The sequence below is a fragment of the Arthrobacter rhamnosi genome, from assembly GCF_054510855.1.
In genome coordinates this window covers 1-55,936 of sequence record NZ_JBTNDT010000002.1, presented here as the reverse complement: position 1 = coordinate 55,936, position 55,936 = coordinate 1, and the positions used below count along the sequence as shown (strand labels likewise).

At 68.9% G+C, this 55,936-nt stretch carries 53 protein-coding genes (1 of these 53 cut by a window edge); 35 read left to right on the top strand and 18 right to left on the bottom strand.

What is annotated here, in order from left to right; all coding sequences use genetic code 11:
• Positions 1-1,366, bottom strand: the 5' portion of a protein-coding gene (locus ACX80I_RS04590) for an FAD/NAD(P)-binding protein (RefSeq protein ID WP_459343966.1). It extends 629 nt beyond the left edge of the window; 1,366 of the gene's 1,995 nt are visible here — the first part of the coding sequence; its start codon is at positions 1,364-1,366; its stop codon lies beyond the left edge, outside the window.
• Positions 1,367-1,662: 296 nt separating this feature from the next.
• On the opposite strand from ACX80I_RS04590, the gene ACX80I_RS04585 reads away from it, so the two are divergent.
• The 8 genes from ACX80I_RS04585 (at position 1,663) to ACX80I_RS04550 (ending at position 10,233) form a co-directional block, all read left to right on the top strand.
• Positions 1,663-2,730 carry an amino acid ABC transporter permease gene (locus ACX80I_RS04585; protein ID WP_459343965.1) on the top strand — a complete coding sequence of 356 codons (1,068 nt, stop codon included), beginning with the start codon at positions 1,663-1,665 and terminating at the stop codon, positions 2,728-2,730.
• Positions 2,727-3,545, top strand: a complete 819-nt coding sequence (locus ACX80I_RS04580; protein ID WP_459343964.1) for an amino acid ABC transporter ATP-binding protein — start codon at positions 2,727-2,729, stop codon at positions 3,543-3,545. Before ACX80I_RS04585 ends, ACX80I_RS04580 begins: the two co-directional genes overlap by 4 nt.
• 53 nt (positions 3,546-3,598) lie before the next feature.
• Positions 3,599-4,576, top strand: coding sequence for a transporter substrate-binding domain-containing protein (locus tag ACX80I_RS04575; RefSeq protein ID WP_459343963.1), 978 nt, complete (start codon positions 3,599-3,601; stop codon positions 4,574-4,576).
• Positions 4,577-4,669: 93 nt separating this feature from the next.
• Positions 4,670-5,497: a DUF1684 domain-containing protein gene (locus ACX80I_RS04570; RefSeq protein WP_459343962.1), complete on the top strand. Its 828-nt coding sequence runs from the start codon at positions 4,670-4,672 to the stop codon at positions 5,495-5,497.
• Positions 5,494-6,594: an LLM class flavin-dependent oxidoreductase gene (locus ACX80I_RS04565; protein WP_459343961.1), complete on the top strand. Its 1,101-nt coding sequence runs from the start codon at positions 5,494-5,496 to the stop codon at positions 6,592-6,594. The genes ACX80I_RS04570 and ACX80I_RS04565 overlap by 4 nt, the downstream gene beginning before the upstream one ends.
• Positions 6,595-6,602: 8 nt before the next feature.
• Entirely contained in the window at positions 6,603-8,003 is a 1,401-nt protein-coding gene (locus ACX80I_RS04560; protein ID WP_459343960.1) for an NtaA/DmoA family FMN-dependent monooxygenase, read from the top strand.
• A gap of 49 nt (positions 8,004-8,052) precedes the next feature.
• Positions 8,053-9,057 carry an ABC transporter substrate-binding protein gene (locus ACX80I_RS04555; protein WP_459343959.1) on the top strand — a complete coding sequence of 335 codons (1,005 nt, stop codon included), beginning with the start codon at positions 8,053-8,055 and terminating at the stop codon, positions 9,055-9,057.
• Positions 9,058-9,228: 171 nt separating this feature from the next.
• Positions 9,229-10,233 (top strand): nitrilase family protein, encoded by a 1,005-nt coding sequence (locus ACX80I_RS04550; RefSeq protein WP_459343958.1) that lies wholly within the window; start codon positions 9,229-9,231, stop codon positions 10,231-10,233.
• 65 nt (positions 10,234-10,298) lie between these two features.
• Here the strand turns inward: ACX80I_RS04550 and nagA are convergent, their stop codons facing one another.
• From nagA to ACX80I_RS04515, 7 genes are read right to left on the bottom strand one after another with little or no spacing between them, the layout of a single operon-like run.
• Entirely contained in the window at positions 10,299-11,447 is a 1,149-nt protein-coding gene (nagA, locus tag ACX80I_RS04545; protein WP_459343957.1) for an N-acetylglucosamine-6-phosphate deacetylase, read from the bottom strand.
• Entirely contained in the window at positions 11,444-12,217 is a 774-nt protein-coding gene (gene nagB, locus ACX80I_RS04540; RefSeq protein WP_459343956.1) for a glucosamine-6-phosphate deaminase, read from the bottom strand. The genes nagA and nagB overlap by 4 nt, the downstream gene beginning before the upstream one ends.
• A 34-nt stretch (positions 12,218-12,251) precedes the next feature.
• Entirely contained in the window at positions 12,252-13,046 is a 795-nt protein-coding gene (locus tag ACX80I_RS04535; protein ID WP_459343955.1) for a DeoR/GlpR family DNA-binding transcription regulator, read from the bottom strand.
• A gap of 10 nt (positions 13,047-13,056) precedes the next feature.
• The gene (locus tag ACX80I_RS04530; protein ID WP_459343954.1) at positions 13,057-13,911 is read right to left on the bottom strand and encodes a class II fructose-bisphosphate aldolase; all 855 of its coding nucleotides are present in this window, start codon (positions 13,909-13,911) and stop codon (positions 13,057-13,059) included.
• Entirely contained in the window at positions 13,902-14,906 is a 1,005-nt protein-coding gene (locus ACX80I_RS04525; RefSeq protein ID WP_459343953.1) for a 1-phosphofructokinase family hexose kinase, read from the bottom strand. Before ACX80I_RS04525 ends, ACX80I_RS04530 begins: the two co-directional genes overlap by 10 nt.
• Positions 14,906-15,862 carry an ROK family protein gene (locus ACX80I_RS04520; RefSeq protein ID WP_459343952.1) on the bottom strand — a complete coding sequence of 319 codons (957 nt, stop codon included), beginning with the start codon at positions 15,860-15,862 and terminating at the stop codon, positions 14,906-14,908. The genes ACX80I_RS04525 and ACX80I_RS04520 overlap by 1 nt, the downstream gene beginning before the upstream one ends.
• Before the next feature lie 4 nt (positions 15,863-15,866).
• On the bottom strand, positions 15,867-16,742 hold the full coding sequence (locus ACX80I_RS04515) for an SIS domain-containing protein (RefSeq protein ID WP_459344324.1): 876 nt from the start codon (positions 16,740-16,742) through the stop codon (positions 15,867-15,869).
• A 361-nt stretch (positions 16,743-17,103) separates the two neighbouring features.
• Here ACX80I_RS04515 and ACX80I_RS04510 point away from each other — a divergent pair, with 361 nt between their 5' ends.
• The 4 genes from ACX80I_RS04510 to ACX80I_RS04495 all read left to right on the top strand — a co-directional run bounded on the left by ACX80I_RS04510 (position 17,104) and on the right by ACX80I_RS04495 (position 21,015).
• Positions 17,104-18,345 (top strand): extracellular solute-binding protein, encoded by a 1,242-nt coding sequence (locus ACX80I_RS04510; RefSeq protein WP_459343951.1) that lies wholly within the window; start codon positions 17,104-17,106, stop codon positions 18,343-18,345.
• A 71-nt stretch (positions 18,346-18,416) separates the two neighbouring features.
• Positions 18,417-19,343: a carbohydrate ABC transporter permease gene (locus ACX80I_RS04505; RefSeq protein ID WP_459343950.1), complete on the top strand. Its 927-nt coding sequence runs from the start codon at positions 18,417-18,419 to the stop codon at positions 19,341-19,343.
• 1 nt (position 19,344) lies between these two features.
• Positions 19,345-20,253, top strand: a complete 909-nt coding sequence (locus tag ACX80I_RS04500) for a carbohydrate ABC transporter permease (RefSeq protein ID WP_459343949.1) — start codon at positions 19,345-19,347, stop codon at positions 20,251-20,253.
• Positions 20,254-21,015, top strand: a complete 762-nt coding sequence (locus ACX80I_RS04495) for a copper homeostasis protein CutC (RefSeq protein WP_459343948.1) — start codon at positions 20,254-20,256, stop codon at positions 21,013-21,015.
• A gap of 43 nt (positions 21,016-21,058) precedes the next feature.
• Here the strand turns inward: ACX80I_RS04495 and ACX80I_RS04490 are convergent, their stop codons facing one another.
• Positions 21,059-22,162: an alcohol dehydrogenase catalytic domain-containing protein gene (locus tag ACX80I_RS04490; protein ID WP_459343947.1), complete on the bottom strand. Its 1,104-nt coding sequence runs from the start codon at positions 22,160-22,162 to the stop codon at positions 21,059-21,061.
• 3 nt (positions 22,163-22,165) lie between these two features.
• Positions 22,166-23,638, bottom strand: coding sequence for a purine-cytosine permease family protein (locus ACX80I_RS04485; protein ID WP_459343946.1), 1,473 nt, complete (start codon positions 23,636-23,638; stop codon positions 22,166-22,168).
• A gap of 212 nt (positions 23,639-23,850) precedes the next feature.
• Between ACX80I_RS04485 and ACX80I_RS04480 the strand changes: the two genes are divergently transcribed.
• Positions 23,851-24,477 (top strand): TetR/AcrR family transcriptional regulator, encoded by a 627-nt coding sequence (locus ACX80I_RS04480; protein ID WP_459343945.1) that lies wholly within the window; start codon positions 23,851-23,853, stop codon positions 24,475-24,477.
• 54 nt (positions 24,478-24,531) lie between these two features.
• Positions 24,532-25,779 (top strand): MFS transporter, encoded by a 1,248-nt coding sequence (locus ACX80I_RS04475; RefSeq protein WP_459343944.1) that lies wholly within the window; start codon positions 24,532-24,534, stop codon positions 25,777-25,779.
• An 84-nt stretch (positions 25,780-25,863) separates the two neighbouring features.
• Here ACX80I_RS04475 and ACX80I_RS04470 read toward each other — a convergent pair whose 3' ends face one another.
• Positions 25,864-27,456, bottom strand: coding sequence for an MFS transporter (locus ACX80I_RS04470; protein ID WP_459343943.1), 1,593 nt, complete (start codon positions 27,454-27,456; stop codon positions 25,864-25,866).
• Positions 27,457-27,517: 61 nt separating this feature from the next.
• Between ACX80I_RS04470 and ACX80I_RS04465 the strand changes: the two genes are divergently transcribed.
• From ACX80I_RS04465 to ACX80I_RS04455, 3 genes are all read left to right on the top strand, one after another.
• Positions 27,518-28,069: a TetR/AcrR family transcriptional regulator gene (locus tag ACX80I_RS04465; protein WP_459343942.1), complete on the top strand. Its 552-nt coding sequence runs from the start codon at positions 27,518-27,520 to the stop codon at positions 28,067-28,069.
• A gap of 95 nt (positions 28,070-28,164) precedes the next feature.
• Positions 28,165-28,584 carry a large conductance mechanosensitive channel protein MscL gene (mscL, locus tag ACX80I_RS04460; protein ID WP_459343941.1) on the top strand — a complete coding sequence of 140 codons (420 nt, stop codon included), beginning with the start codon at positions 28,165-28,167 and terminating at the stop codon, positions 28,582-28,584.
• Between the two features lie 91 nt (positions 28,585-28,675).
• Positions 28,676-29,071: a TfoX/Sxy family protein gene (locus ACX80I_RS04455; protein WP_459343940.1), complete on the top strand. Its 396-nt coding sequence runs from the start codon at positions 28,676-28,678 to the stop codon at positions 29,069-29,071.
• 88 nt (positions 29,072-29,159) lie between these two features.
• Here ACX80I_RS04455 and ACX80I_RS04450 read toward each other — a convergent pair whose 3' ends face one another.
• On the bottom strand, positions 29,160-30,647 hold the full coding sequence (locus tag ACX80I_RS04450; RefSeq protein WP_459343939.1) for an FAD-dependent oxidoreductase: 1,488 nt from the start codon (positions 30,645-30,647) through the stop codon (positions 29,160-29,162).
• Between the two features lie 135 nt (positions 30,648-30,782).
• Here ACX80I_RS04450 and ACX80I_RS04445 point away from each other — a divergent pair, with 135 nt between their 5' ends.
• The 5 genes from ACX80I_RS04445 (at position 30,783) to ACX80I_RS04425 (ending at position 35,335) form a co-directional block, all read left to right on the top strand.
• On the top strand, positions 30,783-32,396 hold the full coding sequence (locus ACX80I_RS04445) for a cryptochrome/photolyase family protein (RefSeq protein WP_459343938.1): 1,614 nt from the start codon (positions 30,783-30,785) through the stop codon (positions 32,394-32,396).
• An 8-nt stretch (positions 32,397-32,404) separates the two neighbouring features.
• Complete coding sequence (locus ACX80I_RS04440; RefSeq protein ID WP_459343937.1) at positions 32,405-33,388, top strand: aldo/keto reductase; 984 nt, start codon at positions 32,405-32,407, stop codon at positions 33,386-33,388.
• A 144-nt stretch (positions 33,389-33,532) separates the two neighbouring features.
• Positions 33,533-33,772, top strand: a complete 240-nt coding sequence (locus ACX80I_RS04435; RefSeq protein ID WP_459343936.1) for a hypothetical protein — start codon at positions 33,533-33,535, stop codon at positions 33,770-33,772.
• 15 nt (positions 33,773-33,787) lie between these two features.
• Positions 33,788-34,720, top strand: coding sequence for an FHA domain-containing protein (locus ACX80I_RS04430; RefSeq protein WP_459343935.1), 933 nt, complete (start codon positions 33,788-33,790; stop codon positions 34,718-34,720).
• A 54-nt stretch (positions 34,721-34,774) separates the two neighbouring features.
• Entirely contained in the window at positions 34,775-35,335 is a 561-nt protein-coding gene (locus ACX80I_RS04425) for a 2'-5' RNA ligase family protein (RefSeq protein ID WP_459343934.1), read from the top strand.
• Here ACX80I_RS04425 and ACX80I_RS04420 read toward each other — a convergent pair.
• A complete protein-coding gene (locus ACX80I_RS04420) occupies positions 35,312-36,754 on the bottom strand; it encodes a lipase maturation factor family protein (protein WP_459343933.1) in 1,443 nt (480 codons plus the stop codon). The genes ACX80I_RS04425 and ACX80I_RS04420 overlap by 24 nt on opposite strands.
• A 136-nt stretch (positions 36,755-36,890) precedes the next feature.
• Entirely contained in the window at positions 36,891-38,321 is a 1,431-nt protein-coding gene (gene purB / locus ACX80I_RS04415; protein WP_459343932.1) for an adenylosuccinate lyase, read from the bottom strand.
• Positions 38,322-38,444: 123 nt separating this feature from the next.
• On the opposite strand from purB, the gene ACX80I_RS04410 reads away from it, so the two are divergent.
• The 6 genes from ACX80I_RS04410 (at position 38,445) to ACX80I_RS04385 (ending at position 45,085) form a co-directional block, all read left to right on the top strand.
• Positions 38,445-38,750 (top strand): hypothetical protein, encoded by a 306-nt coding sequence (locus tag ACX80I_RS04410; protein ID WP_459343931.1) that lies wholly within the window; start codon positions 38,445-38,447, stop codon positions 38,748-38,750.
• On the top strand, positions 38,747-40,039 hold the full coding sequence (locus ACX80I_RS04405; RefSeq protein ID WP_459343930.1) for an alpha/beta hydrolase family protein: 1,293 nt from the start codon (positions 38,747-38,749) through the stop codon (positions 40,037-40,039). Before ACX80I_RS04410 ends, ACX80I_RS04405 begins: the two co-directional genes overlap by 4 nt.
• The gene (locus ACX80I_RS04400; protein WP_459343929.1) at positions 40,023-41,180 is read left to right on the top strand and encodes a histidinol-phosphate transaminase; all 1,158 of its coding nucleotides are present in this window, start codon (positions 40,023-40,025) and stop codon (positions 41,178-41,180) included. The genes ACX80I_RS04405 and ACX80I_RS04400 overlap by 17 nt, the downstream gene beginning before the upstream one ends.
• Positions 41,181-41,315: 135 nt before the next feature.
• Positions 41,316-42,530 (top strand): pyruvate dehydrogenase (acetyl-transferring) E1 component subunit alpha, encoded by a 1,215-nt coding sequence (pdhA, locus tag ACX80I_RS04395; protein ID WP_459343928.1) that lies wholly within the window; start codon positions 41,316-41,318, stop codon positions 42,528-42,530.
• Positions 42,530-43,504, top strand: a complete 975-nt coding sequence (locus tag ACX80I_RS04390) for an alpha-ketoacid dehydrogenase subunit beta (protein WP_459343927.1) — start codon at positions 42,530-42,532, stop codon at positions 43,502-43,504. Before pdhA ends, ACX80I_RS04390 begins: the two co-directional genes overlap by 1 nt.
• 9 nt (positions 43,505-43,513) lie before the next feature.
• The gene (locus ACX80I_RS04385; protein WP_459343926.1) at positions 43,514-45,085 is read left to right on the top strand and encodes a dihydrolipoamide acetyltransferase family protein; all 1,572 of its coding nucleotides are present in this window, start codon (positions 43,514-43,516) and stop codon (positions 45,083-45,085) included.
• 106 nt (positions 45,086-45,191) lie between these two features.
• On the opposite strand, the gene ACX80I_RS04380 is transcribed toward ACX80I_RS04385, so the two are convergent.
• Positions 45,192-46,484: an aminotransferase-like domain-containing protein gene (locus ACX80I_RS04380; protein WP_459343925.1), complete on the bottom strand. Its 1,293-nt coding sequence runs from the start codon at positions 46,482-46,484 to the stop codon at positions 45,192-45,194.
• A gap of 83 nt (positions 46,485-46,567) precedes the next feature.
• A complete protein-coding gene (locus tag ACX80I_RS04375; protein ID WP_459343924.1) occupies positions 46,568-47,536 on the bottom strand; it encodes a helix-turn-helix transcriptional regulator in 969 nt (322 codons plus the stop codon).
• A gap of 367 nt (positions 47,537-47,903) precedes the next feature.
• Between ACX80I_RS04375 and ACX80I_RS04370 the strand changes: the two genes are divergently transcribed.
• The 3 genes from ACX80I_RS04370 (at position 47,904) to ACX80I_RS04360 (ending at position 49,317) form a co-directional block, all read left to right on the top strand.
• Positions 47,904-48,044, top strand: a complete 141-nt coding sequence (locus tag ACX80I_RS04370; protein ID WP_459343923.1) for a hypothetical protein — start codon at positions 47,904-47,906, stop codon at positions 48,042-48,044.
• Between the two features lie 83 nt (positions 48,045-48,127).
• Positions 48,128-49,129 carry a lantibiotic dehydratase C-terminal domain-containing protein gene (locus ACX80I_RS04365; RefSeq protein ID WP_459343922.1) on the top strand — a complete coding sequence of 334 codons (1,002 nt, stop codon included), beginning with the start codon at positions 48,128-48,130 and terminating at the stop codon, positions 49,127-49,129.
• Positions 49,126-49,317 (top strand): hypothetical protein, encoded by a 192-nt coding sequence (locus ACX80I_RS04360; protein ID WP_301225027.1) that lies wholly within the window; start codon positions 49,126-49,128, stop codon positions 49,315-49,317. The genes ACX80I_RS04365 and ACX80I_RS04360 overlap by 4 nt, the downstream gene beginning before the upstream one ends.
• A gap of 152 nt (positions 49,318-49,469) precedes the next feature.
• On the opposite strand, the gene ACX80I_RS04355 is transcribed toward ACX80I_RS04360, so the two are convergent.
• Entirely contained in the window at positions 49,470-50,030 is a 561-nt protein-coding gene (locus ACX80I_RS04355) for an NAD(P)H-dependent oxidoreductase (RefSeq protein WP_459343921.1), read from the bottom strand.
• A 114-nt stretch (positions 50,031-50,144) separates the two neighbouring features.
• On the opposite strand from ACX80I_RS04355, the gene ACX80I_RS04350 reads away from it, so the two are divergent.
• From ACX80I_RS04350 to ACX80I_RS04340, 3 genes are all read left to right on the top strand, one after another.
• Positions 50,145-50,753 carry a TetR/AcrR family transcriptional regulator gene (locus tag ACX80I_RS04350; protein WP_459343920.1) on the top strand — a complete coding sequence of 203 codons (609 nt, stop codon included), beginning with the start codon at positions 50,145-50,147 and terminating at the stop codon, positions 50,751-50,753.
• Between the two features lie 344 nt (positions 50,754-51,097).
• Entirely contained in the window at positions 51,098-51,508 is a 411-nt protein-coding gene (locus tag ACX80I_RS04345) for a MarR family winged helix-turn-helix transcriptional regulator (RefSeq protein ID WP_459343919.1), read from the top strand.
• A gap of 845 nt (positions 51,509-52,353) precedes the next feature.
• Positions 52,354-53,337 (top strand): universal stress protein, encoded by a 984-nt coding sequence (locus ACX80I_RS04340; protein WP_459343918.1) that lies wholly within the window; start codon positions 52,354-52,356, stop codon positions 53,335-53,337.
• Positions 53,338-53,500: 163 nt separating this feature from the next.
• Here ACX80I_RS04340 and ACX80I_RS04335 read toward each other — a convergent pair whose 3' ends face one another.
• Positions 53,501-54,385 (bottom strand): LysR family transcriptional regulator, encoded by an 885-nt coding sequence (locus ACX80I_RS04335; protein WP_459343917.1) that lies wholly within the window; start codon positions 54,383-54,385, stop codon positions 53,501-53,503.
• Positions 54,386-54,471: 86 nt separating this feature from the next.
• Between ACX80I_RS04335 and ACX80I_RS04330 the strand changes: the two genes are divergently transcribed.
• Complete coding sequence (locus ACX80I_RS04330) at positions 54,472-55,404, top strand: EamA family transporter (protein WP_459343916.1); 933 nt, start codon at positions 54,472-54,474, stop codon at positions 55,402-55,404.
• The last annotated feature ends 532 nt before the right edge of the window (positions 55,405-55,936 follow it).

Here is a 55,936-nt window from a genome sequence, read left to right as displayed (position 1 = left end):
GCACCAGCCGGCCCAGTTCGAAGTACACGTACAACAGCCCCAGGAACAGCCCGAGGGTCTCCGAATTGGCACCGCCATCGCGCAGCCGCAGGTCCTCGCGGATGTGGTCCGCCACGGTGTCCTGCACCTCCCCGGGGCCGTGGAAGTGCATTCCCGCCAGCGGATGGTCGAGTTCCTCGAGCTCCAGCCGGTCCGCCGCGGCGGGGACGGCCTGGTCCACGAGTGTGCGCCGATCGTCCGAGTACCAGTCAGCGGCGTCGAAACGGGGCAGGAAGTCGGACCAGGGCAGCGCCACCCGCTCCGGGTGCCCGGTGAACAGCTCGCGGTAGTAGCCGAAGGCGGCGTCCTTGGCCAGCAGCGGCCACAGATGCTGCCAGAAATCCAGCCGGCCGTGCACCTCGAGCAGTACGGCGACGGCGCCGGCGGTCAGGTAGCGCGGGGGACCGGCCGGTTCACCGCGCAGCAGCGAACTGATCTTGGAGCGATACGGGACGCCCCGGCGGGACCCGGCCCACAGCACCGGTTCGTTCCCGGAGGCGATGTACCGGAGGGTGCCGCCGGGCGCGTCGACGAACTGGCCGCCGCGGCCTTCCATCAGCAGTACCACCAGGTCGATGAACGCCAGCCCCATGCCGGAGACGATGGCCTCCCGCCCGGGGCGCAGGGCGGAGAAGTCGACGTCGTTCGTGCAGGCCGGCGGCGCATGGAACAGGCCGTGCCGGGCGGCGAAGCCGGCATAGGCGACGGACCGGGGCTCCGGTTCCGAATCGGTATGGCCGACGGTCACCACCACGACGTCCGCGCGCAGGACGGCGCCCGACGCCAGCACCACGCGGTAACCGGCGCCGTCGGCCGCCACCTCCACGGCCTGGTCCCGGTGGACGGTCACCGGCACCTGCGGACCGAGCGTCTGGACGGCCCGGGCGAAGAACCACTCGAGGTACAGGCTCTGCAGGCGGCGCGTGGGGAACGTCGTGGGGAGGAGGGCACGCAGCTGCCGGCGCAGGTCCTCATCCGGCACCTCCACGTCCGAAATGGTGCCGTCCACGACGCCCCGCGCCCAGTCGACGAGCCCGGGCCCCGCGACAGCAGGACCGGCGCACTGCACCGACTCGTCGGTGAACATGGTGACGTCGGCGGCCAGGGAATTGAGCATCAGCAGCGGGCTCTGGTCACGCCGCCAGATCCGGCCGGAGCCCGGCCGGTGCGGCTCCACGACGTGCACCGCCAGAGGGCCGGCAAAGAGCCCGGGCCGGTTGGCGGCGAGCCGTTCCAGGATCAGGGCCGCCCGCGGACCGCCGCCGATGAGGACGACGGCGGCCTTCCGGCCATCGTGCGGTCCGCCCGGCACGCTGTCGATCGTCATGGTGCTCCTTCCCGGGCAGCATTCGGGCCCGCGGTCCTGCCCATCCTAGGAGCCGGCGGGGAGCTGCCGCAGGGGGTCGGTAACCCGCCTTCACCGGCCGAAACATTACGCAATGAGAGGTCATGAACCGTCCTGGAAGGTCGCCCGGCGGACCCAATACGTCGCCGGTTTACTCCACGTGAACCCCGTTTTGGGGGCGCCGCCCTCCCTGTTCTAGGTTCGGGCCACCGGCCCGATTCCTTCGGATCCGGACGCCGGCTGCACCGTAAGGCCGCAGGACGAGAGGGAGGTGGCGCATGAGTGCCGCAGCACCGAGAAGTGAGACCCGCCCGGAGACGACGGCCCCGGACGCTGCCCTGCCCCCGGCTTCGGCCCCGGACGCCGCCCTGCCCCCGGACCCCACCGGGTCCGCCGGCCCTCCGCCGTCGGGCGGAACCGGTTCCCGCCCCGCCCGCGACTACTCCGGGTATCCCGTGGTGGCCGCCCGCCACCCCTGGCGCTGGGCCGGCACGGCACTCGTGGCACTCTTCGTCGGTGCGGTCCTGTGGTCGCTGCTGACCAACCCACGGTGGGAATGGGACGTCGTCGCGCAGTGGTTCACCGCCGAGTCCGTGCTCCGCGGCCTGGGCGAGACCCTGAAACTGACGGCCATCGCCGGAACCCTCGGCTTCGTCCTGGGCTTCATCCTGGCGCTGATGCGGCTGTCCTCCTCGCCGCTGCTGGTCTCGGTGTCCTGGACGTTCTCGTGGATCTTCCGCTCCGCACCGCTCCTGGTGCAGCTGCTGCTCTGGTACAACCTCGGCTACCTCTACGAGAAGATCTCGCTGGGGATCCCGTTCACCGACGTGCGGTTCTTCGAGGTGCAGACCACCACGCTGATCAGCCAGTTCGCCGCCGCCATCCTGGGGCTGACGCTGAACCAGGCCGCCTATTCGTCGGAGATCATCCGCGGCGGCATCCTCGCCGTCGACCAGGGCCAGCTCGAGGCCGCTGCGGCACTGGGCATCCCCGCCTGGCGGCGGTCCACCCGGATCGTGCTGCCGCAGGCCATGCGGTCCATCCTGCCCACGGCCTTCAACGAGATCATCGGCCTGGTCAAGGGCACGTCGATCGTCTACGTGCTGGCCTACTCGGAGCTGTTCTACACCGTGCAGGTCATCTACAACCGCACCCAGCAGGTCCTGCCCCTGCTGCTGGTGGCCACCGTCTGGTACGTGGTGATCACCTCCGTGCTCAGCGTCTTCCAGTACTACATCGAGCGCCACTACTCCAAGGGTGCCGTGCGCACACTGCCGCCGACCCCGTTGCAGCGGGTCCGGCGCTTCTTCTCCACCCACGCCAAGACATCCGAGGTCGCACGATGAATTCGCCAGCCCGTCCGGCCGCCGCTGCAGCCGCCACCCGCGGACTCGTCGAGATCAGCGACGTGCACAAGTCCTTCGGCCAGGTCGAGGTGCTGCGCGGTGTCTCGCTCACCGTCGAGCCGGGCGAGGTGGTGGTGATCCTCGGTCCCTCGGGGTCGGGCAAGTCCACCCTCCTGCGCACCATCAACCACCTGGAGAAGGTCGACGCCGGCCACATCTCCGTGGACGGTGAGCTGGTGGGGTACAAGGCACGCGGGGGCAAACTCCACGAGCTGCGGGAGAAGGAGATCCTGGCCCAGCGCACCCACATCGGTATGGTGTTCCAGAACTTCAACCTCTTCCCGCACCTGACCGCCGTCGAGAACATCATCGAAGCCCCGGTCTACGCCCAGCACCGCCCGCACGCCCAGGCACGGGCACGCGCCCTGGAGCTGCTCGAACGCGTCGGTCTGTCGGACAAGGTCGACGTCTACCCGCGCCAGCTCTCGGGTGGCCAGCAGCAGCGCGTGGCGATCGCCCGGGCACTGGCGCTGGATCCGAAGATCGTCCTGTTCGACGAGCCCACGTCCGCGCTCGACCCGGAACTGGTCGGTGAGGTGCTGGACGTGATCCGCAGCCTGGCGGATTCGGGCACGACGCTGATCGTCGTCACCCACGAGATGGGCTTCGCCCGCGACGTGGCCGACCGCGTGGTGTTCATGGACCAGGGGCAGATCGTCGAGGAGGGCACCCCGCTGCAGATCTTCGGCGCCCCGCAGCACGAGCGCACCAAGGCCTTCCTCTCGAAGGTCATCGAACCGGCCTTCAACCTCTGAACTCCAAGAACCTCCCGAATCCCGCATTCCGTCCGCAAGCAAGGGGAACACCCATGAAATCTCTCGAGCCTCGCCGGCTTCCGGCACTGTCCGCCGCAGCCCTCGTCCTCCTGGCCCTGGCCGGCTGCGCCGACCCGGAAGCGGCAGCGTCCGGAACCGGTGAGTCGGCCGCGCCGGCCGAGAACGGCATCGTCTACAACCTGGAGCCGGAGCAGGACCGCGTCCGCGCGGAGAAGGACGACGACCTCGCCGCGCAGGTCCCGGCCGACATCGCCGAGGACGGCAAGCTGACCGTCGGGGTGAGCCCGTTCGCGGTCCCGCTGTCGGTCTACGCCACGGACGACAAGACCGTGATCGGCAACGAGACCGACATCGCCCAGCTGGTCGCCGACAAGCTCGGCCTCGAACTGGACCTGCAGGCCACCTCCTGGGAGAACTGGCCGCTGAAGACGCAGTCGGGGGACTTCGAAGCCGTGTTCTCCAATGTCGGCATCAACGGGGACCGCGTGCAGCTCTTCGACTTCGCCCCGTACCGTGCCGCGTTCATGGCCTTCGAAGCCCGCCAGGACTCGGACCTCACCGTCACCGGGTCCGCGGACATCTCCGGCAAGAAGGTCGCCGTCGGCTCCGGGACCAACCAGGAGAAGATCCTGCTGGCCTGGAACAAGGAGCTCGAGGACGCCGGCAAGGCCCCCGCCGAACTGCAGTACTACGGCAGCGACGCGGATACCATCCTGGCGCTCTCCTCCGGCCGGCTGGACCTCAACCTCTCCCCGTACCCGAGCGCCACCTACCGGGAGAACACCCGGGACGACCTGAAGATTGTCGGCAAGGTCAACGCCGGCTGGCCGTCGGAGACCCTGGTCGCGGCCACCACGCTGCGCGACAACGGCCTGGCCGAGCCGCTCTCCGCTGCCATCAATTCCGCCATCGAGGACGGCAGCTACGCCGAGGTGCTGGAGCGCTGGGGCCTGGCCGACGAGGCCATCCCCGAATCGACCGTGGTGAACGCCGCGAACTTCGGCAAGTAGGACCGGCCATGAAATTCCAGGTCCTGGACATCATTCCTCACCTGAGGAACCCGGGAACCGGGAGCGCCGCCGCCCATCCCAGCAGGAGCAACCATGCCTACGCACACTGAGATACCGCCCTTCACCGCCGCCTGGGAGCAGTGGCACGCTGCGCACGAACGCCACCGCGCCCACCCGCACGGTTTCCTTGCCGTCACCCACCTGCACTGGCTGGGCAACACCTCCGTCCGGCTGGATGGTGCCCCCGGCGCGTGGAGCGTCGAGGACGACGCCGTGCGGATCGTCCTGGAGCCGGGTGAGAGCCTGCAGCGCGACGGGCAGGAGCTGAACACGGAGGCCGGCACTGCGATCCTCCTCGGCCCCATCGAGGAGCGGGGCGGGATCGACCTCGTCGCAGGCGACTCGGTGATCGAGGTTGCCAAGCGTGGCGGGGAGTACATCGTCAGGCCCCGCAGTCCGCACGCGGCCCTGCTGCGCGATTACCGCGGGACACCCGCCTACGCACCGAACCCCGAGTTCTCCGTCACCGGCACCTTCGTGCCGTTCCCCGAACCCCGCCCCACCACGGTGGGAGCCGCCGTCGAAGGCATCCAGCACGTCTACGAAGCGCCGGGCGAAATCCGCTTCGAGCTGGCCGGCCAGGAACTGACCCTGACGGCGTTCAACGGCTTCGCCCCCGGATCGCTCCTTGTGCTGTTCACCGACCGCACGTCCGGCCGCACGACCTATGCCGCCAACCGCTCGCTGTCCGTGGTCCCGGCCGCGGACGGGTCCGTGCAGCTGGATTTCAACCGGGCCGTGAACCTGCCCTGCGCCTACACGGACCTCGCAACCTGCCCGCTGCCACCGGCGGAGAACCGGCTGCCGGTGGCCGTCGAGGCCGGCGAGAAAACCCCCTACGAGCGTCAGGACCAGCAGTGAGCGCAATCGACGACCGCACCGCGACAGCAGCCAGGGCCGGGTTCCTGGCCATCGAGCTCGACGGAGCCGGATGGGACGGAACGGAGTTCGGACGTACTGAAGGCTTTGCAAGCCTGGCTGAAGCCGTCCTCGCCGCAGAATCCGCAGGGTTCCACGTGGCGACCTTCGCCGACCCACCGCGTGCCGGCCGTGCGAACGCCCTGCAGCGCGCTGCCTACGCCGGACCGGTCACGCGGACCATCGCGCTGGTTCCCGAGGTGGACACCGTCTACACCGAGCCGTTCCACGTCTCCACGCAGCTGGCCAGCCTCGACTACGTCTCCGGTGGCCGTGCCGGGTGGATCGCAACGGCAGCGGAATTCCCCGAGACGGCAGCTGCCGTGGGCCGCGATAACGTGAGCGGCACCGACCTGGCGCAGGAGGCTGCCGCGTCGATCGAAGTCTCCCGCCGCCTGTGGGACTCGTGGGAGGACGACGCCGTGATCCGCGACGTCGCCACGGGCCGGTACATCGATGCGGACAAGCTGCACTACGTCGACTACGAGACCCCGGCGGGCTTCGGCGCCCCCTACTCCATCAAGGGCCCGTCCCTCATCCCCCGACCGCTCCAAGGACAGCTGCCCATCCTTGCTCCCGCCTCCATCGTGGGGACGGGGCAGGTCCCGGCGGACGCCGTCGATGCCGTGCTCGTCTCCGCTCCGACGCCCGAACTGCTGATCGCGGAGATCCGGGACGTCCGGCACCGACTGGGAGCAGCAGTGGCGATCGTCGGCGAGCTCGACGTCGTCCTGGACGCCCGAGGTCAGACCGCCGGAGAACGGGCCACTGGTCCGGCGAGCGGCCGCGCACGGTACGTCGGTTCTGCAGCCGACCTCGTGGACTTCCTCGAACCGCTCCTCGCGGAAGCCGACGGCGTCCGTCTGCACCCGGCGTCGCTCGCCGTGGAACTGGACGAACTCGCCCGGTGGGTCCTGCCCGAACTGAGGCGCCGCGGCGCACTCCGCGCACCGCTCCAGGACAGCACCTTCCGTGACCTGCTGGGACTTCCACGCCCGGCCAGCCGCTACGCCCACCCGTCCACCACCGCCGGAAACTAGGGGATCCCATGCCACAGCACAGCAGCGCCTTCACTCCATCGGGCACGCTACAGCTCGGTGTCTTCTTCCAGGGAGTCAACTCCGGCACGATCTGGAAGGCGGCCGAATCCGGCTCCCAGACCGACTTCGAGTCCTTCCGCCGCATCGCGCAGACGGCCGAGCGTGGACTGTTCGCCGCGTTCTTCCTCGGTGAAGGACTCCGCCTGAGGGAACACCTCGGCAGGCCCCACGCCCTGGACGTCGTGGGGAGGCCGGACGCGCAGACCATGCTCGCCGCGCTGGCCTCGATCACCACCCACATCGGGCTCGCGGCCACCCAGAACACCACCTACAACGACCCGGCGGACCTGGCCCACCGCCTGTCCTCGCTGGACCTGATCTCCGGCGGCCGTGCCGCATGGAACATGGTGACGACCGACAACGCCTGGACCGGGGAGAACTTTCGCCGCGGCGGCTACCTGGACCACGCCGACCGCTACGTCCATGCCGAGGCGTTCGTGCGGACGGCCAAGGCCATCTGGGACTCCTGGGCCCCGGACACCGTCGCCGGGACGGCCGGGAACCGGCCGGCGGACGGAGCAGCGGACGGAGCGGTACGCCGCGTGCACCACGAAGGACAGCACTACACCGTGGACTACACCCCTCGGCTGCCGCGCAGCCCGCAGCACCACCCGGTGCTGTTCCAGGCAGGGGATTCCCCTGCCGGGCGGGACTTCGCGGCGCGGCAGGCCGATGTCATCTTCTCCGCCCACCCCCAGTTCGACGCCGCCGTGGCCTTCCGCGCCGACATCGTCGAGCGCACGCTCCACGCAGGGCGTCCCGCCGACGCCGTGAAGATCATGCCCGCCAGCGAATTCATCCTGGCCCCGACCAGCGCGGAGGCAGCGGAGAAGAAGGCCTGGGTCCGCGAACTCCAGATCGGGCCGCAGCAGGCCATCGCCTACCTCGAGCAGTTCTGGGGCCGGCAGCTGGACGGCTGGGATCCGGACGGTCCGCTGCCGGACATCGACCCGGCGGTCGAGGAGACCTCGGAGACCCGGGGCAGCGGCTTCCACGGGGCCAAGGCCGTGGAACTGACCGCGCAGTGGCGCCAGGAGGCGGCGGAGAAGGGGCAGACCATCCTGCAGTTCGTCCGCGCGAAAGCCGCGCGGTCGGACGCCTCCTTCGTGGGCTCGTACTCGGAGGTGGCCGACACGCTGGCCGACTACGCGCGCGTCGGTGCCGTGGACGGCTTCAACATCTCCCCCTGGCTGATCCCCACCGGACTCGACGACATCGTCAACCACCTGGTCCCCGAACTGCAGGAACGCGGGGTCTACCCCACGGAGTACCGGGGGACCACCCTGCGCGAGAACCTGGGCCTCGCGGTCCCGGAGCGTGCCGCAGCCGGCGAACCCGCCGTCCGCTGACCCACGCACCCACCTACTCATCGAACTGACAGACCGGAAGGCCTGCACCATGAACAGCACCGCTCCCTCACCCCGCCGCTCCCGGCCTCGTGCACTGCTCGGCGTCACCCTGCTCGGCCCGGCCCTGCTGGGCCTGGCCGGTTGCGCCGATCCGGGCTCGGCGGCGGAACCGGCGGACGCCGCGTCCTCGGCGTCCTCCGCTTCCTCCGCAGAGGAATTCAACCTCTCGCCGGAGCAGGACCGGTTTCCATCCGATGCCTCCGCCGACGCGCAGGCCCTGGTGCCGGAGGAGGTCAGCGCGGACGGCAAGCTCAGTGTGGCCGTGAGCCCCTTCGCCGCCCCGCTGGCGCTCTACGCGACCGACAACACGACCGCGATCGGCAACGAGGTGGACATCGCCTACGCGCTCGCCGAGTCACTGGGCCTGGAGGCCGAGGTGATCCCGGTGGCCTGGGCCGACTGGCCGCTCGGCGTGGAGTCCGGCAAGTACGAGGCCGTGATCAGCAACGTAACGGTCACCGAGGAGCGCAAGCAGAAGTTCGACTTCGCCAGCTACCGCAATGACCTGCTCGGCTTCTACGCTCCGTCCGATTCCCCGGTCAGCGAGATCAAGGAGGCGAAGGACGTTGCGGGCCTTCGCGTGATCGTGGGCTCCGGGACGAACCAGGAGAAGATCCTGCTGGAGTGGGACGCCGAGAACACGAAGAACGGGCTGGAGCCGGTCGACTTCCAGTACTACGACGACGACTCGGCGTCCACGCTGGCCCTGCAGTCCGGCCGGGCTGACGTGTCCTTCGGTCCGAACGCCACGGGCGCCTACAAGGCCCGGGCCGACGGCGAAACCAAGCTGGTGGGCCTGGTCGACGGCGGTTGGCCGAAGAAGGCCAACATCGCCGTGGCCACGAAGAAGGGCAACGGTTTCGCCGCGGCCGCGCAGTCGGGGCTGAACCACCTGATCGACAACGGCACCTATGGCAAGATCCTGCACCGCTGGGGCCTGACCACCGAGGCGATCGACAAGTCCGAGCTGAACCCGCCCGGACTGGGTTCCTGAGTCCCTGCCGGCCAGGAGGAAGGGTGGTCCTGCATCAACTGCAGAGCCACCCTTTCCTCACCCCGCTGATGGACGGGACACCTCCGGGTTGGTTGACTGGATCCCCAGCGGGATCCCCCGGACCGACGAGGCGTCGAGGGACCCGGACCCACGAGTATCAGCGAGGTACCGATGAACGATGCTCCCTCGACGCTCCGGGCCGCCGTCGTCCAGTTCGAAGCCGTCCCTGATGACGTGGCCGCCAATTTGGAGACCGTCCGGAACCTGTCCCGCCGGGCGGCCGCCGACGGTGTGCAGATCATCGTGTTCCCGGAGCTGTGCCTGCTGGGGTACTGGCACCTGACCCGACAGCCCGCGCACCGCCTGCGGGAACTCGCCCAGCGCCGCGACGGTGCCGCCGTCACCGAGGTGCAGCGGCTGGCCGGCGAGCTGGGGCTGGGGATCGGTGTGGGATTCCTCGAGGCGGAGGGGGATCATCTCTACAATTCCTACGCCGTGTGCCTGCCGGACGGCAGCGTGCACGTGCACCGCAAGCTCCATGCGTTCGAGCACGAAGCGATCTCCAGCGGGGACTCGTACACCGTCTTCGACACGCCCTGGGGTGTGCGGATGGGGATACTCATCTGCTGGGACAACAACCTCGTCGAGAACGTACGGGCCGTCGCGCTCCTGGGGGCCACCGTTCTTCTCGCGCCCCATCAGACCGGCGGCACACGATCGATGAGTCCCCACGGCATGCGCCCGCTCCCACGGTCCCTCTGGGACAACCGCTATCAGGATCCGGAAGCGCTCGAGGCAGCGGTCAACGGGCCCTCCGGGCGCGGGTGGCTGATGCGCTGGCTGCCGTCCCGCGCCCACGACAACGGCCTGTTCGTCCTGTTCAGCAACGGTATCGGGCCCGACGACGACGAGATCCGGACCGGGAACGCCATGATCCTCGACCCCTACGGCCGCATCATCGCCGAGACGCCGGTCGCGGACACCGCCGTCGTCACGGCCGACCTGGATCTGGAGCTGCTGCCTCTGGCCACCGGCCGGCGCTGGCTCCTGGGGCGCCGCCCGGAGCTGTACTCGATCTTGACGCAGCCCTCGGGCCTGGAGAGGGATGCCAGGACCGCCCGCCACTCCGCTTCGCCGGTGCCGATGTCCTTCCAGGTGAAAGACCCGCGGGACTGAGGGCACGGGACTGAGCCGCGGGACTGAACTGCCCTGACGGCGGGGACGCAGCCGGGGCGTAGCTACTACGCCGCCCGGTAGAGCCACCGGCCGTCGGCGAGGACCGACGCGGTGTTCCAGGCGGCATCGAAGAGCACGAGGTCGGCCGCGAAGCCGGGCCGGACCCGGCCGAGGATCCCCGAGAGCCCGAGGACGCGCGCCGGCGTGAGGGTGAGGGCTTCGATGACCGCCACCGCGGGGACCCCGGCGGCGAGCGCATTCCTCAGTGCCGCGTCGAGCGTCAGCGTGGATCCGGCGAGTGAGCCGTTGCCCTGCAGCCTCGCGACCCGGTCCCGGACGTCGACGGTCAGCCCGCCCAGCACGTAGTGCCCGTCGGGTGCGGCAGCGGCGGCCATGGCGTCGGTGACCAGGACGATGCGGTGCGGGGCGAGGGTGAAGAGCATCGCGGCGACGGCGGGGTGGACGTGGTGCCCGTCGAGGATCACCTCGAGGCAGGCTCCTCCCACGAGGGCGGCACCGACTGGCCCGGGATCGCGGTGGTGCAGGCCGGGCATGCCGTTGAACGCGTGGGTGAGGAGGGTGGCGCCGGCGCGGAATGCGGAGAGGGACTGCTCGTACCCCGCCTCGGTGTGGCCGAGGGCAACGGTGACGCCCGCAGCGGTCATGCGGCCGATCGACTGCAGGGCGCCGGCGCGCTCCGGGTCGAGGGTGATCTGCCGCAGGGTGCCGCGGGCAGCCTCGAGCAGGCGGTCGACGCTGTCCGGGGAGGGATCGGTGAGGTAGTCCGCATTATGGGCGCCGCGCTTGCCGACGGACAGGAACGGCCCCTCGAGGTGGCTGCCGAGCAGCAGGGGGTGGGTCTCGGTCAGGTCGGCGATGCCGGACAGCGAGCGCTCCAGCTGCCCCAGGGGGTTGGAGACCAGGCTCGCCACGGCGCGTGTGGTCCCGTGCGGATGGTGGGCGGCGAGCGACTGCAGCACCGCGTCGGGGCCGTCCTCGTGGCTGGAACCGCCGCCGCCGTGTACGTGCAGGTCGATGAATCCGGGGGTGAGGACGTGCCCGGTGCCGTCGATCACGGTGTCCGCGGCGTGCCCATGCCACCCCGTGCCCGTGCCGGTGGCGGTGATCGTCCTCCCCTCGGTCACCGCCCAGAAGTCGGGGGTCTCGCCGTCGGCGTCGATCTTCGTGGTGCTGTGGAACGCGACGGTACTCACGCGCGGATGCCCTCGATCCGGTTCCTCTCCGTGTCGAGGTAGTACTCCCGCAGCGCGAGATGCTGCGCGGCCTCCTCGTCCAGGACCACGGTCGCCCGGCGGTGCAGCTGCAGTACGGACGCCGGGCACATGCTGGTCAGTGGCCCCTCGAGTGCTGCGCGTACCGCCTCCGCCTTGGCCGAGCCCTGGGCGACGAGCAGCACCTCGGCGGCATCGAGGATGGTGCCGAGCCCCTGGGTGAGGCAGTGGCGGGGGACGTCGTCGGGGTCGGAGAAGAAGCGGGCGTTGTCCCTGCGGGTGGCTGCCATCAGTGTCTTCGGCCGGGTGCGCGAGGACAGGGAGGAGCTCGGCTCGTTGAACCCGATGTGCCCGTTCCGCCCTATGCCCAGCAGTTGCAGGTCCACACCCCCCGCTGCGGCCATCGCCGCCTCGTACCGCTCGCACTCGGCGTTCAGATCGGCTGCGCAGCCGTCGGGGACATGGACGTTGGCCGGGTCGAGGCGGAGCCGGTCGGTCACTTCCTGCCGGATCACCGACCGGTAGCTCTGGGGATCATCCGCCGGGAGGCCGACGTACTCGTCCAGCGCGAAGGTCTTCAGCCGGGTCAGGGCGGGGATCCACTGGTCCGCCAGCGCGCGGTAGATGGCCAGCGGAGAGGACCCGGTGGCGACGCCGAGCGTGTGGATCCTGCCGCTGCGCACGCCGTCGAGGATGACGCCGGCACCGAAGGCGCCGATGTCCTCGGCGCTGTCGAGGATGACGACACGCATCGTGGACTCCGATCTGTGCAGGGGAATGAGGACGTCAGGTGTGCTCCGGTGCCACGATGACCTTCGTTCCGCCGGCTTCGAATGCGGCTTTCTGCTCATCGGTGATACCGCTGTCGGTGATCAGGTTGGTGAAGCTGTAGCCGGTCATCGTGGCGAACGCGCGGGTGCCGATCTTCGAGGAGTCGGCGACGATGAAGGTCTCGGAGGCCCGCCGTGCCATGAGGGTGTTGACCTCCGCCTCCCCCTCGTCACTGACGGTCGGTCCGATGTCCGGGTCGAGCCCGTTGACGCCGATGAACGCGAAGTCGAGGGCGACGCGCTGGAGGATCACGTCCGTGTAGGGCCCCACGAGCTCGTAGGACCGCGGGTTGACCACACCGCCGGTCACCATGATCCGGATGTTCGGCCGGACCACGAGCTGGGCCGCGATGTTGATCGCGTTGGTGACCACGGTGAGGGCGGGCTTGCTGGACGGTTCCATCAGGTCCGGTCGCATGCCCAGGAACTGGGCGATCGCCGTACTGGTGGTCCCGCCGCACAGGCCGACCACGGCACCCTTCGGTACGAGCGTGCTGGCGACCCGCGCGATCGCCTGCTTCTGGAGCGTGTGGTCGTCGCGGCTGTACCGGGTGGGCAGGTCGTAGGCGACGGCCTCCATGGTCGCTCCGCCCCGCGTCCTCGTCAGCAGCCGCTGGGCGGCGAGGCTGTCGAGATCACGCCGGGCCGTGGCAGGGGAGACCGCGAGGCGGGTGACGATGTCGTCGACCAGGACCGTCCCCTCGGCCGCGAGGAGGTCGAGGATGGCGTTCAGTCTTTCGGTCTTTTCCACCTGCTCAACCTTAGGCGTTCGCTCGGGACGGGCGCAGGGCGAGAAGCGCGAGCAGGCGCGCCGCCTCTGCTGCAAGAGCGTCGCGCCCCGCCGCGACATAGGTGCGGGAGTCGACGAGGTCGGGCCGGGCCGTGAGCACCTCGCGTACCGCCCGCGTGAAGAACCCGTTGAGGTGGGTGGAGACGTTGATCTTCGTCATTCCCGCGCGGATGGCCTGGACGAGGACGTCGTCGGGCACCCCGGAGGAGCCGTGGAGCACCAGCGGTACGGAGACCGAGGACTTCAGGCGTGCGATCAGGTCCAGGTCCAGGGCCGCGCCCCGGTCTAGCATCGCGTGCGAGGATCCGACGGCGACCGCCAGGGCATCGACTCCGGTGGCTCCCAAAAAAGCAGCCGCCTCCTCGGGATCCGTCCGTACTCCCGGGGCGTGGGCGCCGTCCTTGCCCCCGACCTTCCCGAGCTCGGCTTCCACGAAGACGCCCGCGGCACGGGCATGTTCGACGACCCGCGCGGTGGTGGCGACATTGTCCTCGAAGGGCAGGTGGGCGCCGTCGTACATCACCGATCCGAACCCGAGGTCGAACGCCTCGTACACCAGCCGCTCGTCCTCCGCGTGGTCCAGGTGGAGGGCCACCGGAACCCGGGCAGCCCGGGCTACCGCAGCGGTACCTGCGGCGATCGGCTCGAGCGCGCCGTGGTAGGCGGCGCAGTTCTGCGAGATCTGGAGGATGACCGGGAGCCCGACGGCTTCCGCTCCTGCGACGATGGCCTCGGCCGTCTCGAGGTGCAGGACGTTGAAACTGCCGAGTCCGCCGCCGGAGGCGACGGCCGCGTCGATCAGCGTGCGGGTGGGGGTCAGTCCCATGGGGCATCCTCGTCTGTCGGGCGTTCGACCGTCGATGGGGTCCGTGCCGGACCCGGGGGAGTGCCGAGGCGGCGCAGGACCACGGCGTCCGCCATGACGCGATACTCCTCGTGGAGCACTCCGGCGGTCGGCATCAGGACGGCCGCGGCGGACCAGGACGTCGCGGCGCGCAGGAGGTCCGGGACGCTGGTGGAACCCTGGGCGAGCAGGACCGCCACGGCGGCCACGGCGGCGTCGCCGGCGCCCGTCGGATTGCCGGCGAGCACCGTGGGGAAGCGGGCGTGCCAGCCCTCCCGGTCGTCGGCCGCGAAGGCGAGCATGCCCTCCTCGCCCTGGCTCACGAGGACGAGCCCGGCGCCGAGGGCCAGCAGCGCCCTGGCTCCCCGTTCCGGGCCGGTTTCGCCCGTGGTCTCGAGCAGTTCATGGTGGTTCGGTTTCAGCACCGTGGCCCCGGCGCGGGCAGCGGCCAGCAGGGCGGGTCCGGACGTGTCGATGATCGTCGGCAAGCCCGCGCGCCGTGCCTCCTCGACCAGGCGCGCGTAGAAGTCCTGCGGGGCGTGAGGGGGAAGGCTGCCCGAGGCGGTCAGGCAGCCGGACTGTGGCAGCCGGTGCAGGACGGCGTCCGAGATCCGGCGCCACTCGTCGGCCGCGAGTTCCCCGCCCTCCTCGTTCAGGAGGGTCGCGGCGCCGGTGGCCCGGTCATGGATCGCGATGCTCCGCCGCGTGGGCGGGGTGACGTCCACCAGGGAGTGCGGGATGCCGCTTCCCGCGAGGTCGGCCCGGAGGATGGCCCCTGGAGCCCCGCCGACGGGGAGGACCGCGTGGACCCCGTACCCGCTCTGGTGGATCACGCGCGCGACGTTCAGCCCCTTGCCGCCTGCCTTCACGACAGGGGGTGCAACACGGTGGGAGTGGCCGGGGTGCAGGGCCGGCACGCTGTAGGTGGTGTCCAGCGCCGGATTCGGGGTGACGGTCAGGACCGGTGCCGGAGCCATCAGCGGACCGCCACGAGGTCCCGGGCGCGCAGGGCGGCGCCGATGAGGCCCGCGTCCTGGCCGAGCAGGGACGTCGTCAGGCGCGGCATCCGAAGGAACGAGATGTCCTCCTCGAGCCGCCGGCGCAGCGGCTCCAGGAGGGCCGGTCCGGCCTGCGCCAGTCCACCGCCCAGGATCACCGTCTCGGTGCCGATCATGGCGACGAGCTGCCGGATGCTGAAGGCCAGGGCCTCCACGGCGTCGGACCAGATCTCGCGGGCGTCCTCGTCCCCGGCCTGGCCGGCCGCCAGGACCTCACGCGCGCCGGAGACGGCGCGACCGGTGCGCGAGGTGTAGCGGCGCGCGATGGCACCGGCCGATCCGATGGTCTCCAGGCAGCCCGACGCACCGCAGGGGCAGGGCAGCCCGCCCGGGACCTGGGCATGGCCGATCTCCCCTGCGTAGCCGCCCGCGCGGACGGGGCGCCCCCCGCTGAACACCGCGCCGGCGATTCCCGTCCCGATGATGAGGACGACGGCGTCGTCGGCTCCCAACCCCGCACCCGCGCGCATCTCGGCGTCTCCCGCGGCGCTCACGTCGTGACCGAAGGCGACAGGGAGCCCGGTGGCCTCGCTGACGCGATCCCGGAACGGGTAGCGGTCCCACCCGAAGTTGCTGGCGAAGAGCCCCACGCCGGCGGCGTCGTCCACGAGTCCCGGGACCACCAGGCCCAGGGCGCGGATTCCTGTGTCGGGGTATCGGGCGGTGTAGGTCCTGGCCAGCTCGACGACCTGCTCCACCACCACGTCACCCGGGTGTCGCTCGTCGTGGGCCGAGGGGACACGGGCGATTCCGTGGAGGCTGCCGTCCCGATCCATCACCGCGGATTTCGTGTCGGTGCCGCCGACGTCGACAGCCAGGACCGCGGGTCCGGGATCGGCCGGCCCCGCAGGCGCGGGGTGCGCGTTCGGGGGCATGGGCTCAGCTCTCGAGGACCACGGAGCGCGAGAGGTGGCGCGGGGCGTCGGGATCCAGGCTGCGGGAGCGGGCACGGTCCAGGGTGATCCTGTGGACGCGCGCGAGGTCCGCCAGCGGATGGGCGCCGGTGCTGACGTACAGGGCGCCGGTGGCCGCGACCTCCTCCCGCAGGCCGTCCGGCTCCTGGCCGAACACCCAGGTGACCCTGCCGGGCTGTGCGATGGCGATGGGGCCGTGCCGGTATTCCATGGCGGGGTAGGACTCCGTCCAGCCCTGCACTCCCTCGCGCATCTTGAGGGCGGCCTCGTGGGCGAGCCCGACGGTCCAGCCCGTGCCGAGGAAACTGAACTGGTCCGCGGCCAGCAACTCGTCCGGTGTGTCCGTCGTGACCGCAGTGCGTGCATCGGCGACGGCGGACCCGAGGTCCACGCCCACGGAGGTCAGCAGGTACACCAAAGCGGAGGTGGCGAAGCGGGTCTGGACGACGGACGACTCGTCCGCGTAGGGCAACCCGACGACGGCGTCGGCGAGGGCGACGGCAGGCGAGTCGACGTCCCCGAGGACCACGACGGTGGGCACCTTTCCCTTCAGCTCCGACAGCAGGGAGAGGATCTCACTGGTGGTGCCCGAACGCGTGATGGCGACGACGGCGTCGTACGCACGGGACGTGACGGCGGATGCCTCCGATGCCGCATACGCATCGGTCTCGCCGCTGCCGGAGGCTTCGCGGGCGGCGGCATAGGACTGCGCCATGAACCACGACGTCCCACACCCCACGACGGCGACCCTCTGGCCCGGGGCCGGAAGGAGCTGTTCCTGGTTCGCCTGGGCGATGGCGCGTTCCCAGCACTCCGGCTGCGAGGACAGCTCGCTGTCCATGTGCAGGCCGGGGACGGGGGCTGCGGTCGATGATTCGGGAAGCTGGGACACGGGGTTCTCCTGGATGCCGGTTCGAATTGCTCCATGATTACCCATGAGCGAAGCAGCTGTCCAGAGATCATCTTCGATCACGGACGGGAGGTAGGGGGCGGACGCGGCACCCTGTGTTTCGGTCGTATTGCTTCTTCCCGGAATGCTTGACCTGAGACGTACGTCACGGCATGCTATGGAGGACAAACTGCTCGCTGCTGATTGCTTGGTCCTCCTACTGATCACATTCACTCACCAGCGGCCGGAGTCGGGACCTGCCGAGTCCGCGGTACCTCCCTGTTCTGGGACCCTCTCGAGAAGGAATCATGCAATGAAGAGCAAGCTGAGGATGGGCATGGTGGCGATGGCCGCCGTCGGGACACTCGCTGTGTCCTCCTGCGGTTTCGGCGGCGGCGCGTCGACCGAGTCGGAGGGTGGTGACACGACGATCAACATGCTGGTCCCCAGCTACTCCGACGACACCAAGGCCCTCTGGGAAGGCGTCATCGAGGACTTCGAGGCAGCCAACGACGGCGTGACGGTCAACCTGCAGATCGAATCCTGGGAGAACCTCGAATCGGTGCTCCAGACCAAGATCCAGGCGGGGGAGGCGCCCGACATCTACAACGGCGGCGCGTTCTCGGCCTTCGCCTCCGAGGGACTGCTCTATCCCGCCGAGGACATCGCGTCCGAGGACACCCTGGGCGATTTCCAGGAGTCGTTCGCGGAGAACGAGAGCTTCGACGGCACCCAGTACGGACTGCCTCTCCTGGCCTCCGCCCGTGCCCTGTTCTACAACCAGGACCTGTTCGATGCCGCAGGCGTCGAGGCTCCGCCCACGACCTGGGAGGAACTGCACGATGCCGCCCAGAAGATCACGGCGACGGGGACCCCCGGATACGGTATGCCGCTCGGTTCCGAGGAGGCGCAGGGCGAATCCCTCATCTGGTTCGCCGGCAACGGCGGCGGGTTCGGTGATTCGTCGAAGATCACGGTCGACACTCCCGAGAACCTCGAGGCCGCCGAATTCATGAAGAAGATGATCACGGACGGCGTCACGCAGCCCGACCCCGGTGCCACGCAGCGCACGCCGATGATCAACGTGTTCCTGCAGGGCAAGATCGGCATGGTCTACGGCCTTCCGCAGACCGTCGGGCAGATCGAGGATGCCAACCCCGACCTGAACTACGGTGTCGCGAATGTCCCCACGAACACCGGGGAGCCCGCCACCCTCGGTGTGGCCGACCGTCTCATGGCCTTCAAGAACGACGAGACGAAGCAGGAAGCCATCACCTCCTTCATGGACTTCTTCTTCGCCGAGGACCAGTACGTGGACTGGGTGCAGAGCGAGGGCTTCCTCCCGACGACGAAGTCGGGATCCGAGGCCATGGCCTCCGACGAGACGCTGAAGCCGTTCCTCGAGATGCTGCCCAACGCGAAGTTCTACCCCACGTCCAACCCCGCGTGGAATGCCACCGATGGCGCCTTCAAGTCCCTCATGGGCCTGCTGGAGACACAGGAGCCCGCATCCGTGCTCGAGCAGATCCAGGCAAAGGCCGACGCCGCGGCCTGAGGCACCAGCGGGAGGGGAGCCGGCGTGTCCTCGTCGGCTCCCCTCCTGTCCGAAGAGAACGGTCAGCACCCATGAGTACCTTCCAGCAGCCGCCCATCACGCGGATCCGAACGGCCCGCGGCCAGAACCGGGAAAGCCTCGTCGCTGCGCTTCCCTGGATCGGGCCGGTCCTGATCCTGATCTTCGGCGTCGTCCTGTTCCCCGCCGCCTACATGATCTACAACTCCACCCGGCGGATCAGCCAGGCGGGAACCAACATCGAGGGCGTCGGCTTCGCGAATTTCAGCAGGGTCCTGGCCGATCCCAACCTGCCCCGGATCCTCCTGAACACGCTGGTGTGGGTCGTGGTGGTCGTGACCGTCACCGTTCTCCTCTCGCTCGCGCTCGCGAGTTTCCTCAACAAGCCCTTCCCGGGGCGGACCCTGGTGCGCATGGCGGTCGTGGTCCCCTGGGCCGCGAGCGTGGTCATGACGACGACCGTCTTCTACTACGGCCTGGACCGTGACTACGGCATCATGAACACCTTCCTCGTCGACATCGGGGTGCTCGACAGCCCCTACGGCTTCACGAAGAACGTCGCGACCGCACTCGGCGCTGCCATCGTCGTCGGCATCTTCGTCTCCATCCCCTTCACCACCTACACCCTGCTCGCGGGGCTGCAGGCAGTGCCGGGGGACATCCTCGAAGCCGCGAAGATGGACGGCGCCGGGAGGGTGCGCACCTACTTCCTGGTGGTCCTGCCGCAGCTGCGCAGCGCGCTCGCCGTCGCCGTGCTCATCAACGTCATCAACGTCTTCAACAACCTGCCCATCCTGCGCATCATGACCGGCTCGATCCCCGGCTACAGCGCCGACACCCTCATGACCTACATCTTCAAGGTCCTCCAGTTCGACCGGCGCCTGGACCTCGCCAGTGCACTGAGCGTGATCAACTTCGCCATCGTGATCGTGATCGTGGCCGCGTACGTGAAGATCGTCAAGCCGATGAAGGAGGACTGACATGGCCATCGCGACACCCCAGACGGTTCCTGCGCAGGCGCCGGCGGACGGCCGCGCCAGGAAGTACGGTGCCGACGGAGCCACCGGCGGACGGATGGCGGCCCGCGTCGTCGTCGGGATACTGATCGCCATCGTCTTCCTCGTCCCGTACCTCATCATGCTCGTGGGGTCGCTGAAGACCCGGTCGGAGATCCTCGCGGTCCCGCCGCGCTACTTCCCGCAGGACGGACTACAGGCCGGCAACTACGCGACCATGTGGTCCACCCCTGAGACGCCGCTGACGTACAACCTCATCTCGACGGTGATCATCGCGGTGTTCGCCACCCTGCTCGTCCTGCTCGTCGCGACGCCCGCCGCCTACTACACGGCCCGCTTCAACTTCCCCGGCAAGTGGGCGTTCCTGTTCCTCGTCATCGTGACGCAGATGCTCCAGCCGGCCGTGCTGACGGCGGGGCTCTTCCGGCAGATGCTCGTGCTCGACCTCAACGACACCTGGCTCGCCATGATCCTGATCAATGCGGCCTTCAACCTGTCCTTCGCGCTCTGGATCATGCACAGCTTCTTCGCCGGGATCCCGAAGGAAGTGGACGAGGCAGCCCAGCTGGACGGGGCGAGCCGCCTGGCCGTGCTCTTCCGGATCAACCTGCCGCTCGTCTGGCCGGGTATCGTCACGGCCATCATCTTCACGTTCGTCGCCTCGTGGAACGAGTTCGCCGCCAGCCTGGTCATCATGTCCACCGCGGAGAACCAGCCGCTCTCTGTCGCCCTCACCAAGTTCATCGGCCAGTACGCGACGAGCTGGCAGTACGTCTTCGGGGTGTCGATCGTCGCGATCGTCCCGGTGATCCTCCTCTTCGCCCTCATCGAGAAGCGGCTCATCGGAGGGCTGACGGCAGGATCGGTGAAGTAGGTGGCGGCTGACGCGGTGCGGCGGCCTGCCGTCGAGATCGCTGTCACGTCACCCGCCGGGGCGCGTGCGGCGATCGCTGGGGGAGCGGACCGCGTCGAACTCTGCATCGCGCTCGAACTCGGCGGACTGACCCCCAGCGGGACGATGATCCGGGAGACGGTCGCAACCGGCATCCCGGTGTACGTGCTGATCCGCTGCAGGCCGGGCGGATTCGTCTACTCGTCCGAGGAGATCGGGTGGATGACCGATGAGGCGGCCGGCGCCGTGCACGGAGGCGCAGCGGGCGTGGTGGTCGGCGCCCTGACTGCGCACGGGCGGATCGACACTCCCTCGCTCGCGCGGATCACCGAGGGGGCCCGGGCCGTCGATGCCGGCACGGAGGTGACGTTCCACCGCGCCATCGATCAGCTCCGGGCTCCGGCCGAGCACCTCGACGACCTCGCCGCAGCGGGCGTCGACCGGGTCCTCACCTCCGGTGGCGCCCCCACCGTCGGTCAGGGACTGGCGACGATCGGGACCATGCTGGCGCGGGGAACAGGCCTCGAGATCCAGGCCGGGGGCGGCGTCACGCCCGACCAGCTGCGCCGCATCATCGCGGTCGGCGTGCACGGGGTGCACCTGTCGGCGAAGAAACCGGTACGGCAGGCCCTGGATAACCGCGTGTCGGTCGGTTCCGCCGACCCGGGCGGCGCCTCCTACGGGACGGACGAGTCCCTGGTCCGGGAAGTCGTCCAGGAAGTGAACCGGGTAGTGCACGGCTGAAACCCGCCGCCCCTGGTCCGGGTGCGGAACCGCCGGTAGTGCGTCATCGACCGCCGGGGATCAGGATCGACCGCAGCCCGGAGCCTGCCGCCAGTTCGTCCAGTGCCTGTTGTGCATCGCCCAGCGGGCGGACGGTGTCGATGAGTTCCTCCAGCGGCAGCTGCCCCGCGAGGTAGAGCCGTGACAGGCGGGGGATGTCGACGTGCGCAACGCTGGACCCGTAATTGCAGCCGAGGATCCGCTTGCCCTGGTCGGCGAGATCGAAGGGGTCGATGGAGGACCGCGCACCGATGCGCGTCATCCCGACCAGCACCGCAGCACCACCGGGGGCCAGCAGTCCCGGCAAGGTCTCGATGACCTTCTCGTTGCCGATGGCCTCGAACGCGAAGTCCACCCCTCCGAGGTTCTCGCTGACGTAGGACGTGAGGTCCGTCGTCCGCGGGTCGACGGTGAGGGTCGCACCCAGTTCTTCCGCTTTGGTGCGTTTGGCCTCGGACAGGTCGACGGCGATGATCGGATACGCGCCCGCGAGCCGAAGCCCCATGATGACCGACAGACCCACCCCGCCGCAGCCGATGACGACCGCCGACGCTCCAGCCGGGACATCGGCGGTGTTGAGCACGGCGCCCACGCCGGTCGTCACCGAGCAGCCCAGCAGCGCCCCGACGGTGAACGGGACGTCCTTGCCCACCTTCACGGCGGCCGTCTCCGGGACGACGACCTCGCTGGTGAAGGTCCCGAGCCCGAGGTAGGGCCACAGGTCCTGCCCGTTCCCGTCGGAGAACGGCGTGCTCCCGTCCGGCAGTGTGTGGTCCAGGGCCGTGGTCCCCGTGCAGAGCCAGCCCCGGCCCGCCGCGCAGTTGACGCATTTCCTGCACGGGGCGAACCACGACAGGACCACATGGTCCCCCGGCACCAGGTCCGTGACGTCGGGCCCCGTCTCCTGCACCACACCGGACGCCTCGTGCCCCAGGACCAAGGGGCGTTCCGTGGGCCAGTCCCCGTTGACGATGTGCAGATCGGAATGACACACCCCGGTGGCGCGGATCTCCACGCGGACCTGCCCGCGGTCCGGGGGCCGGACCCGGACGGGTTCGAGGGACGGTCCGGCCCCGGGCCGGAAGGTGAAAGCGGAAGTGTCGGTCACGGGCTATTCCTGGTCGGTGGTGATGGTCTTCGAGAGCGTCTCGTTGCTCTCCCGCAGGTGCGCTTCCTCGGCACCGCGGTCGATGGTCCGGCTGAGCAGCAGGTATGCCAGGGATGTGGTCAGCAGACCCACGAACCAGGCGATGTCCACGCCCCCGAGCGCCGTGGCGACCGGGCCCACGTAGCTCCAGTTCCCGACGGCAGGCAGCAGCATGAACGGGATCTCGGTCAGCAGACCGATGGCGAAGGCTGCCAGCCCCTGCCAGCCCCAGGCGCCGTAGATGCCCTTCGGGGTGAACAGGTCGGTGATCGCGTAGTGGCCCTTCCGGACGAGGAAGAAGTCGACGAGGTTCGTGGCCGTCCACGGCACCAGGATGTAGAGCATCAGGGTCAGGGCCGAGAAGACGGTCGCGACCGCGCCCGAGTTGATGGAAGCGGCAATGGCGTACCAGGCGACGGCCAGAGCCAGGATGGTCACGACGCGTGCGGTGGTCCTCGGCTTGATGGGCCGGATCGAATCGATGGTCGTGAGCACCGTCAGCATCCCACCGTAGGCGTTCATCCCCATGGTCGCCGTGAGCGCCAGCGCGGAGAGCAGGGCCGCCGCGTCCCCCAGGCGGGCGAAGACGGAGTTGCCCGCGGTCTGGAGCCCGACGAGCCCATCCGTCGCACCCAGCGCGATCGACAGCCAGGCGCCGAGGATGATCAGCCAGATCGCCGAGGACGAGGCACCGCAGAAGACTGCGGCGATCACCGACCGGGCCCGGGTTGTGGTGGGCAGGTAGCGGGAGTAGTCGGAGACGTACGGGGCGTACGTGATGTTGTAGGCGGCGCAGGCCGCGAACTGGGCCATGAAAGCCGGCCAGGTGAATCCGTACTCCCCGCCGCTCAGCGATCCGCCGGCAGCGCCGGTGATGACGCCGATGGTCAGGATCGTCATGATCGGCAGCGAGACGTACAGCAGGATGCGGAATGCCTTGTGGAGCCAGTCGTGGCCGAAGATGGCCAGGACCACCCCGGCGAGGGTTGCCAGCACGGCGATCACGGTGGGGTTCCAGCCGAAGGAGCCGCTGAGGCCTTCGCTGAGAAGCACGGTGTCGGCGACGTTGAAGGCCATGTAGGTGAACAGCGTGGCCAGGAGCGGCACGATCACGCCGCGATAGCCGAACTGCGCCCGTGACTGGATCAGCTGAGGGAGGCCCATGGTCGGGCCCTGGGACGCGTGGAAGGCCATGAACACGGTGCCGACGGCGATGCCGAGGATGCTGGCGAGCACGGTCCAGCCGAAGGACAGTCCCAGGGAGGGGCCGATGAAGCCGATCGGGATGGAGAAGTACTGGAAGTTGCCCAGGAACCACAGGGGTGCCTGATGCCACAGCTTCCCGTGGCGTTCGTTCTCGGGGATCCAGTCGATCGAGCGGGCCTCGATCAGCGGGGGAGCCGGGGCGGAGGTCTGGTCGTTCGGAACGTGCGACATGGTCACCTTCGTCGGTAGGGGCTGGAAGGGCCGCCGTCGTCGCCGTGCTGGCGGCGGGCTGCAGGTCGGGGACGGCGCCTGCTCCCGGGAGGAACAGGCGTTGCCCCAGAATATGACGTGGTTCACACTTAACCAAATACTATTTGGTAACGCGATCCGGCATCCCTCCTGCTCGCCGGGGAAGGAGAATCCGGGTCTGCCATACTCGGAGAATGGCACGGCCACGCAAGCAACTGTTGTCGCGGGACATCATCCTCGAAGCCGCCCTGGAGCTCGTCGGCAGGCACCGCGACTTCACGATCACCGGGATCGCCCAGCACCTCGGCGTCAATCCCTCCTCGCTGTATCACCACATGATCGGGGGCAGGGACGAGATCATCGAAGCCCTCCGGGAGCGGATCTACCGCGAGATCGACCTCGGCGCGCTGGGTGGGGCGGACGCGAGCTGGCAGTCGAGGATCGAGTACTGGGTCCTGGCCTACCGGGAGGCCGTGGCCCGCTACCCTTCGGCGATCCCGCTGCTCCTGGGGCGCATGGTCGATGACGCGCCGACGCTGGCCCTGTACGAGGTCCTGGCATCGGCTCTCGTCGAGGCCGGCGTGCCGCGGGAGCAGCACCTGGCGGTGATCTCCATGCTCGACGCCCTGGTCTTCGGATCGGCTCTCGACGCTGCGTCCCCCGATCCGCTCTGGCTGTCCACCGCGGACACGCATCCCGCACTGCACGGGGCCGGTGCCTCGGAGGCCGCTCCGGACCGCATCGGGGAAGGCCTGCGTCTGGGGATCCGGGCGGCGATCAGCTACCTGGAGGTCTCGCGGGCCGGGCTCGACCGAGTATGAAGGTCGGGTATGCGATAGGAACGCGGGCCGCACTGCTTCTCCCAGATCGTCCGGATGTCTCCTAGCATCGCGTCCCGGCGCTCGTGGGGTTGGTTGTGGATCCTTGCCGGCGGCGCCCTGTTGACCCAGACCGCACTCAACCTCGTACGGCCCGTCACCACCTACAAGCTTCTGGCCCTCGACGCCGACACCACCACCATCGGCCTGGTGACTGCCGCCTACGCCCTCATCCCCCTGCTCAGTGCGTTGCCGCTCGGACGGCTCAGTGACAGGATGCGGCGGCTGAGCCGGCTGGTCGCCCTGGGAGCGGCCCTGCTCGGCCTGGGCTCCCTGGCGCTTGCGCTGTCCTCCAGCATCGCCCTCGTGGCAGGAGCCAATGCACTGCTGGGGTTCGGGCATCTGGTCTTCACCATCGCCGGCCAGACCCTGATCACCCGCCACGCCCGTCCCGGGCAGATGAACGCCGCCTTCGGATGGTTCACGGCGGCCTTCTCCGCCGGGCAACTCGCCGGCCCACTGATCGCAGGCCTCCTGCTGGGCTCCAGCCTCGGAACGGTCTCCGCCGAGCGCTCCGCCAGCATCACGGTAGCCCTGTGGGTCGGTGCGGGCCTGTCGCTGCTGGCGGCTCCGGTCGTGCTGATCCGCACCGTCCGGCCACCCGGGAGCAAGACCCCTGCCGCCGGCACTCCCGGGGGTCTCGGACAGCCCGCCGACGGACGCTCCCTGCCTGCCCGGGAACGGGCGACGCTGTCGGCCATCCTGGGCCGAACGGGCGTGCCGTCCCACATGCTGGCATCCCTGTCGCTGCTGGCAATGCTGGACATCCTGACCGCCTTCCTTCCGCTTGCGGGGGAGGAGGCGGGCATCCCACCCGCCCAGATCGGGGTGCTGCTGGCCATCCGCGGGGCTGCTTCCATCCTGTCCCGATCCTGCCTGCCCTGGCTGTCCTCCCGACTGTCGTCGCGGACGCTGCTGCTCGTCAGCCTGTACGGATCCGGAGTGGCCCTGATCTTCCCCCCACTGACCGTCGGCCAGCCGTGGATCGTCGTACCGCTGCTGGTCGTCGGCGGGTTCTGCCTCGGTCTCGGGCAGCCGTTGACGATGACGCTCGTCTCCACCGCCGTCCCCGACGGGTGGCGGGGGACGGCTCTTGCCGTCCGGCTGACCGGCAACCGCGTAGGACAGGTCGTCATGCCGATCACCGCCGGTTTTCTCGCCGCCCCGCTGGGCGCGGCCGGCGCCATCTGGTTCAGCTGCGCGGTCCTCCTCGTCAGCGCGTGCGAGAAGACCGCCCGCCGCTAGGGGCGAGTCATCCGGCGTCCGATGCCGGCCGGAACATCCGAATGCACCCGGCGGGTGGGTACTCGCCGGGTGCATCCTGGTGTCTTAGTGGTCGGCGGTCGCCCGCGCCGGTCCGGCCTTCGCCTCGCCGCGCAGGCTCCACGCCGCCAGCACGGACGCCCCCACCATGAGCAGGGCTGCGATGCCGGAGGTGACCGTCACGCCGCTGTCGAAGGCGGCGAACGCCGAATCCCGCAGGAGCGCGGCGGAGGCCGGGCCGAGCTGCGTCCCGACCTCGACGGCACCGCCGAGGGTCTCCGTGGACGACTCCACCTGTGCGGAGGTGAGGCCCGCGGGGAGCATCAGGTTGCGCTGGTAGGAGGCGAGCAGGATGCTGCCCAGCACCGCGGTGCCGAGGACCGAGCCGACCTCGTAGGCCGTCTCCGAGACGGCGGAGGCGGCTCCGGCCTTGTCGGCCGGCACCGTGGACAGGATCAGGTCATTGGAGACCGTCTCCGACGCTCCCACGCCGATCCCGAGGATGACGAAGGCGACCAGGAGGAAGCCCGCGGATCCGCCCTCGCCGAGCAGGGCGATCATCGCGTAGGCAACGGCCGAGAAGAGCAGCGACACCGAGACGACGGCATGCGGTGGCAGCCGCCGGGCGAGCGGCACGACGCCGAGGCCGGCGACGATGGTCACCAGGAGGCCCGGCAGCAGCACGAGCCCGGCGTCGAGCGGGGTGTAGCCCAGGATCAGCTGCAGGTGCTGCGAGACGAAGAACAGGAACCCGACGAGCGAGAAGATCGCGAGGAGGTTCACGAGGACGGCTCCCGTGAAGGCTCGCACCGTGAACAGGCGGACGTCGAGCATCGGGTCGCGCCGCTGGAGCTGGCGCACGACGAACGCGGTGCCGGCGGCGAGGCCGATGAATGCCGCGGTCACCGAGACGAGCAGCGGGCCTCCCTTCGCCAGGTTCTTGATGGCGTAGACGACCGGCAGCATCGTCGCGATGGACAGCACGATGCTGGCGTAGTCCACGCGGCCCGGGTTCGAGTCCCTGGACTCGGGCACGACGGCCGGGGTCAGCGCGAGCATGAGGACGAGGACGGGCACTGCGAGGAGGAACACCGAGCCCCACCAGAAGTGCTCGAGCAGGACACCGCCGAGCAGGGGGCCGAGGGCGGCGCCGGCCGAGAATCCCGCGGCCCAGACCGCGATGGCGATCCGCCGCTGGTTCCGGTCGGCGAAGATGTTGCGGATCAGCGACAGGGTCGACGGCATGAGCATGGCACCGAACACACCGAGGCCGACGCGGGACGCGACGAGGAAGGCCGCGGTCGGGGCGAAGGCTGCCACCACGGAGAAGAGGGCGAAGCCGGCCGCGCCGATCATGAGCAGGCGCCGGCGGCCGAAGCGGTCGCCCAGGCTGCCCATCGCGACCAGGAGTCCCGCGAGGACGAGGGGGTAGCTGTCCACGATCCAGAGCAGTGTGGTGCCGCTCGTTGCGAAGTAGCGGGAGATCTCCGGCAGCGCGAAGCTCAGGACGGTGTTGTCGACCGAGACCAGCAGCACCGGCAGCATCAGCACGGCCAGGGAGAACCATTCGCGGCGGCCGGCAAGGGAGGGAGAGGGGGAGGGGGAAACGGCACGCGGGTTCACCCCGGTGCGTGCGGAGGTGGAGGGTGTGGTGGTCATCCATCCAAGCTATACCGTCCAGCCGGTATAGTACAACAAAAGTGACCGGTATCATCGAGGAGTGTCCAGTTCCCGTGAACGCATCCTCGACAGCTTCGAGCACGCGCTGATCCGCGACGGTGAGAGGGCCGCCACCATGGAGGCGGTCGCCGCCGCCGCCGACGTCTCCAAGGGCGGCCTGCTGTATCACTTCCCCTCCAAGGAGGCGCTGGTGGACGGGCTCGCGGACCGGCTCCGGGGACTGGCCGACAAGGACCGCGAGGCCATGACGTCGGCGCCGGACGGAGCGGCCCGCTACTACGTCCGCACCTCCGTGTTCGAGGACAGCGCCCTCGACCGGGCCCTCGTCTCGATGGCCCGCCTCGCCCAGCAGGGCCACCCCACGGCGAAGGCCTCCCTCGCCGGGATCCAGGAACGGTGGCTGGACGCCCTCGAGGCCGAGCTCGGTGATCGCACGACGGCGCGCGCCGTCAAGCTGCTGGGCGACGGGCTCTACTACGATGCCGCGTTCTTCGCCTCCGCCGGTGCCGGCCGGACCAGCAGCGAGGAGATCGAGGAACTGCTCGACGTCGTCGACCTGATCGTCTCCGCCCGCAGGGCCGCCGGCTCCTGATCGGCCGCTCCAGCCATGCGTCCAGGAGGATCCGACCCTAGAGTGGGTGTGCAGGAATATCCGGCACACCCAGCAACCACCGACCAGGGATGACGATGATCAAGGGTTTCAAGGACTTTATTCTCCGCGGCAATGTCGTCGAACTGGCCATCGCCGTCGTGATCGGCGGCGCCTTCACCGCCCTCGTGGGGGCCTTCACCGCGAACATCATCAACCCGATCATCGCGTCCGCGGGCGGCGTCGATGCCGCCGGGTTCGGTTTCCGCATCCGGCCGGGCAACGATGCCACCTTCGTCGACATCGGTGCCGTCATCACGGCGGCGGTCTCGTTCCTCATCACGGCGGCCGTGGTCTACTTCCTCTTCGTCGTCCCCCTGAACCACGCGCACCGGCGCCTCCACCACCGCACCGCTGCCCCGGAGCCGGCGGAGGAGCCGATTCCCGTGGATATCGCCCTGCTGACGGAGATGCGCGACCTGCTGAAGGACATGGCGGGTCGGGATGTCCGGCAATGAGGGGGCAGGAGGCGGCGGTGCGCGTCGCCCCTCCGGTTCCGGTCGCGGATGGGAGCGACGGATCCGCAGCACCGCTCCCGGGGAGGGTTCGATGAACGACGACGCTGCGCGCCGCCGCACCCAGCGCGCCGCGGCGGGTGCGCGGCTCGACCGCCTGGCCGGCGGGCTGCTGGACCGTGCCGGCGTCGGGCGCACCACGATGTTCGGGAGTGCTGCGATCTCCCTGAGTGGAAAGCTGTTCGCCCTGGTCGACAGGGAGGGCCGGCTCATGGTCAAGGTGCCCGCGGAACGCGCAGCGGACCTCGTCGCCCAGGGTGCTGCGGTTCCGGCGCGGATCGGACGAGGGACGGCCCGTGAATGGGTGAGCATCGCGCCGGAGGGGTCGGGGACCGAGGACCAGGACCGCGAGTGGACCGTGTTCCTGCTCGAGGCCTACGACTACGCCGTCCGGCTCCAGGTGGACAGCTCCGACGCCGCCCCGGCCTGAGTCCGTCCGCGGGATCTGCTGGTCGCGGCGACCGACGCTTCCGGGCCGGGTGCAGTGCGGGCGAGGGCTCGCGGCCGGCTGCGGGACGTCAGCGCCGCGTGTCCGCCAGGTCGGAAGTCGACGGCCCTTCGAGCAGCTTCCCGTCGGCCGTGAAACGCGAACCATGGAGCGGGCAGTCCCAGGACCGCTCGGCGTCGTTCCAGGCCAGGACGCCGTGCAGGTGCGGGCAGACGGCCGAGACGCGATGCTGGACGCCGTCGACCGTGCAGATCCCGACGGGCCGTGCACCCTCCCGGATGACGCGCCCCTCGCCCTCGCCGGGTGCTGAGGAGCCGGTCTTCGCGAGACCCGACAGCCACCCGGTCACCAGGCCCACGCCCACGACGGCGTTCGCCTGGGCGGTCTGGAGCGCGTCCGCAGGGCTGACCTTCGTCCGGTAGAGCGTCTGGGCCCACGGCATGTTGCCCCCGAGGATCTCCGAGGACAGAGCCAGTGACGCCGCGACGGCGTTCGTCATGCCCCACTTGTTGTAGCCCGTCGCCGCGTAGATGTGCCCGCCGCCGGCCGGGACCTTGCCGACGTAGGGCACGGCGGCGGCAGGGGCGTAGTCCTGGGCGGACCAGGCGTAGGCGGGCCGCGCCGTGGGGAAGTACTCCTGCGCCCAGCGCGTGAGGTCGTCCACCCGGCCCTGGGTGTTCGAGCTGTGCCCCACCCGGTGGCCGTTGCCGCCCGCGATCAGGTACTTGGTCCCGTCCACCGTCGCCGTGCGCAGGGAACGGGTGGGCGAATCGACGCTGAGGTACATGTCCTCGGGGACGTCGTCCTGCACGGTCAGGGCGACGCAGTACGAGCGCATGGGCTGCAGGACGGCGAAGTAGCCGCCCCGGTCCAGGATCGGGATGCCCGTGGCGAGCACCACGTTCGACGCCGTCACGGCACCAGCACTGGTCTTCAGCTCCACGCCCTCGGACCCGGTCTTCGCGACGCCCTCGACCCGGACGCCCTCGATCAGTGCACCGCCGTGCCGCCGGAGCTCCGACGCCAGGCCGGCCAACACCTCGAGCGGGTGGAACTGCGCCTGGTCCTTCAGGCGCAGCGTCTTGCGGACGGGGAAGGGAAGGTCGGCGGCAACGCCGAGCTCGGTGGCGAGGCCCGCCTCAGTGCATGCCTCGTGCTCGGCGACGAGCTTGCGGGCGCCGGTGTCGGTGGTCGCGTAGTTGACGGCGTCGCGCGTCTCGTAGCCGATCCCGTGCTCGTCGCAGAAGCGCAGGAGCCAGCTCTGGCCCTCGCGGTTGCCCAGAACGTAGGCACGGGCGAGTTCGGCGTCGTGGTGTTGCAGGATGGTCGAGATGCTGGTTCCCTGCAGGAGGGAGAGCTTCGCCGTGGTGTTGCCCGTGGTCACGGCTCCGGCGGTCCGGGCCTCGAGGACCGCCACACGGTGGCCCGCCCGTGCCAGCAGGAGCGCCGTCGTCAGGCCTGTCAGTCCCGCTCCCACCACCACGGAGTCGTACGCGGCGCCGTCCTGCAGGTTGTCGGACGGAATGTGCGGAGCGGTGTCGAGCCAGAGCGATCTCATGGTGGTCCCTTCGCGAGCCGATCGGTCTTCCCACGGAACCACTAAGCATGCTTACAGTCAAGCGGTCCGAGGGCCTGTCGGAGGCGGGCGATAGGGTTGCCCGCGACGACCATTCCCTTCAGGAAGGCACCCTCCGTGCACGTCCAGCTCGTCCTCCCGCAGCAGCTGTTCGAGGAGCACCTCGAGGCGTCCCCGGACACGCACTTCGTGTTCATCGAGGACGACCTCCTGTTCCGCAGCCTCCGGTTCCACCAGCAGAAACTCGTCCTGCACCGGGCGGCCATGACCCTCTTCGCGCGCCGCGTGGAGGACGCCGGCTTCGGCGTGGACTACGTGGAGACCTCGGCCGAGCACGCCAGCCAGGAACGCCTGTCCGCCGTGCTCGCCGATCGCGGGGCCACCCTCGTGACCCACTATGACGTCGTGGATGATTGGCTCGAGCGCCGCCTCACTCGCACCCTCGCCGACGCCGCGGTCGAGGCACGCATCCTGGAGACGCCGCAGTTCCTCACGCCGCGGGAGCTCATCGGCACCTACTTCTCCTCGCACAACTGGCGGATGCAGACCTTCTACGAGTGGCAGCGCAAGCGACTGGGCATCCTGGTGGAGGCCGACGGCTCCCCGACGGGCGGGAAGTGGAGCTTCGACACCGAGAACCGGAAGAAGCTGCCGAAGACGATCGCCCTGCCGGACCTGCCGCAGTTCGAGCGGCTGCCGGACGTCACGGCAGCCATCGCCTGGGTGCAGTCGGCGTTCCCCGACAATCCCGGCAACGCGGAGTCCTTCAACTGGCCCGTGACCCACGGCCAGGCCTTCGACGCCCTGGAAGCCTTCCTCGTCGAACGGTTCGAGCTCTTCGGTCCGTACGAGGACTCGATCGCCGTCGGCCAGACCTACCTGTTCCACTCGGCGCTGAGTTCCAGCATGAACAGCGGGCTCCTCAGCCCTGCCGACGTGGTGGACCTCGCGCTCGACTTCGCCGAACGGCATGAGACGCCGATCGCCAGTGTGGAGGGTTTTCTCCGCCAGGTCATCGGCTGGCGGGAGTACATCCGTGCGTCCTACGTACTCCGCGGCCGGGAGATGCGGACCGGCAACACCCTGGAGCTGACGGCCGACCTGGACCCCCGCTGGTGGTCCGGGGATACCGGGCTGGAACCGGTGGACTCCGTCATCACGCGTGTCCTCGACACCGCGTACGCCCACCACATCGAGCGCCTCATGGTGCTCGGCAACGCGGCCCTGCTGATGCGGGCTCGGCCCGACGCCGTCTACGAGTGGTTCATGGAGATGTTCATCGACGCGTACGACTGGGTGATGGTGCCCAACGTCTATGCCATGAGCCAATATGCGGCCGGCACCATGATCACGACCAAGCCCTATGTCAGCGGCAGCAACTACATCAAGAAGATGAGCGACTTCAAGGACGGCCCCTGGCGGTTCAGTTGGGACGCGCTCTACTGGGAGTTCGTCGGCGATTACCGGGAACTGTTCGCCCGCAATCCGAGGTCGCGCATGAGCGTGATGCTCTACGACCGCATGGACGCCGAGCGGCGATCCGACCTGCGTCAGGAGGCGGCACGATGGATCCCGGGTGAGGAGTCGACGGCGGCGGACGGGTACCGCCACGGCGTGCACACCGGCGCGCGCACGCGGACGGAGGCGAGGGCACCGCTGGAGGAGCGCCCGGCGGACGCGCGGCCGGCGCGGGAGGCACCGGTGACCCAGTCCACCCTGCCCGGCCTATAGTCGAAAGCATGGAACAACGAACCCTTGGAAGAACCAACAGGCCCGTCTCCGTCGTCGGCCTCGGTACCTGGCAGCTCGGCGCCGACTGGGGTGAGGTGGAGGACAAGGACGCCGTCGCCGTCCTCGACGCGGCCGTCGAAGCCGGCGTGACGTTCTTCGACACGGCGGACGTGTACGGTGACGGGCGGAGCGAGACGACGATCGGGTCATTCCTCGCCGCCAATCCGGACCTCGACATCCTCGTGGGCACCAAGATGGGCCGCCGGGTCGACCAGGTGCCCGAGAACTACACCCTGTCCAACTTCCGGCAGTGGATCAACCGCTCGCGGAAGAACCTCGGCGTCGACGCCCTCGACCTCGTTCAGCTGCACTGCCCGCCGACCGCCGTCTACGGTTCCGACGAGGTGTTCGACGCCCTCGACACCCTCGTCGACGACGGTGTCATCAGGAACTACGGCGTCAGCGTGGAGCGCACCGACGAGGCGCTCGCCGCGATCGCCCGGGGCAACACCGCCAGCGTGCAGATCATCCTCAATGCGTTCCGGCTGAAGCCGCTCGACGAGGTCCTGCCGGCAGCCAAGGCGGCGGGGGTCGGCATCATCGCCCGCGTGCCCCTGGCATCGGGCCTGCTGTCCGGCAAGTACACGAAGGACACCGCGTTCGCCGAGAACGACCACCGGAACTACAACCGGACCGGCGCGGCGTTCGACGTCGGCGAGACCTTCTCCGGCGTGGACTACGAGACCGGACTGCAGGCAGCACGTGACTTCGCGGAAATCGTCCCGGAGGGCGTGAGCACGGCGCAGGCCGCGCTTGCCTGGATCATCGCGCAGGACGGCGTCAGCACCGTGATCCCCGGAGCGCGCAATCCCGAGCAGGCCCGGGCCAATGCTGCGGCCGCCGACTCCGTGGGCCTCGGTGCGGAGATCAGCGCCGCCGTGGCCGACATCTACGACCGCCACTTCCGGGCCACCGTCCATCCGAAGTGGTGACCCGCGGCCGGTGACCCGCGGGCCGGAACCCGTCCTTCGGGACGGGTTCCGGTAACCCCGGCCCTGGGCTAGGGTGTGCAGTACCTAAGTCAGACGGAGTTAGAGGACGTCTGTCATTGTTGGCTCATCCACGAAGGAATCGACATGACTGAGAACACCTCGCCCGCCGGCGAATCGCACACCATCCGCGACTGGACCGACCTCGCCGAGGAGATGTGGTCCTACCTGACCGGCCGGGGCGCCGCGATCAACTACACCCTGCAGGACATGACCATCGAGGTGCCGCGCGATATCGGCCCCGACGCTCCCCGCGCCACCTGGAAGTTCGACGGCACGCTGCGCATCACCACGAGCGACAACACCGCCGGCACCTCCCAGAGCTGAACCGCCCCGACCGACATGGCCTCGTCACTCAGGTTCGACATCGACATCGACTTCTCGCTGGCGGAGCCGGCCACCGACGGCAAACCGGAGGCGAGACTGTCCGGCACCGTGAAGGCGGCCGGCACCACGGTCGACGTCTTCGTCGACGATCCCGGGTCCTTCCGCGGCACCAACCTCCCCAGCCTGGGGCAGGTGCGCGGTTTCGCCGAGCAGCTCGCAGCGCGCGGCCTCGCACTCTCGGTGACCGGGCCCAATGGGCCCCTGATCAGCCTCGGCGCAGTGAAACCCTCCCTCGCGCAGCGGCTGATCACGAGGTCCCCGCACATCAGGCTCGGCTCGCCCGGCACGCTCGCGCCGCTGCTCGGCGTCGGCCGCCGCGCACTCGAGAAGGGTGCGTCGCCCTCGGCCCCTTCGCAGTCGCTCCTTCCCCTGTCGACGCCGCTCCCGCTGGTGCCAACCGTCAACCGACGGATCAGGCGGACGATCACGACGACGCACTACGTGCGCGGCGGGGGCCGCCCGCGGCTGATCTTCGTGCAGAACTCCGCGACCTGGAACGGCCAGGTTCCGCGTGAATTCGAACTCACCGCCGATCGCACCACGATCGGAAGCGGTGACGACGCGATGCTGCACCTGGCAGGCCTGGACGACCTCCACGCCGAGGTCCTCCACACGGAGGACGACGAGTACGTGCTCGTCCCCCACGGGGTCGTCACGGGAAGCATGGGGGGCCGGCAGGAATCGGTCCTCCGCACCGGCGCGCGCATCCTGCTCGGCGAGTGGGCGCTGGCCTACTTCCGTGAGGAGTACGCCGACCACGGGCGGCCCTTCGGCGGGCGCAACGGCGGGGAACTCGCCTACCAGCGGCCGCAGCGTGATCCACGGACGGGCAGCACCGAGGTGGACGGATCCACGGGCGTCGGCGACTTCCGGCGCCCGCCGCGCTGAGCACGGTGCAGGCACCGGACGCGTCGCAGGGACCGGTAGGAGGACAAGCACGGCATGGCCGATAGCGTCGAACTCCTGCTGGGCCCGGCGTCGGAGGGATTCCTGCTCGACGACTGGGCCGCGCTGGAGGCAGCAGGCCTGCCCAACCAGTCACAGCACCAGTCCTTCAGCAACGCCCCGCACATCACGCTCGCGGCTGCCGCACGGATCGACGACCGCTACGACGCCGACCTCGCCGCCGCCGCCGTGGGGGAAGCGCTGGAACTAGTGACGGCCGGCTTCCTCGTCTTCCCGACGCGACGGAAGTTCGTGCTCGCGCGGCAGGTCGTGGCAGACCCCGCCCTGACCGATCTGCACCGTCGCCTCTGGGGGGCCCTCGACGGCGTCCCGGACGTCGTGCCGACCACCGTTCCCGGGTCCTGGACGCCGCACATCACGCTCGGTCACGGACTCACCGCGGACCAGTTGGCCGTAGCCTTCGGCATCCTGCGGGATCGTCCGCCGGAGCGGCTCGACGCCGGGATCGTCCGGCGCTGGGACGCGAAGGAGAAGCGCCTCATCCAGCTGGGCGGGGGAGCGGGGCCTCCGCGCTCAGGAGACCTCGGCCCGCAGTGACGCCGGATGGACCAGGACGCCCTGCGGTTCGCGGATCCACCAGAGCCCGGTCGCGCGCTTCTCCGCGCGCGTCGAGAAGCGGTACAGGAAGATGCGGGCCCGGACATAGCGCGGCCGGGCGCCGTCGAACGGGTCCTTGCGCAGCAGCTTCAGGATCAGCGGATCCGCCTGCAGCAGCTTGACCAGGAACGGTGTGAACCAGCCCCGCTCGGAGCCGAGGGCCAGGAACCACATCATCCAGTCGAGCCGCAGGTGGTACGGGGCGAACTGGCGCGGCATGCGGGACGGGTCTCCCGGCTTGCCCTTGAACTCGTACTCCCGCCACTGGGCGCCCGGTCCGACGTCGTCGAGCGTTCCCTCGACGATCACCTCGTAACGGACCTTCGTGACGCTGCCGAACGCGCCGTAGGCGTTGCCGAGGTGCCAGCGGTTGAAGCTCGCGTTCATCAGCTGCCGTTTCGCGAACAGGTTCAGGAGCGACGGCCAGCTCAGGTAGGCGAGGAACAGCATGGCGAGCACGACGACGGCGGTGAACTCCAGCGGGGTCCCCTCGTAGGTCCCGGCGGCGTCAAAGGCCGGGACCACCGCGGCGTAGAAGGAATCGGGGACGGCGGCGAAGGCCAGGATGATCGTCAGCGTGTTGAGCCACGCGAAGTTGCCCGAGAGCACGAGCCAGCCCTGCGTGAGGATCATGACGAGGGCCGCGAATCCGGCGACGGGCTGCGGTGCGAAGAGGAGGAACGGGACCACGAGCTGCGTCACGTGGTTGCCCGCCACCTCCAGGCGGTGCAGCGGCTTGGGCAGCAGGTGGAAGAAGCGGCTTGCCGGGTTCGGCATCGGCTGGGTCTCGTGGTGGTAGTACAGCGCCGTCAGGTCGCGCCAGGAGCGGTCGCCGCGCATCTTGATCATGCCCGCCCCGAATTCGAGGCGGAAGACGAGCCAGCGGATCATCAGCAGGACCAGGAAGGGCGGGGCGACCTCGTTCGATCCGAGGAACGCGACGATGAACCCGGCCTCGAGGAGGAGGCTCTCCCAGCCGAAGCCGTAGAAGGTCTGTCCCACGTTGACGATCGAGGTGTAGAGCCACCAGATGACGAGGAAGGCCACCAGGGGCAGCCATGGCGGCCCCGCCTGCGGGAGCCCGGCCACGAGCAGTGCGGCGATGGCCGCCCCGGACCAGGCGACGGTCAGCAGCAGCCGGTCGGAGTAGCGCCGGTGGAACAGTGAGGGACCGGCCCGCTTCCCGGCCCGTTCGAGGAACTCCGGGACGGGCATCAGGCCCTTCTCGCCGAGGAGCGCCGGGAACTGCGCCACCGCGGACAGGAATGCCACGAGGTACACGGCCGCGACGCCGCGCTGCACGATCTGCCGGCCCACCTCGTAGTCCTCGGCCGCCAGGACGTCGGTCAACCACTCCATTCCTCCAGCGTCCTGTTGCCGCCGAGGCAGCGTCAAGGACACGTCCGTACGCCATGGAGCGGTGCGTCGTGCTAGCGGCGTCGGACCGTTCTTCGGACGCTCCCTGGCGGGCCTGCGGGCACCGGCCCGGGCCGGATCAGCCCAGGTGGTCCACGAGCTGCGCGGCGATCCCGGTGTAGGTGGCGGGGGAGAGGTCCAGGAGCCGCTGCTCGGCCTCGGCGCTGAGCCCCAGGCTGCCGACGAACTCCCGCATGCGTCCCGCGTCCACGCGGTGGCCGCGGGTCAGTTCCTTCAGGCGCTCGTACGGATCGTCGAGCCCCGGCACCCCGGCGATCGCCTCGGCCCGCATGACCATCTGCACGGCCTCCCCGAGGACCTCCCAGTTGCCGTCGAGGTCCGCAGCGAGGACGTCCTCGGCCACGTCGAGGCGGGCGAGTCCCTTCGCCACGTTCGAGATGGCGAGCAGTGAATGGCCCAGGGCCACGCCGATGTTGCGCTGGCTCGAGGAGTCCGTGAGGTCCCGCTGCCAGCGTGAGGTCACGAGGGTCGACGCCAGGACGTCGAGCAGTGCCGAGGAGATCTCCAGGTTGGCTTCCGCGTTCTCGAAGCGGATCGGGTTGACCTTGTGGGGCATGGTGGACGAGCCCGTCGCGCCGGCCACCGGGATCTGGGTGAAGTAGCCGATGGAGATGTAGCTCCAGACGTCGGTGCAGAAGTTGTGCAGGATCCGGTTGAACCGGGCGACGTCCGAGTACAGCTCCGCCTGCCAGTCGTGCGATTCGATCTGCGTCGTGAGGGGGTTCCAGGTCAGCCCGAGACCCTCGACGAAGGACCGGGACACCTCCTGCCAGTCGGCCTGCGGGACCGAGGCGTAGTGCGCGGCATAGGTGCCCGTTGCGCCGTTAATCTTGCCGAGGAACTCCGTCGAGGCGATGCGGTCCAGCTGCCGGTTCAGGCGATGGGCGACGACGGCCATCTCCTTGCCGAGCGTGGTAGGCGTCGCCGGCTGGCCGTGCGTGCGCGAGAGCATCGGGGTGTCCCTCGAGGTCCTGGCCAGCTCCGCGATCGAGGCGACGAGGTCCCGTGCGGCGGGGAGCCAGATGTCCAGCACGGCACCCTTGATGCCGAGGGCATAGGACAGGTTGTTGATGTCCTCCGAGGTGCAGCCGAAGTGGACCAGGGGCTTCAGCCGGCCGATGCCGATGCCCTCGAGGCGCCGTCCGATGTAGTACTCCACGGCCTTGACGTCGTGGACCGTGACCTTCTCGATCTCGCCGAGTTCGGTGACCGAGTCCGCGTCGAATGACGTGACGACGGCGCGGAGCCGGGCCTCCTGGTCCTCGCTGAGCGGCTCCGTACCGGGCAGCACGGCGGACCGTGTGAGGTGGATCAGCCATTCGACCTCGACATGGACGCGGTCGCGGTTGAGGGCCGCTTCCGAGAGGAAGTCGATGAGCGGGGCAACCGCTTCACGGTACCGGCCGTCGAGCGGACCGAGGGTCAGGGACGTGGCCTCCCCTCGGGACAGTGCAGCGAATTCAACCCGGGAGAGCGTGGAGTCAGCCATTGCGCCATTCTTTCACGAGGCCGGCCCCGGAGTTCACGCTGCTGTCCACATACCTGCGGCCCCGCCGGCCCGGCGCCCTGCGTGTTCCTAGCGTTGGGGAACGGCCAGGAAAGGGGCACGGCGATGGAGTGGCTGGAGGCGGGTCCGGCGTTCGGACACGGAGCGGTGGCGGGCGCGGACCTCGCCGCCCTGACGGCAGCCGTGCGGTGGCATGCCGGCAGGCTCGCCGGCATCCGGCGGCATGCACTGTCCGTCTCCCTGTGGTCCTGGGAATCCCCGGCAGGGGACAACTTCAGGTCCTACCTCGGCGAGCGCTGCAGGGAACTCTCCCGGACGATCGACCTGCTCGAGTCGGCAGCCCGCGACCTCGACGAGTACGGCCGGTTGGTCCTCGAGGCGGAAGCTCTCCGGCGGCAGGCAGGACTGTGACGGACGGGCTCCGCCCGGTGGAGGGCGACGACGGCCCCCTGACCGTCCGCGGCGGCGTCGGCGGTATCCGTTTCCAGTGGGAGGAACTCGAGGAGGCGGCCCGCGTGCTCTCCCTCCTCGCGGTGGAGGCAGGGGATGTCGCCGTCTCCCTCGCGCGCCTCGATCGCGAGGTGTGCGAACTGCCCTGGCGGGTCCTGCACCTCCAGCTCCTCGGGGCCGGTGCGGGACTGCACTACCAGGACGCACTCTCGCAGCTCGACGGCGCGCGGACGACCGCTGCCGACAACGGGCGCTCCCTGGCCTCGACGGAGGAACGGCTCCGGGCGAGCCTGCGGGCCTACCGGATGGCGGACGGCGTGGCGGCAGCGGCCGCTGATGCGGCGCGGGCCGGGAGTGCGGCGACGATCCGCGCGGTTGCCCGCGGAGCGATCAGCGGGGGAGTGGTGGAGGTCGGTCCGATCGCACTGCGGAACCGGGCGGCCGGCACTCCGGTGGCGTTCGACGGGACGGTCGAGGGCGTCGTCGGCCGGTTGGCCGCGGTGGAGGCCGACGACCCGGGGACCTTCGAGGTCCTCCGGGCAGGGACCGCGGGCAGCCCGGTCTACGTCGTCGTGCTGCCGGGAACGCAGCCCGGACCGGGGGAGGCGGCGGGAAGCAATCCGTTCGACATCGGCGGCATCGCGGAGGCGCTCGCGGAAGACAGCCTCTTCACCGGGGCGGCCGTCCTGGATGCCCTCGGGCGGGCCGGCGCCCATCCCGGTGATTCCCTGATCGTCGCGGGGTACAGCCAGGGTGGCCTCCACGCCGTCAACCTCGCCGGCGCGATGGGCGGGCGGTACGACGTGCAGCTCGTCCTGACGGTGGGTTCTCCCACCGGCTGGCACGCATCCGGCAGCAGCGAGTACCTCCACCTGGAACACAGCGCCGACGCCGTCCCGGAGCTCGATTCGACCCTCAACAGCGACGACCGCCACCGCACCACCGTCACACTGCACACCCCGGTGCCGGACCCCGGGCGCAGCACGGACGGGTCGCAGGAGCCGTGGGGCCTCGGCCCGGCGCACAAGCTGGACAACTACGCGGAAGGGGCCCGCCTCGTCGACGCGAGCGAGGCGCCGTCGCTTGCGCCCGCGACGGCCCTCCTCGCCGCGGCCGGCGCCGCCGGAACCGCGCGCCGCTATTCCTTCAGGGCGTTCCGGCGTCCCCGCCCGGCAGGGGCACCGGGACCCCGCGTGCACACGGGGCGCAGGGAAGCCGGTCTAGGCTATGGCCATGACGTCGATCGATGACCTGCCGGTAACGCCCTCCGACGAGCCGGGCGCGGTCAGCGGCCCCGCCGGAATCCGTCCCCGCGGTGTCCTCGGCAAGCTTCCCCGCTACGCGGCCGGCAAGCCGCCAGTCGTCGTCGAGGGGCTGGAGAGCTTCAAGCTCTCGTCGAACGAGAACCCCCTGCCGCCGCTGCCCGCCGTCCTCGAGGCGATCGCGTCCGAGACGTCGATCAACCGGTACCCGGACCCGCTGACCACAGCCCTGCGGACCGAACTGGCGGGCTACCTGGGTGTCCCCGCCACCGACATCGTGACCGGCGCGGGCAGCCTGGGCGCCCTCAACCAGATCCTCGCCACCTTCGCGGGGCAGAACGATTTCGATGCACCCGACGAGGTGGTCTACGCCTGGCGGTCGTTCGAGGCCTATCCCATCAGCGTCGGACTCGCCGGTGCGGCCGGCGTCCAGGTGCCGGTCCGGGCGGACGGCACGCACGACCTCGAGGCCATGGCCGCGACGATCACCGACCGGACGCGCGTCGTCCTGCTCTGCACGCCCAACAACCCCACCGGTCCCATCCTCACCCGCCGGGAGGTCGTCGACTTCCTGGCGGAGGTGCCCCCGCACGTCGTGGTCGTGATCGACGAGGCCTACCAGGAGTTCGTCCGCCGCCCGGACGCCGTCAACGGCATCGACCTCTACCGGGACTACCCGAACGTGATCGTGCTCCGCACCTTCTCCAAGGCCCACGGCCTGGCGGGGCTGCGGGTCGGGTACTCCGTCTCCCAGCAGGCGCTCACCGAGCACCTGAGGGTCAGCGCCGTCCCGTTCGCCGTGTCACAGATCGCCGAGCACGCCGCCGTCACCTCGCTGCGCCACATCGGGGAGGTCGAGGCGCGCGTGCAGTCGATCGTCGATGAGCGCACCCGTGTGGTGGAGGGGCTGCGCGGTCTCGGGTGGACCGTGCCCGAAGCCGAGGGGAACTTCGTCTGGCTGGCGCTCGGCGAGCACAGTGAGGACTTCGCGGCGAAGGCCGGGGAACGTGCTCTGTCGGTACGCCCCTTCGGCTCGGAGGGCGTGCGGGTCTCCATCGGCGAGGAGGCGGCGAATACGCGCTTCCTGGAGCTGTGCAGAGGCTACACGCACCGGCCCGTCAGCGAGTGATGCGGTCTTAAATAGGCCCAGGGGCCCGCGCTGACTAGTCTTGATCAGTACGTCGCCGGGACATATGTTCTTCGGTGTATGGCTTACAGCATACATTCCTCGAAGGGAATGTTCTGCGTCGGGTGAGGAGCAGGGATGAACAGCAGCCGATTGCCGGCAGCGGAATTCGAGGTCGAGGAAGTCGGGCGTGCTGTGCACTCCGCCGGTGGCCGGCAGGAACCCGACGCCGGGATGCTGCAGATCCTCTCGGCCGACGGGACCATGGCCGGCGGGCTGACGGCGGAGATCGCCGGCAGCACCATCGACTTCTCCCCGTACCTCTCGGCCTCCGACGCCGCGCACATGCGCTCGCTCTACCGCGACATGTTCCTGATCCGTCGCTTCGACCAGGAGTCCACGGCCCTGCAGCGCCAGGGCCAGCTCGCCCTCTGGGTGCCGCTGACCGGGCAGGAGGCCGCGCAGATCGGCTCCGGACGTGCCCTGGAGCCGCAGGACTACGCCTTCCCCACCTACCGGGAGCACGGCGTGGCCCTGACGCGCGGCGTCGAACTCCCGGACATCCTCCGCCTGTTCCGAGGCGTGACCAACGGCGGCTGGGATCCGCGCGAGCGGAACTTCCACCTCTACACGCTGGTGCTCGCGGCGCAGTCCCTGCACGCCGTCGGCTATGCGATGGGCATGCAGCGGGACCAGCTCGCCGACCCGTCCCTGCCGCCGGCGGCTTCCATCGCCTACTTCGGCGACGGGGCGAGTTCCGAGGGTGACATCCACGAGTCGATGGTGTTCGCCGCGTCCTTCAACGCCCCCGTCGTGTTCTTCTGCCAGAACAACCAGTGGGCCATCTCCGTCCCGTCCAGCGTCCAGACCCGGGTGCCCCTCGCCCAGCGGGCGGAGGGCTACGGGTTCCCGGGCATCCGCGTGGACGGCAACGACGTGGTCGCCGTCGAGGCCGTCACGCGCTGGGCGCTCGAACATGCCCGGTCCGGACAGGGCCCGGTCCTGATCGAGGCCTACACCTACCGCATGAGCGCCCACACGACCGCGGACGACCCGACGAAGTACCGGCTGTCACGCGACGAGCAGGAGTGGCAGCCCCGGGACCCCCTGGTGCGGCTCGAGTCCTACCTCCGGTCGGCAGGGATGGCGGACGATGCCTTCTTCGAGGAGCTCGGCGCGGAGGCCCGTGCCATGGCCACGGAGCTGCGCCAGGCCGTGCTGTCGATGACGGCGCCGGAACTCGCGGACCGTTTCGCCACGGTCTACGCAGAACCGCATCCGCTCGTCCAGGAGGAGCTGCGGTTCTTCCAGGAGTACGAGGCCGGGTTCGCCGATGAAGGGAAGCACGCCTGATGGCGACGATGACGATCGCGAAGGCGATCAACGAGGGGCTGCGGGCGTCGCTCGCGTCGGATCCGAAGACCCTGCTGATGGGTGAGGACATCGGGGAGCTCGGGGGCGTGTACCGCGTGACGGACGGCCTGAAGCGGGACTTCGGGGCGCTGCGGGTGGTCGACTCGCCGCTGGCCGAGTCCGGCATCATCGGCACGGCCATCGGCCTGGCCCTGCGCGGGTACCGTCCCATCTGCGAAATCCAGTTCGACGGCTTCGTCTTCCCGGGCTTCAACCAGATCACCACGCAGCTCGCCAAGCTGCGGACCCGCAGCGACGGCATGCTCAGCGCTCCCGTCGTCATCCGCATCCCCTACGGCGGCGGCATCGGCAGCGTCGAGCACCACTCGGAGTCCCCCGAGGCTCTCTTCGCGCACACGGCCGGACTGCGGATCATCACGCCGTCGAACCCCCAGGACGCCTACTGGATGATCCAGCAGGCCGTCACCTGCGAGGACCCCGTGATCGTCTTCGAGCCGAAGCGACGTTACTGGCTCAAGGGTGAGGTGGACACGTCCGCCCCCGCGGGGGACCCGTTCTCCGCCCAGGTCCTGCGCCGGGGAACGGACGCGACCGTCGTCGCCTACGGGCCGCTCGTCCCCGTGGCCCTCGCGGCTGCTGCGGCTGCGGAGACGGACGGCCGGAGCATCGAGGTCATCGACCTCCGCTCCATCTCGCCGATCGACTTCGACACCGTCACGGAGTCGGTCACGCGCACCGGCCGGCTGATCGTCGCGCACGAGGCTCCCACCTTCGGCGGCATCGGCGGTGAGATCGCCGCGCGGATCTCCGAGCGTGCCTTCCTGTCCCTCGAATCACCCGTCATCCGCGTGGGCGGCTTCCACATGCCCTACCCCGTGGCCCGTGTGGAGGAACAGTACCTGCCGGACATCGACCGCATCCTCGAGGCACTCGACCGTGCCTTCGCTTACTGAAGGACCATCATGACGCTCAATACGTTCAACCTGCCCGACGTCGGTGAGGGCCTCACCGAGGCAGAGATCGTGCAGTGGAAGGTGGCTCCCGGGGCTACGGTGTCCGTGAACGACGTCATCTGCGAGATCGAGACCGCCAAGTCCCTCGTCGAGCTCTCCTCGCCCTATGCGGGGACCGTCGCCGAACTGCTCGTGGCCGAGGGGGAGACCATCGAGGTCGGCACGCCGATCATCTCCGTCGAGGACTCCGCCGTCTCCGTGCCGGGTGTCGGCGGGAGTGACGGCGCAGCGCGCGGATCCCAGGACGGTGCAGCAGCTCCCGGGAACGGGGTGCAGGGCGGCGTGGACCACCAGCCGCCGGCACAAGGCCACGTGCCGGACGGCGAGCTGCCGGTGCCCGGCATGCCCGGCGAGCTCGGAGGGCTGGAGGCGGGTCACCCGGCCGGCCCGGGGGCCGACGCCCCCGAACCAGCCGCATCCGAAGCGGCCCCGGGTCCCCTCGTGGGCACCGGACCGAAGGCCGACGCCGTCAAGCGCCGGCCGCGGAAGGCGCCGGCAGCCGCCGGCGCCGGCACGGAGCTGCCGAGCCCTGCGGCGAATCCTCCGGCGAATCCTCCGGCGAATCCGACGGCAGGCACGTCTGCCGCGCAGCCCGCGGAGGCGGGCACGCCCTCGCGGAGCAATCCGCTCAACCAGCTGATCAACCGCGTCCTGGCGAAACCCCCGGTCCGCAAGGCAGCGCGCGACCTGGGCATCAACCTCGCCGACGTCCCCGCCACGGGATCCGCGGGGGAGGTCACGAAGCAGGACCTCATGAGCTACCAGTCGCAGCGCGACGCGGAGCAGGACGGGGCCGATTCCTTCTGGGCCGACCGCAAGCTCCTCGGCGGCGGGCGGATCGAGCGCATCCCGGTGAAGGGCGTGCGCAAGGCCACGGCGAAGGCCATGGTCCAGAGCGCCTTCACGGCCCCCCACGTCAGCATCTTCGTGGACGTCGACGCCTCCCGGACCATGGAATTCGTAAAGCGGCTCAAGGCATCCCGCGACTTCGAGGGCATCCGGGTCTCGCCCCTGCTCATCCTCTCCAAGGCCGTCATCTGGGCCGCGGCACGCAACCCGTCGGTCAACGCCACCTGGGCGGAGGACGAGATCCACGTGAAGCACTTCATGAACCTCGGCATCGCCGCCGCCACCCCGCGCGGCCTCATGGTCCCGAACATCAAGGACGCGCAGGACCTGTCCCTGAAGGAACTGGCGCTGGCCCTGAACGACCTCGCGACGACGGCGAGGGCGGGCAAGACGCAGCCGGCCCAGATGCAGGGCGGCACGCTGACCATCACCAACATCGGGGCACTCGGCATCGACACTGGAACGCCGATCATCAACCCGGGCGAGGTGGCGATCGTGGCGTTCGGCACGATCAAGCAGAAGCCCTGGGTGCTCGACGGCGAAGTCATCCCCCGCTGGATCACGACCCTGGGCGGCTCCTTCGACCACCGCGTGGTGGACGGCGACCTCAGTGCCCGTTTCATGGCCGACGTCGCCTCCATCCTCGAGGAGCCCGCACTGCTGCTCGACTAGCGGCGAATTTACCAGCAGGTGCCCGGCGGAGGGCCGCCCCGCTGACGCCTCGGCGGCAAGCGGAGGCCCGACGGCAAGCGCACGCCGGGCTTCCGCTTGCCGGGAATCAGGCCCGGCTCTCCTCGATCGCTGCACGCAGGATCGGTGCGAGGCGCCGGACGCCCTCGACGATGTCCTCGGGCGCCACGGCGCTGAAGGCGAGGCGCAGCTTGTTGGACGGCTCGTCCGACGGGGTGAAGGCGGCTCCGGGGATGAAGACCACGCCGGCGTCGATCGCCCTGTAGAGCAGGGGATAGGTGTCGATGCCCTCGGGAAGGGTGACCCAGACGAAGAATCCGCCGTCGGGGGTGGTCCAGTGGACCCCGTCGGGCAATTCCTCGGCCAGGGCGGTGAGCATGGCGTCGCACCGCTCGCAGTAGAGGCTGCGCATGGTGTGCAGGTGCCCGCGCCAGTCGTAGTCGGTGAGGTAGGCGGTCACCAGCATCTGCGTGAGGGGGGACGGGCAGAGCACCACGGCCTCGCAGGCGAGGTAGAACCGGCGGTAGAGGTGCTTGGGCACCAGGGCCCAGCCGAGCCTCACGCCGGGCGCGAAGATCTTCGAGAAGGAGCCCAGGTAGATGACGTCGTGGGGGTTGTCCGCGCGCATGGGCCGCAGCGGCTCGCCGTCGAAGCGCAGCATGCCGTAGGGGTTGTCCTCGAGGACGAGGATGTTGTGCGCGCGGCAGATGTCGACGACGCGCTGCCGGCGGTCCGCGGCCAGGGTGATGCCGCTCGGGTTGTTGAAGCTGGGGATCGTGTAGAGCATCTTGATCACCCGTCCCTGCGCCTCGAGCGCCGTGATGGTACGCTCCAGTTCATCGGGGATCAGGCCGTCGTCGTCCATGGGGACCGCGACGACGTCCACCTCGTACGCCTCGAAGGTGTTGAGCGCCCCGACATAGGTCGGGTCCTCGCAGAGGATGACGTCCCCCGGATTGCAGAAGACCTTGGCGGCGACGTCCTGGGCGGATTGCGACCCCGTGGTGATCACGACGTCGTCGGGGTCGACCCCCTCGATGCCCTCCGCCGCCATGACGTCGCAGACGAGCTGACGGAGTTGCTCCATGCCCTGCCCGCCGCCGTACTGGAGCGCCTCGAGGCCGTGCTCCGCGATGATCGTCTGGGCCGTGCGGCCGAGCTCCTCGAGCGGCAGGGACTTCAGGTACGGGCTGCCGCCTGCGAGGGAGACGAGCCCGGGGCGGATCGAGATGTCGAAGACGTCGCGTACGGCGGACTGCTTGATGTTCGCCGCCCGTACCGAGAAGAGCTGCTCGTGGCGGTTGTGCGAATCGACTGCCCGTTCGAGAGCTGCTTCGGTCTCGGCGGGCAGGAGGTCTGCGGAGGCTTCACTGGAGGACATCCCGCGAGTCTAGGCGCGGGTTCACCAAGAGGCAACAGCTGTTGACCAGAGGCGTCCGGTCGGCCTCGTGGGGATGCCCCAGCTCAGACCCAGCCCGCCTCGCGGGCCTTCAGGGCGGCCTGGAACCGGCTCTCCGCGTGGAGCGTTTCCAGCATCCAGGCGATGTGCCGACGACAGGTCCGCACGTTGATATCCAGGCGCCGTGCGATCGACTCGTCCGACAGGCCGTTCGCCAGTCCCTGGATAATCGAGCGCTGCAGGCTGCTCAGGGGCGACCCGACCTGGTCGGGAGCGAGGAAGGACTCGCTGAGTTCCCAGGCGATGTCGAACAGCTGCGTGAAGATGTTGATCAGGCTGTGGTCCCGAATGACCAGGGCGGCCTTGTCGTCCCGCGTCAGCTGGCGCGCCACCAGGGCCAGCTTGTCATCGAAGATGAGCATGCGCAGGGGGATGAAGGGCAGGACGCCGAATTCGCCGCCCCCGGCCGCGATCGCCTCGACGGCCTTGCGGGTCGGCACGTGGTCCCGCGTGCTCGTGTCGTAGAGCGTACGCCGTCGTACGCCGTTCTCCAGCAGTTCCAGGTCCTTGCGGACGCTCTCCTCGTGGACATCCGCCGTCGAGCCCTGTCCCGGCTGGGCGATGTAGACCTTCTCCGTGACGTCACGCCCGTAGTCGATGAGGACCCGGTGGATGAGGTGGGGGTCCTCGAGCGTCTCCACGGAGGTACTGGCGAGCACGTTCTTCCGCGCCTCGAGGAACGTGGGCAGGAGGCTGGAGAGTTCACGCCGCTGGCTGCTGATGCGCGACTTCAGTTCCTGCATGGCACGCTCGTCCGCGTCGACGAGGTCGGCGAGGGCGACGTCGGGGGACACCGCGACCAGTCCCGCGGCGCTGCCGGCCTGCGGGCTGAGCAGGCGGCGGTCGGAGAGGGCGGCGATGGCCTGGTCGATGCGGCGCAGGGTCAGGCCCAGCGCATCCGAGGCTTCGGAGCGGGTCCAGCCGGGATGTCCGACGGCGTACCGGTAGACCTCGAGCGACATCGCGTCCAGCATAGGCAGTCCTTGTCCGGGCCGCTGTGATGCCAGCGGCATCATTGCGCAGGAAAAAACATGACATGTCCAGTTAATGACAGATGAGCGTGGCAGGCAATTCCGGCAGGTCGCAAATCCTCATAATCCCCGTCGTTCCGCGGATTTACGGGGCGGAAAGCGGTTCACCGCCGGCTCGGGCAGCGAACCCGAGTCCTTTTGACGCCATGTCCACAAACGGCCATCCGTACTGCTGGACACTACCTGCACGGGCCGGACATTCTGGTGGAGCCGGTTCACGGGGAGGCACGAGAGGGGTCTCCCGCAGGAATCGGGCACTGCGGTGCAGGAGCAGCTCGACCGCCCGGACAGCGGGCAGGAAAGGATCGCGATGAAAAAGGTACTCGGTGCAACTGCGGGCCTGATGATCCTGGTCGGGGCTGCTGCACCGGCGGGCCAGTCGATCAGCGCAGCAAGCTGGGATTGGCCCAAGGGCGAGGTCGCAGCGAGTAGCTGGGACTGGCCCAAGTAACAGGAGGCCCCGGACTAGAGCCCGGAGGCCCCACCCAGAGCCCGCCCCAGCGGGGGTAATCACAGACCCTGAAGGAGAGAGCCATGAGCCAGTTGACCGCCGTTCGAACCGCCTCACGAATGGTCGTCAGCACTCAATGGTGGCATCTCTCCCTCTCGACGGGTGGCTTCGATGTAGCGGACGGCATCATCGAAGAGCTGGTCACCCCGCTGGTGGCGCAGGCCCAGGCACTCGGTGCCAAACGCTGGTATTTCACCCGGGTCGACGACGCGCCCACCGGCCAGGTTCGCCTTAGCATCCACGCTCATCCCCGTGTCCTCGAACGGCTCCGGGCCTTCCAGCGGGCACTCCAGGCACGCAGCGGAGGGAGATTCCCCCTGCTGGCGGTCCACCAGCAGTTCACGGCCCCGGTCAACAACACCTATTACTCAGGCGGCCAGGAGATGGCCGATCCGCAGCTCGAGGCGAACCTGGTCAAGTACGGCGGCGTCGAGGGCCTGCACCTCGCGGAGGAGGTATTCGAGCTCAGCTCGGAACTCGCGCTGTGGGCCACCGCGCGCTTCCCCCGGATGCAGAGCCGCTCCGCCCTCGGTGCACTTCTCCTGTTCGACGCCGCGGACAGCATGATGCGAGGACCGCACTCGGCCACGTGGCCCGACCGCCTCCGGCTCTCCTGGGATGCCTACTGGGACGGCCACCTCCGGACCTGTACCGCCGACGTCGGCCCCCGCGCCCCGGGCGTGCGCGAGGCGATGACCCTGCGCGTCGCCACCAAGTCGACGGGCTTCCATGCCCTGATGGCGGCGACGGCTGCGGAGTCCACCGTGCACAACTGGCGGCGCCGGTGGGTCCGGTCCCTCGATACCTACCTGTACCGCGCGGACAAGGTCCGCGTGAGCCGCAGTGCGCAGCATCTCACCGTGTACCAGGCGCACATGACGCTCAACCGGCTCGGTTTCGTTGCCCGGGAGGAGGCCGCCCTGGGACTGTATGCACGGACCTGGCAGCCGCTGACCGAGCTCGCCGGACCTCGTACCGCTCCATCGTCCCGTTCGGAACTCTCAAGCGGAAGGACTGCACCATGAACTCCAGGAACACCATCGTGCTGGCACTTGACGATGCCGACCTCTCGGACGCCCTCGGGTGTTCCTCGGAGGCCGTCGAATCCATGCAGAACGACGGCGTCCTCGAGTCCCAGGGTCAGCTCTGGGAGATCGGTCCGGCCAGGGACTACCTGCGTGACGCCGCCTGGGCCGACAGCCTCTGGCACTGACCGGCACTCGACAGCGGCAACTGCAGGCAGGAACCAGCACCGGAGACGGACGGGCAGCAGAAACGACAGGACGCCGGCGCGGAATGCGCCGGCGTCCTGCTGCGTGATCCTGCTGGGGGTCCTGCTGCGTCAGTCCAGTCGGGTGGCGTGGATCAGGCCGCGACGGGTGCGGTTGCCCCGGCAAGGGCGGACAGCACATCGGACACCTGGCCGGCGACCTCCGAATCGTCCTTCGGGTGCAGTTCGGCGAAGCGCGTGATGGAACCGCCGATGGACAGCTTGGCGTCCTCGAGGACGGAGGCGCCTGCGACTGAGAGGGCGCGGCGGGCCTCGTCGTGGGCCCAGACGCCGCCGTACTGGCCGAAAGCGGAACCGATGACGGCAGCGGGCTTGCTCGAGATGGCACCGGCTCCGTACGGGCGCGACAGCCAGTCGATGGCGTTCTTCAGGACGGCGGGCATGGTGCCGTTGTACTCGGGGGAGACGAGGAGGAGGGCGTCGGCGTCGGCAGCGGCTGCGCGGAGAGCGTCGGCCGCCTTCGGGCGGTCCGCGTCGTTGTCGATGTCCTCGTTGTAGAACGGGACGTCGCTGAGGGCGTCGAAGGTGACGACGTCGACGGCGTCGGGCGCGTGCTCCGCGGCCGCCTCGGCGAGCTGGCGGTTGATGGAGCCCTCGCGCAGGCTGCCGACGAGGGTCAGGATCGTGGTGGACATCTGTACTCCCAGGGATATGTGACCTCGCGGTCGGGCTGAAGGGGAACGCAGCTGAGGCGTCTGCAGAGTACAAGCGGACCGCGGTCCGTTTTATTCCGTGGCTATAGTTGCGGCATGCAGGGCAGGGGGATGATCCGGATTCCGGGAGACGACGGGGAGCGCACGGATGCGGCGCGCAACCGCCGCCTCCTCCTCGATGCCGCAGCCGAGATCGTCGCCACCTGTGGCCCGGACAAGCTGACCACCGACGCGGTGGCGCGTCGTGCGGGTGTCGGCAAGGGGACGGTGTACCGGAGGTTCGGCAATCGGGCGGGCCTGCTGCATGCCCTCGCCGACGAGGCCGGCCGCTCCTTCCAGTCGGCGTTCATGGCGGGCCCTCCTCCCCTGGGGCCGGGTGCTCCGCCGCTCGATCGCCTCATCGCCTTCGGTGAGGCGAGCATCGGGCGGATGCGCTTCGAGGGGCAGATCCTCCGCGCCGCAGAGCAGCGGGGCGGGGCGGACCTCGAGCACCCGACGCAGCAGCTCACCCGCCTGCACCTGTCCATGCTGCTGCGGGAGGCCGGTGTCCAGGATCCGGAGCTGGCCGCGTACCAGCTGGCTGCCTTCCTCAACGCCGCACTCCTGCTCCATCTGCAGGAGAACCGGGGCATGACCGATGCCCGGCTCACCGCCTCGTGGCGGGTCCTCGTCACCGCCCTGGCTGCCGGTCCGGGCCTCCGGTAGCCGCCCGGTGACTGGGCCCCTCGTAATCACGGAGTGAGGACATTGGCTTCGAGAAAGCTGCAGGGTAAGGAATTAGGTGTTCCTCCCGGGAAGCCGGCTTCTTGACTGCGGGGGAGGAACCCACCGCCACGATCGCGTTCCGGCAATGTCTCCGACTGAATCGTGCGTACCGTCTCCGGCAACAGCCAAGTAGTCCCAGTGTGCGCCCTGCTCCTCCACATCACCGCATTCGGGCGCATTGCCGGCATAGGGGCCCGTCCGGAAGCGGGCGGTGGAGCGCACACTTCCGGGCGCGCTTGTGCGGGGTGGTTATGGTGGGGTACAGGGGAAGGAAGTAGGTGCACGTGAATACAGCTCACTGGACCACCAGTCGCTTGCTCAGCACGGCCGCCCGACTGAACGGCCACACCACCAACATGCGCTTGGTGAATCTGGGTGTCACCCAATCGAGTGCGACGACGCTGAAAGCCTTGGCCGACAGCGGCCCGATCAGCCAGACGCACCTCGCCGACCTGGTGCATGTGCAGTCCCGAACCATGGGGAAGGTTCTTGAGAAGCTCGAAGTCAAAGGCCTCGTCTCACGGCTCCGCAACGTCGGGGACGGGCGCTCGAACCGGACCTGCATCACGACCGAAGGGATGGCACTTCTGACCCGCATCGACCACGCGTCACCGAGCTCCGCCGCGTCTGCCTGTCCCTTGAACGAAGCGCTCCGCAGCCAACTGATCCGCATCATCACAGCTCTTCACCCTTGAACCCTGCCGGGCCAGACCCGGCCTGGCCGACGGCACCTCTGCCCGCAAGCCCCTGAGAGGCCCGTAGCGTACAGCGGATTCCTTCCGTAGCCGAGTTTGCGCACCAACCAAACGGAGATCCAATGCGACATCCAGCCCCGAAATTTCCTCCCACCCCAGATCGACGTTCGGATTCGCATCCGTCGCCTGCGCCCGTCAGTCTGGTCGGGTCCCTCCAGGACGTCCGCACCTCCCTTGCAGGGGATGTGCTGGCTTTCCTGGCAGCCACCACGCCAACCCCACCGCTGCCATCCAGTGATGTCGTTCCGGAGGATCAGACCGATCAACATGGCAACGAACGGCAAGCTCTTCTTCGGGCAGCGATTACCGATCTCAAGGTGATGGACGTTCGGCTCTATCACGACCGCCACTAGGACATCATCCTCGGAGAAGGCGGCCCGCGATGGGGCCTTGGGTGGCAGGCGCATACTGAGGCCATGACCGCCCATCCGAGCTGGTAGCGGCAGGTACAAAAGGTGCGCTACGTACCTATCTGCACCACCACTGCGACGGATCGTCGCAGTCACCATATCCGACGAAGGAGGCGAAAAGCTGATGCACATCTCCACACGTCACAGGATCGAACGGCCAACAGCTAGCAGTGTTCGTACTTGCCGTTCGGCTGGGCCGGGGTCGACCTCGCGGCTGCCCGGCCAGGGCGATTCTGCAGTGTCCACCGCCGGGGTGCAGGGATCAGCTCCGGTATCCGGCACGCCGATCGTTGTCAGCCGCGTCGGACGCCGTGTCAGGACAGAAATGGGGCACCTGATCGAGCGTGCCAGTGGGTCCGTATATCGAAGGTTCCCATGCTGATGATTACCGAACCCCACTCCGCTTCCGCGCCTGCGCATGAGCGTCTTCCGATACTCGTCGCAGTGCGCGGTGCTTCCTCGCTGAATCCCGCCCTCGAGTGGGCTGCGCGTCGTGCACGTGATACCGATCGTGCCCTGATGCTCGTTCACGCTGTTCCTAGCGCGGACCTGATGCCGCCCGGCACCCGGTACGAGCCCATCGTTGAGCGCGGTGAGGCTCTTCTGCAGGCCGAAGCTGCGCGCATCGAAGCACGACTACCTGGCCTGAGGACGACCACCTATCTGCATAGCGGAGATGTCATCCACGCTCTGGTGGGCCTGTCTGCAGGAGCCTCGCTGCTCGTCGTCGGAGCGGACAGGATGAACACCCAGACGGGCGTCTTCCAGGGATCCGTGGCAATCGAGGTTGCCCTGGGGTCAGGAGCTCCCGTGCTCATCGTCCCTCCCGGTCACCGCGGCGGTGGTCAGAACGGAACAGGCCCCGGTCACGTCGTCACGGGAGTCGACGGATCCGCGGAGTCCTACGAAGCGTTGAGACGAGCAGCTTTTGAAGCGAATCGGATGCGGACGCCCCTGAGGGTCGTGGTGGCAGTTCGCCCGTCCTCGCCTGTCGACGAGGCGCGCACGGTCAGCACATCGGCGATTCTCGCAGCGCTCCGGACTGCCTATCCATCCCTGATTGTGAGTTGGATCGTCGATACGGTCCACGCTCCTGCCCGAGCCCTGGCTCGACACAGCCGTGACGCCTCGCTGCTGGTCATCGGGCGACACGGGAGAGGCGCAAGTTCAGGCATCGGACTCGGATCTGTCGCCCACGCAGTTCTGCTCCGGCCACCCTGCCTGACCCTCGTGATTCCGTCGCCAAATCCGACGGTCGAGAACCGCCGTCTCGGCGTACCTGCCCGTGAGCACGTTCCAACGTCTGAGCCGAAACCCCTCGTCCGCCGCGCGCAATCCACAACGGCAGCGACTGACTAGGTCCCTGAGGCAAGCTTGAGCAGTGATTCTGTCGGGGTTACTACACGTGAGGGTCCGAGGCCCTGGTGTCTTCGCCGGCAGCTTTATCCGTCACCGCCGACGACTTGTCCCATGTCAGCTCCCATCGACAGCCGACAGGGCCGGACGTCGAACAACTCCTGTCCTAGGTTCCGTTGCTACCCTTTCCACGGGATTGCTGACCGTAAATCTCTTGCAGAAGGGAGATGGCGTCCCTGAGGGCCTGCGGTGGGTCTGTTTTGAGCCAAGCTGCGTAAACGAGGACGGGTGTTGCGTCTCGTACGGGCCGGTAGACGACGCCGCGCCTGCGGTATTGATGTGCAGTCGATTCCGCGGTGATCCCTCGGGCTTTACCGCTGCCGATGACAGTGAGCCAATCGTCAACGTCGTCGGTGTTGATCGTCTCCTGAGGTTGCTTTCCTTCGGGCCATAGGTCGAGGCGGGTGCTGCCTGTGCGCTGATCGATTGCTACCGGTCGGGTTGCGATCTCGGTGAGAGTAACACTGCGTTTGCTGGCCAACGGGTCTTCGACGGACATGGCGCAGTAACGTTTCTCAGACCCGATAACTTCGACGTCGAGTGCTGTCAGATCCGGGGTGCGTCGCAGGATCGACAGGTCGCTGGTGCCGTCGCTGAGCCCTGCGGTAGGAGTGTTGGATCTGATCAGGCGTAGCTCGAGATGCGGGAACGATACTGCCCATCGGTGCGGGAGTTCCGGAGTGTGTTTCCCCACAGCGGACCAGGCGTAGCCCATCCGGACTGTGTCGGTGCACGCTGATGCTTCCTGACGGAGGTCGGAGACGACCGTCAGCGCGCGACGTGCATACCGAATTATTCGCTCGCCTGCAGGGGTAAGCTCCGTACTCCGCGTGGTCCGATGCAGCAAGCGCACGCCCAGGGCGGTTTCGAGTGCGGCCACATTACGGGACACAGCTGTTTGCGAGATGCCCAGCTGTATCCCGGCATCGGTGAAGGTACCGGTGTCGATAACTCCGACAAAGCAGCGCAGGTGACGCAATTCGATATCCACACCTTCCACCCTATTGATGCGTAACGCGCATGAGTAGGCGTTTCCATGCATTTTGAGCTGGTTCCGCTTCCACGCAAGCTTCATCCATGACCACCAAACAAGAGGCAGCTGTCGCGCGCGGGCATCGCGCATCAGGCATTGCGGTAGCCATGGTTGGAGCGTTATCCAATCAGCTCGGTGCTGCCAGCGGCTCTCTCGCCTTTCCGATCATTGGCCCGATCGGCGTCGTCGCTGTCCGACAACTTGTCGCAGCGGTCATCCTGCTACCCCTGGTCCGGCCCAGGGTATGGACACTGACGCGTTCTCAATGGTGGCCGGTCCTGCTGCTGGCCGTGGTGTTCGGCACGATGAACCTTTCCCTCTACTCATCAATAGACCGCATCGGCCTGGGCCTGGCCGTCACTCTGGAATTCCTTGGACCTCTGGCTGTTGCCCTAATGAGCTCGCGCACGAGAAGCAGCGGGATCTGCGCCGTCGTCGCTGGCGTGGGCGTCCTCGCTATCACTCGGCCCGAGCCTTCAACCGACTTCATCGGGATAGGGTTGGGCCTCCTCGCCGCAAGTAGCTGGGCCGCATACATCCTGCTCAACAAGACCATCGGGACCCGGATACCCGGGGTCCAAGGGACGGCAACGGCGACAGGCGTGTCCGCCGTTCTCTTCCTGCCGATCATCGTCTGGGTCCTGATCAACTATCGACCTGATGCCTTCACTGTTCTGTGCGCCGTGGGCGCCGGCGTCCTCGCCTCCACCGTGCCCTTCGTTGCAGACCTGATCGCCCTACGACGGGTTCCTACGAGCCTGTTCGGGGTTCTCATGAGCCTGCACCCGGTCCTTGCCGCGCTCATCGGCGTGCTGCTGCTGCACGAAACGCTCGGAGTCATTCAATGGGCAGGACTGGCACTCATCGTCATCGCGAACATCACCGCCCTCCTGATGACACCCTCACCTGCCACTGCATCAGCTCGCATCACTCCGATGACTGATCGGCCCCGCCCGCAAGGAATGTCCCGTGATTAGCGGACTGTAGGCCGCCGTGGTTGTTCTGTTCTTCGCAGGTAGCGGCAGGCTCTCCACCCCTCGACACCAACCAGTTAACTTTCAGACCTGGGCATGGAACCACCTCTGGTTCAACGTCAGGCGAGGACTGACGATACTTAACGATCATGGCCCCATCTACCTCATCTCCCGCACGGCCGATGGACTAACAACTAGTTGTGCAACTGACGCAGGCTTATGACAGGGGATACTGGGTTCTTCACCTGACTCGTTCGAGGGTGCGGCCGATAGTCGACGGGCGTGCTTGATGCTCCGATGGAGGTCCAGTGGTGATTTGGGTGGGTTGGTGTTCGTGGGCCGATGACTTGGACCTGACGCCGAGCTCTCGCAACTGCTTCTACTCCCGTGCTTCAAACGCCGATAACCTATCTTATGTCAGGTAGAACAGTGATTATTGCATGTGATGCAATACCCCCTCCCCGGCTTCGGCCCCTTGGCGGCGGGACTTCGTGGACCGGCAAAAGAGTCGCTGAGCTGCAGAAATGCTTCCCTG

Excerpts from the sequence above, each read along its gene's own strand:
- ACX80I_RS04520 (WP_459343952.1), bottom strand. The coding sequence starts at position 15,862 with ATGCCCCCGAACGCGCACCCCGCGCCTGCGGGGCCGGCCGATCCCGGA.
- nagB (WP_459343956.1), bottom strand. The coding sequence starts at position 12,217 with ATGCGTGTCGTCATCCTCGACAGCGCCGAGGACATCGGCGCCTTCGGT.
- ACX80I_RS04420 (WP_459343933.1), bottom strand. The coding sequence starts at position 36,754 with ATGGAGTGGTTGACCGACGTCCTGGCGGCCGAGGACTACGAGGTGGGC.
- mscL (WP_459343941.1), top strand. The coding sequence starts at position 28,165 with ATGATCAAGGGTTTCAAGGACTTTATTCTCCGCGGCAATGTCGTCGAA.
- ACX80I_RS04555 (WP_459343959.1), top strand. The coding sequence starts at position 8,053 with ATGAACAGCACCGCTCCCTCACCCCGCCGCTCCCGGCCTCGTGCACTG.
- ACX80I_RS04580 (WP_459343964.1), top strand. The coding sequence starts at position 2,727 with ATGAATTCGCCAGCCCGTCCGGCCGCCGCTGCAGCCGCCACCCGCGGA.
- ACX80I_RS04400 (WP_459343929.1), top strand. The coding sequence starts at position 40,023 with ATGACGTCGATCGATGACCTGCCGGTAACGCCCTCCGACGAGCCGGGC.
- ACX80I_RS04480 (WP_459343945.1), top strand. The coding sequence starts at position 23,851 with ATGGCACGGCCACGCAAGCAACTGTTGTCGCGGGACATCATCCTCGAA.
- ACX80I_RS04375 (WP_459343924.1), bottom strand. The coding sequence starts at position 47,536 with ATGCTGGACGCGATGTCGCTCGAGGTCTACCGGTACGCCGTCGGACAT.
- ACX80I_RS04500 (WP_459343949.1), top strand. The coding sequence starts at position 19,345 with ATGGCCATCGCGACACCCCAGACGGTTCCTGCGCAGGCGCCGGCGGAC.
- ACX80I_RS04485 (WP_459343946.1), bottom strand. The coding sequence starts at position 23,638 with ATGTCGCACGTTCCGAACGACCAGACCTCCGCCCCGGCTCCCCCGCTG.
- ACX80I_RS04365 (WP_459343922.1), top strand. The coding sequence starts at position 48,128 with ATGAGCCAGTTGACCGCCGTTCGAACCGCCTCACGAATGGTCGTCAGC.
- ACX80I_RS04450 (WP_459343939.1), bottom strand. The coding sequence starts at position 30,647 with ATGAGATCGCTCTGGCTCGACACCGCTCCGCACATTCCGTCCGACAAC.
- ACX80I_RS04355 (WP_459343921.1), bottom strand. The coding sequence starts at position 50,030 with ATGTCCACCACGATCCTGACCCTCGTCGGCAGCCTGCGCGAGGGCTCC.
- ACX80I_RS04440 (WP_459343937.1), top strand. The coding sequence starts at position 32,405 with ATGGAACAACGAACCCTTGGAAGAACCAACAGGCCCGTCTCCGTCGTC.
- ACX80I_RS04425 (WP_459343934.1), top strand. The coding sequence starts at position 34,775 with ATGGCCGATAGCGTCGAACTCCTGCTGGGCCCGGCGTCGGAGGGATTC.
- ACX80I_RS04350 (WP_459343920.1), top strand. The coding sequence starts at position 50,145 with ATGCAGGGCAGGGGGATGATCCGGATTCCGGGAGACGACGGGGAGCGC.
- ACX80I_RS04390 (WP_459343927.1), top strand. The coding sequence starts at position 42,530 with ATGGCGACGATGACGATCGCGAAGGCGATCAACGAGGGGCTGCGGGCG.
- ACX80I_RS04455 (WP_459343940.1), top strand. The coding sequence starts at position 28,676 with ATGAACGACGACGCTGCGCGCCGCCGCACCCAGCGCGCCGCGGCGGGT.
- purB (WP_459343932.1), bottom strand. The coding sequence starts at position 38,321 with ATGGCTGACTCCACGCTCTCCCGGGTTGAATTCGCTGCACTGTCCCGA.
- ACX80I_RS04470 (WP_459343943.1), bottom strand. The coding sequence starts at position 27,456 with ATGACCACCACACCCTCCACCTCCGCACGCACCGGGGTGAACCCGCGT.
- ACX80I_RS04585 (WP_459343965.1), top strand. The coding sequence starts at position 1,663 with ATGAGTGCCGCAGCACCGAGAAGTGAGACCCGCCCGGAGACGACGGCC.
- ACX80I_RS04560 (WP_459343960.1), top strand. The coding sequence starts at position 6,603 with ATGCCACAGCACAGCAGCGCCTTCACTCCATCGGGCACGCTACAGCTC.
- ACX80I_RS04430 (WP_459343935.1), top strand. The coding sequence starts at position 33,788 with ATGGCCTCGTCACTCAGGTTCGACATCGACATCGACTTCTCGCTGGCG.
- ACX80I_RS04385 (WP_459343926.1), top strand. The coding sequence starts at position 43,514 with ATGACGCTCAATACGTTCAACCTGCCCGACGTCGGTGAGGGCCTCACC.
- ACX80I_RS04525 (WP_459343953.1), bottom strand. The coding sequence starts at position 14,906 with ATGGCTCCGGCACCGGTCCTGACCGTCACCCCGAATCCGGCGCTGGAC.
- ACX80I_RS04340 (WP_459343918.1), top strand. The coding sequence starts at position 52,354 with ATGCTGATGATTACCGAACCCCACTCCGCTTCCGCGCCTGCGCATGAG.
- ACX80I_RS04570 (WP_459343962.1), top strand. The coding sequence starts at position 4,670 with ATGCCTACGCACACTGAGATACCGCCCTTCACCGCCGCCTGGGAGCAG.
- ACX80I_RS04435 (WP_459343936.1), top strand. The coding sequence starts at position 33,533 with ATGACTGAGAACACCTCGCCCGCCGGCGAATCGCACACCATCCGCGAC.
- ACX80I_RS04330 (WP_459343916.1), top strand. The coding sequence starts at position 54,472 with ATGACCACCAAACAAGAGGCAGCTGTCGCGCGCGGGCATCGCGCATCA.
- ACX80I_RS04505 (WP_459343950.1), top strand. The coding sequence starts at position 18,417 with ATGAGTACCTTCCAGCAGCCGCCCATCACGCGGATCCGAACGGCCCGC.
- ACX80I_RS04510 (WP_459343951.1), top strand. The coding sequence starts at position 17,104 with ATGAAGAGCAAGCTGAGGATGGGCATGGTGGCGATGGCCGCCGTCGGG.
- ACX80I_RS04550 (WP_459343958.1), top strand. The coding sequence starts at position 9,229 with ATGAACGATGCTCCCTCGACGCTCCGGGCCGCCGTCGTCCAGTTCGAA.
- ACX80I_RS04530 (WP_459343954.1), bottom strand. The coding sequence starts at position 13,911 with ATGGGACTGACCCCCACCCGCACGCTGATCGACGCGGCCGTCGCCTCC.
- ACX80I_RS04475 (WP_459343944.1), top strand. The coding sequence starts at position 24,532 with ATGTCTCCTAGCATCGCGTCCCGGCGCTCGTGGGGTTGGTTGTGGATC.
- ACX80I_RS04370 (WP_459343923.1), top strand. The coding sequence starts at position 47,904 with ATGAAAAAGGTACTCGGTGCAACTGCGGGCCTGATGATCCTGGTCGGG.
- ACX80I_RS04360 (WP_301225027.1), top strand. The coding sequence starts at position 49,126 with ATGAACTCCAGGAACACCATCGTGCTGGCACTTGACGATGCCGACCTC.
- ACX80I_RS04575 (WP_459343963.1), top strand. The coding sequence starts at position 3,599 with ATGAAATCTCTCGAGCCTCGCCGGCTTCCGGCACTGTCCGCCGCAGCC.
- ACX80I_RS04380 (WP_459343925.1), bottom strand. The coding sequence starts at position 46,484 with ATGTCCTCCAGTGAAGCCTCCGCAGACCTCCTGCCCGCCGAGACCGAA.
- pdhA (WP_459343928.1), top strand. The coding sequence starts at position 41,316 with ATGAACAGCAGCCGATTGCCGGCAGCGGAATTCGAGGTCGAGGAAGTC.
- ACX80I_RS04515 (WP_459344324.1), bottom strand. The coding sequence starts at position 16,742 with ATGGACAGCGAGCTGTCCTCGCAGCCGGAGTGCTGGGAACGCGCCATC.
- ACX80I_RS04410 (WP_459343931.1), top strand. The coding sequence starts at position 38,445 with ATGGAGTGGCTGGAGGCGGGTCCGGCGTTCGGACACGGAGCGGTGGCG.